This window comes from Pseudomonas sp. B329, assembly GCF_023127835.1.
In the GTDB taxonomy this organism is placed as follows: domain Bacteria; phylum Pseudomonadota; class Gammaproteobacteria; order Pseudomonadales; family Pseudomonadaceae; genus Aquipseudomonas; species Aquipseudomonas synxantha_A.
The window spans coordinates 57,672-115,176 of the sequence record NZ_SPKP01000013.1 but is presented as its reverse complement, the minus strand read 5'-3'; the positions used below and the strand labels follow the sequence as shown (position 1 = coordinate 115,176).

At 60.3% G+C, this 57,505-nt stretch carries 51 protein-coding genes (2 of these 51 only partly in view); 22 read left to right on the top strand and 29 right to left on the bottom strand.

From position 1 onward, the window contains the following. From E4P00_RS09560 to E4P00_RS09550, 3 genes are all read left to right on the top strand, one after another. Window positions 1-4,973, top strand: partial view of a non-ribosomal peptide synthetase gene (locus E4P00_RS09560; RefSeq protein WP_248131283.1) — the end only. Its footprint begins 7,924 nt before the window's first position; only the last 4,973 of its 12,897 coding nucleotides appear in the window; the start codon falls outside the window, past its left edge; it ends in the stop codon at window positions 4,971-4,973. A gap of 166 nt (window positions 4,974-5,139) precedes the next feature. Beyond that, the gene (locus tag E4P00_RS09555; protein WP_248131281.1) at window positions 5,140-6,513 is read left to right on the top strand and encodes a hypothetical protein; all 1,374 of its coding nucleotides are present in this window, start codon (window positions 5,140-5,142) and stop codon (window positions 6,511-6,513) included. Then, window positions 6,459-7,847: a hypothetical protein gene (locus tag E4P00_RS09550; RefSeq protein WP_248131279.1), complete on the top strand. Its 1,389-nt coding sequence runs from the start codon at window positions 6,459-6,461 to the stop codon at window positions 7,845-7,847. The genes E4P00_RS09555 and E4P00_RS09550 overlap by 55 nt, the downstream gene beginning before the upstream one ends. 68 nt (window positions 7,848-7,915) lie before the next feature. Here the strand turns inward: E4P00_RS09550 and dsbG are convergent, their stop codons facing one another. From dsbG to dsbD, 3 genes are read right to left on the bottom strand one after another with little or no spacing between them, the layout of a single operon-like run. Then, on the bottom strand, window positions 7,916-8,677 hold the full coding sequence (dsbG, locus tag E4P00_RS09545; protein ID WP_216091895.1) for a thiol:disulfide interchange protein DsbG: 762 nt from the start codon (window positions 8,675-8,677) through the stop codon (window positions 7,916-7,918). Then, window positions 8,653-9,498, bottom strand: a complete 846-nt coding sequence (locus tag E4P00_RS09540; RefSeq protein WP_248131277.1) for a TlpA disulfide reductase family protein — start codon at window positions 9,496-9,498, stop codon at window positions 8,653-8,655. Before E4P00_RS09540 ends, dsbG begins: the two co-directional genes overlap by 25 nt. Beyond that, window positions 9,498-11,225: a protein-disulfide reductase DsbD gene (gene dsbD / locus E4P00_RS09535; RefSeq protein ID WP_248131275.1), complete on the bottom strand. Its 1,728-nt coding sequence runs from the start codon at window positions 11,223-11,225 to the stop codon at window positions 9,498-9,500. Before dsbD ends, E4P00_RS09540 begins: the two co-directional genes overlap by 1 nt. Window positions 11,226-11,402: 177 nt before the next feature. Here dsbD and E4P00_RS09530 point away from each other — a divergent pair, with 177 nt between their 5' ends. The 5 genes from E4P00_RS09530 to E4P00_RS09510 all read left to right on the top strand — a co-directional run bounded on the left by E4P00_RS09530 (window position 11,403) and on the right by E4P00_RS09510 (window position 16,177). Next, the gene (locus tag E4P00_RS09530) at window positions 11,403-12,083 is read left to right on the top strand and encodes a response regulator (protein ID WP_005789979.1); all 681 of its coding nucleotides are present in this window, start codon (window positions 11,403-11,405) and stop codon (window positions 12,081-12,083) included. After that, a complete protein-coding gene (locus E4P00_RS09525) occupies window positions 12,083-13,402 on the top strand; it encodes an ATP-binding protein (RefSeq protein ID WP_248131273.1) in 1,320 nt (439 codons plus the stop codon). Before E4P00_RS09530 ends, E4P00_RS09525 begins: the two co-directional genes overlap by 1 nt. Window positions 13,403-13,525: 123 nt before the next feature. Further along, the gene (locus E4P00_RS09520) at window positions 13,526-14,293 is read left to right on the top strand and encodes an N-acetylmuramoyl-L-alanine amidase (protein ID WP_248131271.1); all 768 of its coding nucleotides are present in this window, start codon (window positions 13,526-13,528) and stop codon (window positions 14,291-14,293) included. Window positions 14,294-14,472: 179 nt separating this feature from the next. Next, window positions 14,473-15,870, top strand: coding sequence for an aspartate aminotransferase family protein (locus E4P00_RS09515; protein WP_078821945.1), 1,398 nt, complete (start codon window positions 14,473-14,475; stop codon window positions 15,868-15,870). An 82-nt stretch (window positions 15,871-15,952) separates the two neighbouring features. After that, window positions 15,953-16,177 carry an MbtH family protein gene (locus tag E4P00_RS09510; protein WP_003192847.1) on the top strand — a complete coding sequence of 75 codons (225 nt, stop codon included), beginning with the start codon at window positions 15,953-15,955 and terminating at the stop codon, window positions 16,175-16,177. A 112-nt stretch (window positions 16,178-16,289) separates the two neighbouring features. Here E4P00_RS09510 and E4P00_RS09505 read toward each other — a convergent pair whose 3' ends face one another. From E4P00_RS09505 to minC, 8 genes are all read right to left on the bottom strand, one after another. After that, the gene (locus E4P00_RS09505; RefSeq protein WP_248131269.1) at window positions 16,290-17,636 is read right to left on the bottom strand and encodes an amidohydrolase; all 1,347 of its coding nucleotides are present in this window, start codon (window positions 17,634-17,636) and stop codon (window positions 16,290-16,292) included. Between the two features lie 16 nt (window positions 17,637-17,652). Beyond that, window positions 17,653-19,818, bottom strand: coding sequence for a mechanosensitive ion channel domain-containing protein (locus E4P00_RS09500; protein WP_248131267.1), 2,166 nt, complete (start codon window positions 19,816-19,818; stop codon window positions 17,653-17,655). 72 nt (window positions 19,819-19,890) lie between these two features. Then, window positions 19,891-20,058, bottom strand: a complete 168-nt coding sequence (locus E4P00_RS09495) for a hypothetical protein (protein WP_248131285.1) — start codon at window positions 20,056-20,058, stop codon at window positions 19,891-19,893. Window positions 20,059-20,220: 162 nt separating this feature from the next. Continuing rightward, window positions 20,221-21,510 carry a M18 family aminopeptidase gene (locus tag E4P00_RS09490; protein ID WP_005789967.1) on the bottom strand — a complete coding sequence of 430 codons (1,290 nt, stop codon included), beginning with the start codon at window positions 21,508-21,510 and terminating at the stop codon, window positions 20,221-20,223. Between the two features lie 171 nt (window positions 21,511-21,681). Next, on the bottom strand, window positions 21,682-22,317 hold the full coding sequence (locus tag E4P00_RS09485) for an RluA family pseudouridine synthase (protein ID WP_005789965.1): 636 nt from the start codon (window positions 22,315-22,317) through the stop codon (window positions 21,682-21,684). Window positions 22,318-22,410: 93 nt separating this feature from the next. Then, window positions 22,411-22,665 carry a cell division topological specificity factor MinE gene (gene minE / locus E4P00_RS09480; protein ID WP_003175252.1) on the bottom strand — a complete coding sequence of 85 codons (255 nt, stop codon included), beginning with the start codon at window positions 22,663-22,665 and terminating at the stop codon, window positions 22,411-22,413. 3 nt (window positions 22,666-22,668) lie between these two features. Next, window positions 22,669-23,481 carry a septum site-determining protein MinD gene (gene minD, locus E4P00_RS09475; protein WP_003192835.1) on the bottom strand — a complete coding sequence of 271 codons (813 nt, stop codon included), beginning with the start codon at window positions 23,479-23,481 and terminating at the stop codon, window positions 22,669-22,671. 199 nt (window positions 23,482-23,680) lie between these two features. After that, complete coding sequence (gene minC / locus E4P00_RS09470) at window positions 23,681-24,418, bottom strand: septum site-determining protein MinC (RefSeq protein ID WP_005789962.1); 738 nt, start codon at window positions 24,416-24,418, stop codon at window positions 23,681-23,683. Between the two features lie 119 nt (window positions 24,419-24,537). Between minC and E4P00_RS09465 the strand changes: the two genes are divergently transcribed. Both E4P00_RS09465 and E4P00_RS09460 read left to right on the top strand, forming a co-directional pair. Beyond that, complete coding sequence (locus tag E4P00_RS09465; protein ID WP_005789961.1) at window positions 24,538-25,473, top strand: lipid A biosynthesis lauroyl acyltransferase; 936 nt, start codon at window positions 24,538-24,540, stop codon at window positions 25,471-25,473. A gap of 29 nt (window positions 25,474-25,502) precedes the next feature. After that, window positions 25,503-26,651 (top strand): patatin-like phospholipase family protein, encoded by a 1,149-nt coding sequence (locus E4P00_RS09460; RefSeq protein WP_248131265.1) that lies wholly within the window; start codon window positions 25,503-25,505, stop codon window positions 26,649-26,651. A 108-nt stretch (window positions 26,652-26,759) separates the two neighbouring features. Here E4P00_RS09460 and E4P00_RS09455 read toward each other — a convergent pair whose 3' ends face one another. The 7 genes from E4P00_RS09455 to puuE all read right to left on the bottom strand — a co-directional run bounded on the left by E4P00_RS09455 (window position 26,760) and on the right by puuE (window position 33,918). Beyond that, window positions 26,760-27,545, bottom strand: a complete 786-nt coding sequence (locus E4P00_RS09455) for an outer membrane protein OmpK (RefSeq protein ID WP_005789957.1) — start codon at window positions 27,543-27,545, stop codon at window positions 26,760-26,762. A 438-nt stretch (window positions 27,546-27,983) separates the two neighbouring features. Further along, window positions 27,984-29,327: a nucleobase:cation symporter-2 family protein gene (locus tag E4P00_RS09450; RefSeq protein WP_103733708.1), complete on the bottom strand. Its 1,344-nt coding sequence runs from the start codon at window positions 29,325-29,327 to the stop codon at window positions 27,984-27,986. A 158-nt stretch (window positions 29,328-29,485) separates the two neighbouring features. Next, entirely contained in the window at window positions 29,486-30,769 is a 1,284-nt protein-coding gene (locus E4P00_RS09445; RefSeq protein WP_032880113.1) for a urate hydroxylase PuuD, read from the bottom strand. A 51-nt stretch (window positions 30,770-30,820) separates the two neighbouring features. After that, window positions 30,821-31,324, bottom strand: coding sequence for an ureidoglycolate lyase (locus E4P00_RS09440; protein ID WP_005789953.1), 504 nt, complete (start codon window positions 31,322-31,324; stop codon window positions 30,821-30,823). A gap of 118 nt (window positions 31,325-31,442) precedes the next feature. Further along, a complete protein-coding gene (gene alc, locus E4P00_RS09435) occupies window positions 31,443-32,438 on the bottom strand; it encodes an allantoicase (protein WP_005789952.1) in 996 nt (331 codons plus the stop codon). Between the two features lie 41 nt (window positions 32,439-32,479). After that, a complete protein-coding gene (gene uraD / locus E4P00_RS09430) occupies window positions 32,480-32,995 on the bottom strand; it encodes a 2-oxo-4-hydroxy-4-carboxy-5-ureidoimidazoline decarboxylase (protein WP_032880116.1) in 516 nt (171 codons plus the stop codon). After that, window positions 32,992-33,918, bottom strand: a complete 927-nt coding sequence (puuE, locus tag E4P00_RS09425; protein WP_216091891.1) for an allantoinase PuuE — start codon at window positions 33,916-33,918, stop codon at window positions 32,992-32,994. The genes uraD and puuE overlap by 4 nt, the downstream gene beginning before the upstream one ends. Before the next feature lie 401 nt (window positions 33,919-34,319). Between puuE and uraH the strand changes: the two genes are divergently transcribed. Both uraH and E4P00_RS09415 read left to right on the top strand, forming a co-directional pair. After that, the gene (uraH, locus tag E4P00_RS09420; RefSeq protein ID WP_179119841.1) at window positions 34,320-34,703 is read left to right on the top strand and encodes a hydroxyisourate hydrolase; all 384 of its coding nucleotides are present in this window, start codon (window positions 34,320-34,322) and stop codon (window positions 34,701-34,703) included. Between the two features lie 159 nt (window positions 34,704-34,862). After that, window positions 34,863-40,097, top strand: coding sequence for a DUF6543 domain-containing protein (locus E4P00_RS09415; protein WP_248131262.1), 5,235 nt, complete (start codon window positions 34,863-34,865; stop codon window positions 40,095-40,097). Here E4P00_RS09415 and E4P00_RS09410 read toward each other — a convergent pair. Both E4P00_RS09410 and E4P00_RS09405 read right to left on the bottom strand, forming a co-directional pair. Beyond that, entirely contained in the window at window positions 40,081-40,719 is a 639-nt protein-coding gene (locus E4P00_RS09410; RefSeq protein WP_032880122.1) for a LysE family translocator, read from the bottom strand. The two genes, E4P00_RS09415 and E4P00_RS09410, sit on opposite strands and share 17 nt — an antisense overlap. 12 nt (window positions 40,720-40,731) lie before the next feature. Next, window positions 40,732-42,078 (bottom strand): NCS2 family permease, encoded by a 1,347-nt coding sequence (locus E4P00_RS09405; protein WP_078821938.1) that lies wholly within the window; start codon window positions 42,076-42,078, stop codon window positions 40,732-40,734. Between the two features lie 307 nt (window positions 42,079-42,385). On the opposite strand from E4P00_RS09405, the gene E4P00_RS09400 reads away from it, so the two are divergent. Continuing rightward, window positions 42,386-42,988 carry a glutathione S-transferase family protein gene (locus E4P00_RS09400; protein WP_032880125.1) on the top strand — a complete coding sequence of 201 codons (603 nt, stop codon included), beginning with the start codon at window positions 42,386-42,388 and terminating at the stop codon, window positions 42,986-42,988. A gap of 8 nt (window positions 42,989-42,996) precedes the next feature. On the opposite strand, the gene E4P00_RS09395 is transcribed toward E4P00_RS09400, so the two are convergent. Beyond that, a complete protein-coding gene (locus E4P00_RS09395; protein ID WP_032880126.1) occupies window positions 42,997-43,893 on the bottom strand; it encodes a LysR family transcriptional regulator in 897 nt (298 codons plus the stop codon). A gap of 111 nt (window positions 43,894-44,004) precedes the next feature. On the opposite strand from E4P00_RS09395, the gene E4P00_RS09390 reads away from it, so the two are divergent. The 3 genes from E4P00_RS09390 to E4P00_RS09380 are packed head-to-tail and all read left to right on the top strand — an operon-like array spanning window position 44,005 to window position 46,941. After that, on the top strand, window positions 44,005-45,297 hold the full coding sequence (locus tag E4P00_RS09390; RefSeq protein ID WP_032880128.1) for a citrate:proton symporter: 1,293 nt from the start codon (window positions 44,005-44,007) through the stop codon (window positions 45,295-45,297). A 1-nt stretch (window position 45,298) separates the two neighbouring features. After that, on the top strand, window positions 45,299-46,624 hold the full coding sequence (locus E4P00_RS09385) for an acyclic terpene utilization AtuA family protein (protein ID WP_248128952.1): 1,326 nt from the start codon (window positions 45,299-45,301) through the stop codon (window positions 46,622-46,624). After that, window positions 46,621-46,941, top strand: coding sequence for a hypothetical protein (locus E4P00_RS09380; RefSeq protein ID WP_078821936.1), 321 nt, complete (start codon window positions 46,621-46,623; stop codon window positions 46,939-46,941). Before E4P00_RS09385 ends, E4P00_RS09380 begins: the two co-directional genes overlap by 4 nt. Window positions 46,942-47,002: 61 nt before the next feature. Here the strand turns inward: E4P00_RS09380 and E4P00_RS09375 are convergent, their stop codons facing one another. From E4P00_RS09375 to E4P00_RS09355, 5 genes are all read right to left on the bottom strand, one after another. After that, window positions 47,003-47,374 carry a glutathione S-transferase N-terminal domain-containing protein gene (locus tag E4P00_RS09375; RefSeq protein WP_078821935.1) on the bottom strand — a complete coding sequence of 124 codons (372 nt, stop codon included), beginning with the start codon at window positions 47,372-47,374 and terminating at the stop codon, window positions 47,003-47,005. A gap of 101 nt (window positions 47,375-47,475) precedes the next feature. Next, on the bottom strand, window positions 47,476-48,021 hold the full coding sequence (folE, locus tag E4P00_RS09370) for a GTP cyclohydrolase I FolE (RefSeq protein ID WP_005789928.1): 546 nt from the start codon (window positions 48,019-48,021) through the stop codon (window positions 47,476-47,478). A gap of 76 nt (window positions 48,022-48,097) precedes the next feature. Then, on the bottom strand, window positions 48,098-48,655 hold the full coding sequence (locus tag E4P00_RS09365; protein ID WP_005789925.1) for a Smr/MutS family protein: 558 nt from the start codon (window positions 48,653-48,655) through the stop codon (window positions 48,098-48,100). Between the two features lie 75 nt (window positions 48,656-48,730). Beyond that, on the bottom strand, window positions 48,731-49,051 hold the full coding sequence (locus E4P00_RS09360) for a hypothetical protein (protein ID WP_248131260.1): 321 nt from the start codon (window positions 49,049-49,051) through the stop codon (window positions 48,731-48,733). 136 nt (window positions 49,052-49,187) lie between these two features. After that, the gene (locus tag E4P00_RS09355) at window positions 49,188-49,778 is read right to left on the bottom strand and encodes a cysteine hydrolase family protein (RefSeq protein WP_248131258.1); all 591 of its coding nucleotides are present in this window, start codon (window positions 49,776-49,778) and stop codon (window positions 49,188-49,190) included. Window positions 49,779-50,017: 239 nt separating this feature from the next. Here E4P00_RS09355 and prmB point away from each other — a divergent pair, with 239 nt between their 5' ends. Beyond that, a complete protein-coding gene (gene prmB / locus E4P00_RS09350; protein ID WP_005789919.1) occupies window positions 50,018-50,926 on the top strand; it encodes a 50S ribosomal protein L3 N(5)-glutamine methyltransferase in 909 nt (302 codons plus the stop codon). Window positions 50,927-50,985: 59 nt separating this feature from the next. Here prmB and E4P00_RS09345 read toward each other — a convergent pair whose 3' ends face one another. Both E4P00_RS09345 and E4P00_RS09340 read right to left on the bottom strand, forming a co-directional pair. Continuing rightward, on the bottom strand, window positions 50,986-51,789 hold the full coding sequence (locus E4P00_RS09345; protein WP_248131256.1) for a hypothetical protein: 804 nt from the start codon (window positions 51,787-51,789) through the stop codon (window positions 50,986-50,988). Window positions 51,790-51,888: 99 nt separating this feature from the next. Continuing rightward, the gene (locus E4P00_RS09340) at window positions 51,889-52,851 is read right to left on the bottom strand and encodes an alpha/beta fold hydrolase (RefSeq protein WP_248131254.1); all 963 of its coding nucleotides are present in this window, start codon (window positions 52,849-52,851) and stop codon (window positions 51,889-51,891) included. Between the two features lie 143 nt (window positions 52,852-52,994). On the opposite strand from E4P00_RS09340, the gene aroC reads away from it, so the two are divergent. From aroC to E4P00_RS09320, 4 genes are all read left to right on the top strand, one after another. Next, the gene (aroC, locus tag E4P00_RS09335) at window positions 52,995-54,086 is read left to right on the top strand and encodes a chorismate synthase (protein ID WP_032880139.1); all 1,092 of its coding nucleotides are present in this window, start codon (window positions 52,995-52,997) and stop codon (window positions 54,084-54,086) included. Between the two features lie 90 nt (window positions 54,087-54,176). Further along, a complete protein-coding gene (locus E4P00_RS09330) occupies window positions 54,177-55,340 on the top strand; it encodes an MFS transporter (RefSeq protein ID WP_032880141.1) in 1,164 nt (387 codons plus the stop codon). Further along, window positions 55,337-55,867: an acireductone dioxygenase gene (locus E4P00_RS09325; protein ID WP_078821932.1), complete on the top strand. Its 531-nt coding sequence runs from the start codon at window positions 55,337-55,339 to the stop codon at window positions 55,865-55,867. The genes E4P00_RS09330 and E4P00_RS09325 overlap by 4 nt, the downstream gene beginning before the upstream one ends. A 209-nt stretch (window positions 55,868-56,076) precedes the next feature. Further along, window positions 56,077-56,346, top strand: coding sequence for a helix-turn-helix transcriptional regulator (locus tag E4P00_RS09320; protein ID WP_032880144.1), 270 nt, complete (start codon window positions 56,077-56,079; stop codon window positions 56,344-56,346). Between the two features lie 58 nt (window positions 56,347-56,404). Here the strand turns inward: E4P00_RS09320 and E4P00_RS09315 are convergent, their stop codons facing one another. Continuing rightward, entirely contained in the window at window positions 56,405-56,683 is a 279-nt protein-coding gene (locus E4P00_RS09315) for a DUF3509 domain-containing protein (protein WP_003172952.1), read from the bottom strand. Between the two features lie 405 nt (window positions 56,684-57,088). Here E4P00_RS09315 and E4P00_RS09310 point away from each other — a divergent pair, with 405 nt between their 5' ends. Further along, on the top strand, window positions 57,089-57,505 hold the 5' portion of the coding sequence (locus tag E4P00_RS09310) for a long-chain-acyl-CoA synthetase (RefSeq protein ID WP_248131252.1). The gene runs 1,410 nt beyond the window's last position; only the first 417 of its 1,827 coding nucleotides appear in the window; its start codon is at window positions 57,089-57,091; its stop codon lies beyond the right edge, outside the window.

Genomic DNA, 57,505 nt, shown 5'->3' with positions numbered 1-57,505 from the left:
TGGTGCCTGCGCATTTGATCGTGCTGGACAGTATGCCGCTGACCGCCAACGGCAAGCTCGACCGCCGCGCCTTGCCTGAGCCGGACCCTGAGGCCAATCGCCAAGCCTACGTAGCGCCACGCAATGCGCTGGAACACAGCCTGGCCGCCATCTGGTGCGCGGTGTTGAATGTGCAGCAAGTCGGCCTCGACGATAACTTCTTTGAGCTGGGCGGTGACTCGATCCTGTCGATCCAGGTGGTCAGCCGGGCGCGCCAGGCCGGGATCCATTTCAGCCCCCGTGACCTGTTCCAGCACCAGACCGTGCAAACCCTGGCCGCTGTCGCCACCCGTTCGCAGCAGGTCACCGCCGAGCAAGGTGTATTGACCGGCAGCTCTGGGCTTACGCCGATCCAGCATTGGTTCTTCGACACCGATATTACGGCGCGCCAGCATTGGAACCAGGCGCTGGTGCTCAAGCCGTTGCAACTGCTCGACCCCCATCGCCTGGAGCAAGCGTTGCTGGCGGTGCTGGAACATCACGACGCGCTGCGCCTGAGCTTCACCCGGCGCGACGCGCAGTGGCATGCCGAACACCTGGCCGTGCCGGAAGGCGGCGTGCTGATGCAGGCGCAGGTGCGCGACATGGAGCAATGCACCGCGCTGTTCACCGATACCCAGCGCAGCCTCGACCTTGAGCACGGGCCGCTGTTGCGTGCGTTGCTGGTGGACGGGCCGCAGGGCCAGCAGCGCTTGCTGATCGCGATCCATCACCTGGTGGTCGATGGCGTGTCGTGGCGTGTATTGCTGGAGGATCTGCAAAACGTTTATCGCCAACTCAGTGACGGCCAGTCTGTCAGCCTGCCGGCCAAGACCAGCGCGTTGCGCGATTGGGCCGCGCGTTTGCAGGCGTACGCCGGCAGCGAATCCCTGCGCGAAGAGTTAAGCCTGTGGCAGGACCAGTTGGCCGGCCCGGCCGTGACACTGCCGGTGGCACGCGCGCAAGGCAGCTTGCGCAATCGTGACGCCGAGACGGTCAGCGTGCGCCTGGACGCAGAGACCACGCGCCAACTGTTGCAGCAAGCGCCGAGCGCGTACCGCACCCAGGTCAACGACTTATTGTTGACGGCCCTGGCCCGCGTGCTGTGCCGCTGGAGCGGCCACGACTCGGCTTTGATTCAGCTGGAAGGCCACGGCCGCGAACCGTTGTTCGATGAGATCGACCTGACGCGCAGCGTCGGTTGGTTCACCAGCGCCTACCCGTTGCGTCTGACCCCGCTGGCCGAGCAGGGCGCCTCGATCAAGGCGATCAAGGAGCAACTGCGCGGCGTGCCGCACAAGGGCTTGGGCTACGGCGTGCTGCGCTACCTGGCGGACGACCTGTGCAAACGCAGCATGGCGGCATTGCCAGGCGCCGACATCACCTTCAACTACCTCGGTCAGTTCGACCAGAGCTTTGGCGCCGAGGCGCTGTTCCACCCGCTGGATGAGTCCGCCGGCCTGGCCCATGACCCGGATGCACCGCTGCCCAATGAGCTGAGTGTCGACAGCCAGGTCTACGGCGGTGAGCTGGTGCTGCGCTGGACCTTCAGCCGTGAACGCCACGATGCGCACACCATCGGCAGGCTGGCCGACGCCTACCTGGCCGAACTGCGCAGCCTGATCGCCCATTGCCTGCAGGACGATGCCGGAGGCCTCACACCGTCCGATTTCCCCCTGGCGCACCTGACCCAGGCGCAACTGGATGCCTTGCCGGTTCCGGCCAGCGCCATCGAAGACGTCTACCCGCTCACCCCGATGCAAGAGGGCCTGTTGCTGCATACCTTGCTGGAACCGGGCACCGGCCTGTATTACATGCAGGACCGTTACCGCATCAACAGCGCCCTGGACCCGGAGCGTTTTGCCCAGGCCTGGCAAGCGGTGATCGCCCGCCACGAAGCCTTGCGCGCTTCGTTCTGCTGGAACGTCGGCGAAGACATGCTGCAAGTGATCCACAAGCCCGGCAGTACGCCGATTGAATACCTGGACTGGAGCGCCGACCCGCAGGATGAGCAGGAACCGCGCCTGCAAGCGTTGCTCAAGGCCGAGCGTGAAGCAGGATTCGATCTGCTCAACCAGGCCCCGTTCCACTTGCGCCTGATCCGCGTGGGGGAGGCACGTTACTGGTTCATGATGAGCAACCACCACATCCTCATCGATGCATGGTGCCGTTCGCTGTTGATGAATGATTTCTTCGATATCTACATGGCCCTGGGTGAGGGTCGCGACGCGCAACTGGCGACGCCGCCGCGCTACCGCGACTACATCGCCTGGCTGCAACGCCAGAACCTCAATGAAGCGCGCCAGTGGTGGCAACAAAACCTGCAAGGCTTCGAACGCACCACGCCGATCCCGAGCGATCGCCCGTTCCTGCGCGAACATGCCGGCGGTAGCGGCGGCATGGTGGTGGGCGACTGCTACACCCGCCTCGATGCCCGTGACGGTGCGCAACTGCGTGAGCTGGCGCAGGCGCACCAGCTCACCGTTAACACCTTTGCCCAGGCGGCATGGGCATTGGTGCTGCGTCGCTTGAGTGGCGATCGCGATGTGTTGTTCGGTGTCACCGTGGCCGGGCGCCCGGTAGAGATGCCCGAGATGCAACGTACCGTCGGCCTGTTTATCAACAGCATCGCACTGCGGGTGAAACTGCCCGAGGACGGCCAGCCTTGCAGCGTGCGCCAGTGGTTGAGCGGTTTGCTCGACAGCAATATGCAGTTGCGCGAGTACGAATACCTGCCGCTGGTGACCATCCAGGAGCACAGCGAACTGCCCAAGGGCCAGCCGTTGTTCGACAGCCTGTTTGTGTTCGAAAACGCCCCGGTGGAAGTCTCGGTGCTGGACCGTGCGCAAAGCCTGAATGCCACGTCCGATTCCGGGCGCACCCACACCAACTTCCCGCTGACTGCCGTGTGTTATCCAGGGGATGACCTTGGTTTGCACCTGTCCTACGACCAGCGCTACTTCGACGAAAGCACCGTGCAAGGCATGCTCAGTGAGTTCAAGCGCCTGCTGCTGGCGCTGGTGCAAGGCTTCCATGGCGACATGGCTGATTTGCCGCTGATTGGCGAGCAGGAACGTGAATTCCTGGTGGAAGGCTGTAACCAGAGCGCACATGCCTACCCGCTGGAGCGCAGCTACATCGAGTTGTTCGAGCAACAGGTGGCGCAACATCCGCAGCGTATCGCCGCCAGTTGCCTCGACCAGCAATGGAGCTATGACGAGCTGAACCGCCGCAGCAATGGCCTGGGCCACGCGCTGATTGCGGCGGGTGTGGGCCTGGACCAACCGGTGGCGTTGCTGGCTGAACGTGGGTTGGACCTGCTGGGCATGATCATCGGCAGTTTCAAGGCCGGTGCCGGCTACCTGCCGCTGGATCCGGGGCTGCCGGGTCCGCGCCTTAGCCGCATCATCGACCTGAGCCGCACGCCCTTGCTGGTGTGCACCGAGGCGTGCCGGGAACAGGCCATCGAACTGCTCGAAGGGGTCGATTGCCAACTGCTGGTGTGGGAGGAAATCCCTGCCCGTGGCGAAAACCCAGGCTTCTATAGCGCCCCGGACAACCTCGCCTACGTGATCTATACCTCGGGCTCCACCGGCTTGCCCAAGGGCGTGATGGTTGAACAGCGCGGGATGCTCAACAACCAGTTGAGCAAGGTGCCGTATCTGGGTCTGAGCGACGCGGATGTGATCGCCCAGACCGCTTCGCAAAGTTTTGATATTTCCGTCTGGCAGTTCCTCGCCGCGCCGCTGTTTGGTGCGCGGGTAGATATTGTGCCGAACACCATTGCCCATGATCCGCAGGGGTTGCTGGCGCACGTTCAAGCACAGGGCATCACTGTGCTGGAGAGTGTGCCGTCGCTGATCCAGGGCATGTTGGCCCAGGAGCGTATCGGCCTCGATGGCCTGCGCTGGATGTTGCCGACGGGTGAGGCAATGCCTCCGGAACTGGCGCACCAGTGGTTACTGCGCTATCCGCAGATTGGTCTGGTTAACGCTTATGGCCCGGCGGAGTGCTCGGATGATGTGGCGTTCTTCCGCGTCGACCTGGCCTCGACCCGTGGCACTTACCTGCCGATTGGTACGCCGACCGACAACAACCGTTTGTACCTGCTCGACGGTGCGCTCGACTTGGTGCCCCAGGGCGCAGTCGGTGAACTGTGCGTCGCCGGCACCGGTGTCGGTCGCGGCTACGTCAGCGATCCGCTGCGCACCGCCCAGGCGTTTGTACCCAACCCCTTTGGCGCGCCCGGCGAGCGCCTCTACCGTACCGGCGACCTGGCGCGGCGTCGCAGCGATGGTGTGCTGGAGTATGTCGGTCGTATTGACCACCAGGTGAAGATTCGCGGCTACCGCATCGAACTGGGTGAAATCGAAGCGCGCCTGCACGAGCAACCGCAGGTGCGCGACGCGGCGGTGGGTGTGCAAGAGGGCGTCAATGGCAAACATCTGGTTGGCTATCTGGTGGCTGCCGACGCCACGCTGGACCCGAGCGAACACTTGGAGCGCATCAAGCAACGCCTGCGTGCCGAACTGCCCGAATACATGGTGCCGCTGCATTGGCTATGGCTTGATCGCCTGCCCCTGAATGCCAACGGCAAACTCGACCGCAAGGCTCTGCCGGCTTTGGAGATCGGCCAGTTGCACAGCCAGGACTATGTGGCGCCGCGCACTGAACTGGAAGCCACGTTGACGGCTATCTGGGCCGAAGTGCTGAAAGTCGAGCGGGTAGGGGTGCAGGACAATTTCTTCGAACTGGGTGGGCACTCGCTGCTGGCTACGCAGATCGCTTCGCGGGTGCAGAAAACGTTGCAGCGCGATGTGCCGCTGCGGGCGATGTTCGAGTGCAGCACGGTGGCGGAGTTGGCCGCGTATATCCACGGGTTGGCCGCCAATGAAATCAGTGCCGAGAAGGTGGATCGGTTGAGTGATTTGATGGCGGAGTTGGAGGGGCTCTAAGGCGCAAAGGGCGCTGTCCGTTGGTCGGGCAGCGCCGTTTTTTTAGCGCGAACTGTCAATTCTGACAGTAGGCGGGGGCGAAAAAATAGGACTCACTTAAGGGAGTGCCTTGGCCGGACTGGGCTGGTCGAGGATACCTACCTCTCTTGAACACGGAGTTCTGAAAGTGGCCAAGCAAACATCCACTCCTGAAACCCCCTCAAATACCGACAATGCGTCAACGCCTTCAATTACGCCACAGCCGCAGGCGCTAGAAGTCGACGCGCCCATCATCTCCAGTGAGCTGTACGGGACGATTACGGCAGAAGCGATGGAGAAGGACTCATACCTGACTGTCGACTCGCGCATGGACAGGTTGGACATCACCGTAAAGTTCAGCATAAAGGAGGCGCCAGAGATCCGCTTGAATGATGTTGTTGACTCAAGCGGGCAGCCGGGTGCCAGGGAAATCCTGATTCCGCAGAAATACCTGACCATGTCCATGGGGTACACGCTGATCGTATGGTACGAGGGCACAGTGAGCGGTAAACCAGCCGTTTCACTAACCAAGGAAGTGGGGGTGACTTTTTACTCTGCAGAACAAAGTAAAGCGCTAGCGCCTCGATTAAGAGATGAAAAGATATTCCAAAATACGCCAACCTATGACATGCACGATCACAAAGGCGATGAGATAGTTGAAATACCTATTCCTCCACTTGCCCAGGTTGGAGATAAAATTTATTGCAGTGTCGTTATTGAGCAATTCAGTGGAAAACCCGTTTTCTATATCGTGGCTTACGGGTATGCATTAACGCTCGAAGATATAGCATCAGGCGAAAAACTTGAATTTCCGATTCCTCGTGGTTGGCTGGCACGTCAAAAGCCACGTTACGAATCAATTACTTGTCAGGCTGCCTGGATCACCAGTGGCGAGGAGCCCCAACCGCCGGCTGAAGTTGAAAACCCTGATGAAGAGACCCGTCTTCCCAGGAACGCTCTTCAAATCCAACATCGTCGTACCGCTGCTTTCATTGGGGATCAAGGCCTGGAGAATTTGCTGCCTCCCCATTTGCGGCAGTCTGCGTTTTTCGATGATAAGTGGTGCCTCAATCCGGAGCTCACTAAAAATGGGGGAGATATAGATGCGCCGGAGCTGGACACTTATGCCGGTGATCAGATCTGCTTCTACGTAAGCGGTCCCGGCTACGGATCGAAGTTACTGGGTTGTGTGGATATTGAAAGCGATGGGGACCCGGCGTCCGTCAAGTTACCGCGCTGTGTGATTGCTTGTTTCTTTAATAAGCCGATGACGCTGAGCTATACCGTTCAATTTCCTAATGTGATGGGTCCAGAGCCTCAGTCGCCGGAGCGGGTGGTCGATGTGCTGAAGCCTAGACTTTCCAAGTCGGAAATTGCAGAGGCCACGTTAACCTCAATATTTTCGATGAGGACGCATCGGCGTTTGTTCATATTGGCGACTATGCCACATGCTCAACGTTTTGCTGGATGTGGATCACCGGTGAACATGAGGACGGAAGTAGCTACCAATCGGAAATTTTGACGAAGGCGCCTGTTACGGAGGACTGGAAAAATAAAGGTGTTGAGACGTTTATCTCGAGAGACAAACTGCTACCACTGGCTGATTGCAGTGATTTTGAACTGCATTTTGCCGTGAGTTTCTGCGAAGCCTCTGACCGATCAAAAGCTATCGAGGCTCCGGCGGCGACTTTCCATATCGTCCAAGAAGAGCTAGTGCTGCCTGCGCCCAAAGTTGCGCAGGCGGAGGGGGACGAATTGGAGCCGTGGAATGCTCGACATGGCTTAGAAGTAATCGTCAATTATCTGCGTATGAGTGAAAAGCATGAGATCAGTGTTTGCTGGAAAAGACCCAACGGCCTCTGCTGGGAATTGAAATCTGAAGCTGGCAATCGTGACGGCATTGTCAAGTTTTCCCTGCCTGCTGATGCGGCGATAGAGAGCATGGGCGAAACGGTGGAAATCACTTACACCGTGGTCACCAAATGTAGTGAAGCACAGACTTCAGCGCCGTTGAATTTGAAGATTAACCTGCCCACGCGTCTGGAAACGCCAAACGTGCTGGAGGCGTCGCCGCCCGGGGTAGATCGTGGCGTTGTGGATTTGAGAGTCATTGACGGGAATGCTAACTCCTTCGAAAGTTCAATGTGGTTTTTGCGCAAAGGTCACATATGCTGGCTGCGCGCCACGGGCTTAGATGAAAACGGCAATCCGTACACGTTTGTTGTGTATGAGAACAGAGTCATTACGGATGAGGAGGTGACTAAAGGGGTGGCGGGCCCCGTGCTGCGAGCCGCCTTGGATAAGTTAAAAGACGACACCGACTTTATCCTCACTTTCAGCGTGTCCACGCAGGGCAGTTTGAAGGAGAACGTAGTATGCCCATCGCGGGTTTTGAAAGTGCGTGTTCCACCTAAGGTTCGCTATGAGAACTTCACTGGGCAGCCGACCCGACTGATTTCTGCAGGCGGAAGCATTAGCATCCCGACAATGAACATACGTTTTCTGTCTGGGCCAGGAACAATGGGTATCTCAACATTCCCATCGACGCCAGGGATGCTAGAGGGGCAGGCACTTGTTTTTGCGGATGGGTTAGGCCAGACGCCGAGTCATCAAAGAGTGCGCCTTGATTTAACCTTTACATGTAAGCGTGTGAAGTGTGCATATACCTGGAATCACTATCCTACGACAGTGAGTTTTTACAGTCCGTCTGGCGGATATTTAGGTGCAGTAAATTTAAATGGGAGTCCTTTGAATAGTTGGATCGATTTTTCTGCACCGGTAGGTTCGGTAATAGGCTACATAGAGATATCGTCTGGCGATTGGATGTACTTTGATTTCTTTACCTTCTGGTTGTAGCTTCAGTCAGCTTGACTAAACGCCCACCTGCTTAGGGTGGGCGCTTTATGCACGTCGTTTTTATCAACTTACTTCGGCCCCAAAATCTTCACCAACTTCTCCGGCGACGGCGCCCCCTGTTGCTGCTGCAATCCACCCTTGTCATCCAGATAGAAAATCGCCGGCGTTGCTGACAACTCCAGTTCATCCATCAACTTCATATTGGCATCGAGCTTGGCCTCGACCTCGGCCGGGATCTTCTCCAGCGCCTTGAGCTTACTGCCTTTGCCGGCCGCTTCGTGTTCTTGCAGGGCTTTTTGCGGGTCTTTGGCGGCGAGCAGGGCGGCGGATTTGCCTGGGCTGTCTTCGCGGATGATGCCGACCATGATGTGGCGCAACTGCACCTTGCCGGCCTTGACCCACGGCCGCGCCTGTTCCCAGAACATGTTGCAGTACGGGCAGTTGGGGTCGCTGAACAGGTACACGGTACGCGGGGCGTTTTTATCGCCGTCCTGGATCCAGCTGCTGTTTTCCATCTTGGCCCAGACTTCCTTGGCCATGGGTGCGTACACCAGTTTTTCCAGGGGCGCGGTGCTCAGGTCATTGCCCTGGGCGTCGTACAGGTTGCCGGCGATCACGTTTTTGCCGTCGGCGGTCAGGTACAGGGCCATGCCACGGTTCTGGTATTGCGCGGCGTAGCCGGTGAGGCCGCTGGGGGCATCGAATTTACCGATGATCCTGGCGCCCTTGGCTTCGATCTGTTTGATCGGCGCCGGCCAGTCTTCGGCCTGGGCCAGGGAGGCGGCGAGCGTCAAGGGCAGCAGGGTCAGCAGGTGGCGGAGGCGAGGCATGTCGGTTTCCTTGTCGTGGTGTCATCGAAGGGTTCCATGGCGCGGGCCAGGCTGGCTTCGGAGAGTTCGCCCAGGTGGCTGTTGATCAGGCGCCCATCGGCTTGGTAGAACAGCGTGGTCGGCAGGGCCATGGAGCCCACGGCCTGGCCGAGGCGGCCGCTGGCGTCGAACAGCACGTTGTCCAGGTTCAGGCCCTGGGTGGCCAGGTAGGTGCTGACGCTTTGCATGCTCTCGGCCTGGTTGACGAACAGAAAGGTCACATCGGGGCGCATACGCTGGGCGTTTTCCAGCACGGGCATTTCGCGCCGGCACGGCGGGCACCAGGTGGCCCACAGGTTGATCACCAGCGGGCCACCCTGGTAATCCGCCAGTTGCACCACCTCGCCATTGGCGTTGCGCAGGGTGATGTCCGGCAGGCGCGTGCCTTTTTCATACAGGCTGAGGGATAGGCTGGCCATGCCCCAGAACAACAGACCGGTGATCACCCCGGCGCTGAGCGGCTTGCGCAGGGCCGGGCGACGCCAGCCATACGCCAGCGCGCCGAGCACCAGCGCGATGATGCCGGGCCAGGCGAGGAAGCCACCGTCACGCAGGTCGACCACCTCGACCCAGTCGTTGCTGTAATAACTCCAGTACATCAGCACGAAGCTGACGCGGGCGGCCAACATGCCCAGCAGGAACAGGCTGAACAGCACCGATTCGGGGTTCTCACCGCCACGCTTGGCCACGCGCCAGCCCACCAGGGTGGCGAGAATCAGCGCGCTGATCAGCAGGATGTGATTCAGGGCGATGGCGAATGTGCCGATGGTCAGGGTCAACATCAGCGCGCGTCTCGGGTTTGCGTCCAGCGTTGCAGGAAGGCGGCGGCATCCACTTCGCCGGTGATGCGTTGGGCGCGACGTTCATCACCGTCCGGGCCGATCCACACGAAGCTCGGTGGCCCCGGCACCTTGTAGCGGCCCAGCAGTTCGCGGCTGGCAGCGTTGTCGGCGGTGACGTCCAGGCGTAGCAGGCGCACGTCTTTGAGCGCGTCCATCACCTCGGGTTTGCCGAACACCTGTTTTTCCATGATCTTGCACGACACGCACCAGTCAGCGTAATAGTCCAGCAGCACCCAGTGGCCCTGGGCCTTGGCGCTGTCGAGCTGGCTTTGCAGCACGGCCGGGTCATTGATGGTGGTGAAGGCATCGTGAGCACTCGGTGCACCGGCGACCGTTGAACCGTTGTAAACCTTCAACGGTTGCCACAGCTCATCGCTGCCACCGGCTGCGCCCACCACCAGTATCGCGCCCCACAGGCCCAGCACCAGGGAACCTGCGCCGAACACCTTGGCGGCCAGGCCGAACTCACGGGCCAGTGTCCAGCCGCAGTACGCCATCACCAGCGCCAATGCACCCCACAGGCCGATCCACAGGCTGTCGCCGACCACCGGGCGAATCATCAGCACAGCGGTGCCCAGGAACAGGAAGCCGAAGATACCCTTGAGCACGTTCATCCAGGTGCCCGGCTTGGGCAGGAAGCGATTGCCCACGGTCACCAGCAGCAATAGCGGAATGCCGATACCGATGCCCATGGCGAACAGGATCAGGCCACCGTGCAGCGCATTGCCGCTCTGGGCGATATACAGCAGGGCGCCGGCCAGGGGCGCGGTCATGCACGGGCCCACCAGCAGGCCGGACAGCGCGCCGAGCACACCAGCACCCACCAGGCTGCCACCGCTTTGCTGGCGGCTGACGTTATCGAGACGGTCGCGCAGGAAGGCGGGCAACTGCAATTCAAAGAAGCCGAACATCGGCAGGGCCAGCAGCACGAACAGCGCGGCAAAGCTGCCGAGTATCCACGGGGTTTGCAGCAGCGCGGCGAGGTTGGCGCCAAGCAGCGCGGCCATCACACCCAGGCCCGCATACACCAGTGCCATGCACACCACGTAGCTACCGGCCAAGGCAAAACCACGGCGCGGGCTGGCGCCACTGCCAACCACCAGGCCGGCGAGAATCGGCAGCATCGGCAGCGAGCAGGGCGCAAACGCCAACAACAGGCCCAGGCCAAAGAAGATCAGCAGGCTCCAGCCCAGGCTGCGTTGTTGCAGGCCGCTGGCCAGGCTTTGGTCCTGGGCCTGCGCGGTAGCGGCTACGGCCGGGTTGCCGCCCAGGTCCACGGTGATCGACTGCGGTGGATAACACAGGCCCGCATCGGCACAGCCCTGCCAGCCCAGCTTGACCTTGCCGGTGGCGCCGGCCGGGATCTTCACTTCCAGGCCCTGGCGATACACTTGCTGTTCGCCGAAGAACTCATCGCTATGGGCTTCACCCTGGGGCAGCACGGGTTGTTCGGCCAAACCGTCGAACTTCATGCGTTGCTGGTACAGGTAGTAACCGTCGGCTATCTGCCAATACAGTTGGGTTTCGCCACTTTCAAGACGTTCGGAGGTAAAGGTGAAGGCTTTGCCCACCGGGAGAAAGTCGGGTTTGGTTTCGAAGGGGTTGCCCGGCGCTGCCTGGGCGAATCCCGCGAACAACACCAGCAGAAAGGTAAACAGATGCCGCATGGTCAAGCCTTAGTTCGATGCAAGTGAGGCACACAATGTGTGGCGCTGATTAACCGATGATTAACCGGACGCTATTCTAGAGTGTAGGGATAATCTGATGTTGTGAACTTTAGCGGCATAATGCGCGCTTAATCTGGCGCTTTTCTAATCACCCCCATCTTTCATGAAGGGTTCAGCATGCACGTACTGGTCTGTGAAGACGACGAACTGATCGCCAGCGGTATCGTGGCCGGCCTCGGTGCCCAGGGCTTTACGGTCGAGCGCGTGGCCACGGCCGCAGCCGCCAGGGCGATGCTCAAGGCTGCAGCGTTCGACATCATGGTGCTCGACCTCGGCCTGCCTGACGAAGATGGCCTCAAGCTGCTGCAACAACAGCGCAGCCAGGGCCTGGAAATTCCCGTGCTGATCCTCACCGCGCGGGACTCGGTGACCAACCGCGTCGACGGCCTGCAAGCTGGCGCCGATGACTACCTGCTCAAGCCCTTCGACCTGCGCGAACTCGCCGCCCGCCTGCAAACCCTGTTGCGTCGGGTGGCGGGGCGCAGTGTCAACCTGATCGAGCACGGCCGCCTGGCCTACGACCCCAGCAGCCGCGAGACCTTCCTGGATGGCCAGCCGGTGGACCTGTCCCGTCGCGAACAGGCGCTGTTGCAGGCGCTGCTGCACAACAAGGGCCGTGTGTTGTCCAGCGAGCAGCTCAAGGACAGCATCTACGGGTTCAGTGATGAGCTGGAAAGCAACGCGCTCAACGTGCATATCCATCACCTGCGGCGCAAGTTGGGCAATGGCATCGTCGAGACCGTCAGGGGCTTGGGCTATCGCCTGGGGCCGGCTGATGCAGGAGAGAACACTCAGTGATGAGCTTGCGCCTGCGCCTGACGTTCAAGCTGGGCGCCGCTTTTGTGCTGATCTGGGTGCTGGCGGCCGCCTGGATGCTCAACGATTTGCGCAACCAGATGATGTTCTCCCTCGACCAGCGCCTGGTGGCCTCGGCGCGCATGGTAGCCGGGCTCACCGAGCAGATGCCGGGTTTGGCCAGCGTCAGCGGTGGTGCACATTTGCGCACCGAACAGTTGAATGTGCCGGGGGGCATGGCCTGCCAGGTCAGTTCCTTGCGCGGCGAGATCCTGGCACGCAGCCACACGACCCCGGATGAAGGTCTGGAGTCGCGCAGGAGTGGTTTTCGTGACCAGATGATCGATGGCGTGGGTTGGCGCAGTTTCACCCTGTCCCGGGGCGACCTGCTGATCACCACCGCAGACCGCCAGGTGGAGCGTGAGGCACTCAACCTGTCGATCCTGCTGGCAGCATCGGTACCGGTCGGCGTGGCATTGCTCGGTTGCCTGTGCCTGTTGTGGCTGGGCATCGGCCAGAGCCTGGTGCCGCTCAATCGTATGCGCGACGCCTTGATGCGCCGCAGCGCCGACTCTCTCGAACCCTTGCAGATTCACCCGTTGCCCAGCGAGCTCAAGCCGTTGCTCGACACCCAGAACCAACTGTTGCAGCGCATCGCCAAGACCATCGAGCGCGAGCGCCGCCTGACCGGTGACGCGGCCCATGAACTGCGCAGCCCGTTGACGGCAATCAAGACCCACCTGCAAGTGGCGCGCATGACCGAAGGTGCGGCGCGCGACCAGTCGCTGGCGCACGCCGAGGAGGGCGCCGACCGCTTGCATCGCACGCTGGAGCAATTGTTGCTGTTGGCGCGGGTGGAGGGCAGCTTGTCGTTTGACGATGGCTTGCAGTCCAGTGCCGAAGAAGTCGCCAGGTTGGCGATTCAGGACGCCAATGCCGGTGACAATTCCCGTATCGATCTTATTCTTGCGCCGGACCTCTCCCCCGTTCCGGTAGAAATGCCCGTAGGCCTCGCCGTCGCGGCCTTGCGTAACCTGCTGGACAACGCCTTGCGCCATACCCCCGCCGATACCCGCGTGGAACTGCACGTGTTTTCTACCCCGGATAACGTGATGTTTCGCGTGCGTGACCATGGCAAGCAGATCTCCAGCGAAGACCTGCAATACCTTACCCAGCGCTTCTGGCGTAATGGCAACAGCGAAGGCTGCGGCCTGGGCCTGGCGATCGTGCAGGCGATTGTGCAGCGCTGCGCCTGCTCGCTTGAGTTCGACAGCCAGCCGGACGGCTTGCGGGTTGAGCTGGGTATGCCGCTGCGCCGCTGAACCTTGCTTTTCATGTGCCAAGTAATTACCGCCCGCCTGACATTCAACCCTTCAGGATGGCGGTAATTTTTTTGCGCTTGAACGGGCCGAATGATTCGGCCTGAAATGAAAAGGACGGTTCTTATGTTGGTTATCGACACCAGTTTCCCAGCCAGGGATTTCAACGACCGCCAAGGTGAATCCGTGCAGCAGGTTATTCTGCACTACACCGCGGCGCCTTTTGCTTCGTCCCTGCGTACCCTTACGCAACACGGCGTCAGCGCCCACTATCTGCTGCCCGACCCCGATGAATCCAGCTACCGCGCCGCGGGTTATGAAGAGTTGCGCGTGTTTCGCCTGGTGGAGGAGGACAAACGCGCCTGGCACGCGGGAGTGAGCCATTGGGCGGGGAGGGACGACCTCAACAGCCGCTCGATTGGCGTTGAAATCGTCAACCTGGCGCGGGATGACGCGGGGGTATTTACCTTTCCCGAATACTCCCCGGCACAGATCGATGCGTTGATTGCAATAGTCCGCGACGTGCTTGCACGTTATCCGCAGGTCGGCCCGACTGACCTGATCGGGCATTCGGATGTGGCCTATTGGCGCAAGAGTGATCCGGGGCCGCGGCTGCCCTGGCGTGTTCTGCATGAGGCCGGTATTGGGGCCTGGTTTGATGAGCCAACACGGGCGATGTACCAGCGCCGCTTTTGTGTCGGCTTGCCACCAGAGGTTGAGGTAGAGCGGGCGTTTCAGCGCTACGGCTATAAGCCCGCGCAGAATCGCCGAGCCTTTGAACAGCGCACCCGGGCGTTCCAGATGCATTTTCGGGCCAGGGATTATTGCGGGTTCCTGGATGCAGAGACTTGCGCGATCTTGTATGCACTGAACGACAAATACCGCGGGCTATGAAGTGTGGGAGGAGGCTTGCTCCCCCATTTGCATCTTCATTCATCAGTTATCGATCGCCGCCCCCTAAATCCTGTTCTAGCTGATGCGTTTCCAGAACAGGAAATCCGTGCGCATGCCCTTGGGCCAGCCGCCAACGGATCGGCAGTTTGGTCATCATCAGCGTATTGAGGGATCGAGAGATGTCAGTCGCTACCAGCCGTATCGAAGACGCCCTGGCGCCTGCGGAAACGCTCTACCAGTTTGACGAAACCCCGCTGCTGGCCCGCCAGCGCCAGCAGGAGTCCAACGCCCGCAGCTACCCGCGGCGTATCCCCCTGGCGCTCAAACGCGCCAAGGGCCTGTATGTGGAAGACGTCGAGGGGCGGCGTTTCATCGACTGCCTGGCCGGCGCCGGCACCCTGGCGCTGGGGCATAACCATCCGGTGGTGATCCAGGCGATCCAGCAAGTCTTGAGCGACGAGTTGCCGCTGCACACTCTGGACCTGACCACACCGGTCAAGGATCAGTTCGTGCAGGACCTGTTCGGCTTGCTGCCATCGGAACTGGCGCGGGAAGCGAAAATCCAGTTCTGCGGCCCCACCGGCACCGATGCGGTGGAAGCCGCGTTGAAGCTGGTGCGCACCGCCACCGGGCGCAGCACTGTGCTGTCGTTCCAGGGCGCTTATCACGGCATGAGCCAGGGGGCGTTGAGTTTGATGGGCAGCCTGGGGCCGAAGAAGCCGCTGGGGGCGTTGTTGGGCAATGGCGTGCAGTTCCTGCCATTTCCGTATGACTACCGCTGCCCGTTCGGGCTGGGCGGCGCCCAGGGTGTGCGGGCCAACCTGCACTACCTGGAAAACCTGCTCAACGATCCCGAAGCCGGGGTGGTGCTGCCGGCGGCGGTGATTGTCGAAGTGATTCAGGGTGAAGGCGGCGTGATCCCTGCCGACCTCGATTGGTTGCGTGGCTTAAGGCGTATCACCGCGCAAGCGGGGGTGGCGCTGATCGTCGATGAAATCCAGAGCGGCTTTGGGCGTACCGGCAAGATGTTTGCCTTCGAACACGCCGGCATCATTCCGGATGTGGTGGTGATGTCCAAGGCCATTGGCGGCAGCCTGCCGCTGGCGGTGGTGGTGTATCGCGACTGGCTCGACACCTGGCTGCCGGGTGCCCATGCCGGGACGTTCCGCGGCAACCAGATGGCGATGGCGGCGGGCTCGGCGGTGATGCGCTACCTCAAGGATCACGACTTGGCCAGTCATGCGGCGGCCATGGGCGAGCGTCTGTGCGAGCACCTGCGCATCCTGCAGCGCGACTTCCCGCAGTTGGGGGATATCCGTGGTCGTGGGCTGATGCTGGGGGTGGAGCTGGTGGATCCGACGGGCCCGCTTGATAGCCTGGGGCACCCGCCGGTGCATCGCCTGTTGGCACCGCTGGTGCAGCGTGAGTGCCTCAAGCGCGGGCTGATCCTGGAGATGGGCGGGCGCCATGGCGGCGTGGTGCGCTTTCTGCCACCGCTGGTGATCACCGCGGCCGAAGTCGACCAGGTGGCCGAGATCTTCGGGCGCGCCTTGGCGGCGGCGGTTGCCGGCGTTTAATTTTTGCGGTGCCTGGTACGTTTCTACAGATATCAGCGCTGCGCGTGGTGCGCAGCCAGCCTTTGAGCGATGGAGAACAGCAATGACCTCAGTATTTGACCGCGACGACATCCTGTTTCAGGTAGTGGTCAACCACGAAGAGCAGTATTCGATCTGGCCTGACTACAAGGCTGTGCCTGAAGGCTGGCGAACCGTGGGCAAGAGTGGCATGAAGAAGGAGTGCCTGGCGTATATCGAGGAAGTGTGGACGGACATGCGTCCGTTGAGCTTGCGCCAGAAGATGGACGGTGCCGCCCTCGCCAACTGATTCACTTGGGCCCGACTGTGGGAGGGGGCTTGCTCCCGATAGCGGTGTATCAGTCAGCCAATGTTCAACTGAAACACTGCTATCGGGAGCAAGCCCCCTCCCACATCAAGCATTAGTGCGGGGTGTGGGTGTAGAGGTAATCCGTCGCCAACGACGCCAGCGTCCTCACGCCCACCACCAACGCCGACTCATCCACAAAGAACCCAGGGTTGTGATTCGGCGCCGCCTTGCTCATGTCCTGGTCCCTCGGTGTCACCCCCAGGAAGACAAACAGCCCCGGTGCCTCTTTGGCATAGAACGAGAAGTCTTCGGCGCCACCCACCAACGGGCCTTGCACCACATCACCCTGAGCCGCCCAGCGCAGGCTCGGCAGCATTTTCTCGGTCAGCGCCGGGTTGTTGATGGTGGGGTCGTACTTCTCGATGATCGTCACTTCGGCCTTGGCGCCACCGCTTTCGGCGATCTTCTCTACGGTCTGGCGCACATCGGCATGCAGCTTCTGGCGAATCCCGTAGTCATAGGAGCGGATGGTGCCGGTCATCTCCAGCGACTCGGGGATGATGTTGTAGCGGGTGCCACCGTTGATGGTGCCGATGCTCACCACCGAGGGCGATGACGAAATATTCGTGCGGCGGCTGACCACGGTCTGCAAACCGACAATGGTTTGCGCGCCGACAGTGATCGGGTCGATGCCGTTCCAAGGCTGCCCCGCGTGGGTCTGTTTGCCGAGGATCCTGATGCGCAGGTCGTCGGAGCTGGCCAGGGTCGGGCCTGGGCGGTAGGCGATCTGCCCGGCCGGTATGCCGGCCCACACATGCAGGCCGAACACCGCGTCAGGCTTGGGCGCTTTCATCACGCCTTCCTGCACCATCATCTTCGCGCCCCAGGTGTTCTTGCCGTCGGGGATAAAATCGCTGGGGCCTTCTTCGGCCGGTTGGAAATAAAACACCACGGTGCCGGGCAGGCGGTCGCGCATCCCGGTAAGAATCTTCGCAGTGCTCAGCAGGATGGCGGTATGGGCGTCGTGACCGCAGGCGTGCATCACATCGACTTCCTTGCCCAGGTAGGTGCCCTTGGCTTTGGAGGCGAAGGGCAGGTCGGCGACTTCCTTGACCGGCAGCGCATCCATGTCGGCGCGCAGGGCCACGGTCGGGCCGGGCAGCGCGCCTTTCAATATGGCAACGACGCCGGTGCGAGCCACCCCGGTCTTCACCTCAAGGCCGAGTTCGCGCAATTGTTTGGCGACCAACTCGGCGGTGCGGGTTTCGGTATTGCCCAGTTCCGGATGGGCGTGGATGTCGCGGCGGGTTTCCAACAGGCTGGGTTCGAGTATTTTTGCCTGGGAGGCAATGGTTTCCCTGGCACCGTCCTGGCCGCTGCTGGCGGCAATCACTGCACTGCTCGTGACCGCGCAGAGCAAACCCAAAACCCATTGGTGTGTCAGACCGTTCATTCGCATACCAACCTCTGCTTGCTTATTGTTGTGGATCTTTCTCCTGCACGCTGCCGGCGGTCAGCACCTGCACGCTCAAGCGCGGCGTTGCCAGGTCGAGCCCTGCTTCATCCAGGTGCCGCTTGAGCGAGAGGTTGAACGCTCGCGAGACTTCCCACTGCTTGATCGGCGCGGTCTTGAAGCGTGCGCGCAGGATCGCGCTGCCGGATTCGAAACTCTCCACGCCCTGGATTTCCAGCGGCGACCAGATATTGCGGCGTTGCAGCGGGTCATTGCGCATGGCGTGGCCGACATCGCGCATCAGCTTGATTGCGTCGTCAATTTCCATGTTGTAGGGGATTGCCACCCGGAAGATCGCGTAGCCGAACTCTCGGGAGTAGTTCTTGATGCTCTTGATCTCGCTGAACGGGATGGTGTGCACGATGCCGTCGATATCGCGCAGGCGCACGGTGCGGATGGTCAGGCCCTCCACCGTACCCAGGTGGCCGCCGACGTCTACGTAGTCGTCGATGGCCAGGGAGTCTTCGATAATGATGAACAAGCCGGTGATCAAGTCCGCTACCAGCGACTGCGCACCAAAGCCGATGGCGATACCGATCACACCCGCACCGGCCAGCAATGGCGTGACGTTCATGCCCATGTTCGCCAGGGCCACGATGGCGGCGATGATGAAGATGGTCACGAACAGCACGTTGCGGATCAGCGGCATCATGGTTTGCGCACGCGCGTTGGCCAGGCCTTTGCGTGAGCGGGTCAGGGCGTGGTGGATGGCGGTGTCGCTGAGGATCCAGATCAGCCAGGCAAACAGCAAGGTCCCACCGAGGCCAAACAGCTTCACGGCTATTTCATGGCCGTCACCTTCGGTAAAGCGAATCATCGACAGGCCCCACACCCGCAGCCCCAACTCGATAAACGCCAGCCACACCACCAGGTGCACCTGGGTGTAGACAAACCCTTTGAGGCGTTCGGAGTACAGCGCGTGGCGTTTGTGCCCGCGCTGCGGCTTGAGGGCGTGGCGGCGCACCAGGCCGTTGATCACCATGCACAACACCAGCAGCACCGTGCACAGCAGCGACTGGCGCAGCGCGGTGCTGGTGTCGCCGGCCGACAGGAAGGTCGCGAACAGTGAGATACCTACCAGCAGCAAGGCCGGGATGTACCAGAAGGTACCGATGATCGACAGGGTGTCGGTGAGGGCGCGGCGGGTCAGGCGGCGCGACAGCGGCTGGTTGCGGATCAGGTGTGCAATCGGTCGGCGGAAACGCAGGATAAACACGCCGGTGGACAGCGCCGCCATTACATTGGCTACGGTTGCGGCGGTGTGGGCCAGGTGCTGGCCGAGCGCCTCGATCAGGCGCGGATCGCTCAAGGCTTCACCGAAGGCGGCAAAGCTGCCGATCCACCACAGCGGGCGGAACGCCTGATGGCGCAGGATATACAGGGCGCGGTGGCGGTGCGGGCCGTCGAGTACGGAGAAGGCAATTACGCAGATTGCCGAAAAACAGGTGCCGACCACCAAGGCATAGGCCAGCACCATCGCCAGGGATTTGCCCAGGGAGGAAGGCAGGGCGTAGCTCAGGTAAACCGTGATCACCAGGGCGATCAACCAGGGGCCCAGCTTGCGCAGGGCAAAGCGCAGCATGTCCCAGGTGCGCGGGTGTTGCGGTAACTCTTCGGGCAGGCCGAAACGCTCGCGTACCCGGTGGCTGAGCCAGATCAGCGCGGCGGCCAGCAGGCTCCACACTGCCAGGATCACGGCAAAACCAAAGATGATCGGCAGCCATTCGTTGGCCGGCAGCATCAGCGCGCCCAGTTCATCCTTGGCCAGGTCGACTTCATTGGACCAGCGCCCCAATGGGCTGTCGGCGCCGGAAAACTGCTGTTCAAAGCCCGACAGCGTGCTGCCGATCAACCCGAGCACACCTTGCTCTGTAGCGGGTTGGGCCTTTTGCGTGGCGGCGCGCAGCTTTTTCAGGTCGCTCAGCAGCTGGGTGCGCTGTTGGTCGTTTTCGAGGGTCTTGATCACCTCGTCCAGCGACTGCCCCAGGGGCACTTCAGCCTGGGGTTGGGCCTTGCTGGAACCACCCAGCATTCCGGGCAAGCCTACCGCCTGGGCGGATGACAGCGGCAGCAGCGTGAGCAGGGCGATCAGCAGGTAGCAGGGCAGGGCAAACAGACGGGAAAGCACGAGGCGGTCAACCTTCAAAGCAACGAATTGACCGAGTGTACGAGGCCGCTATGCCCAATGCGAGCGCATTTGTCATTGCGCCAGTTTGGCGAGGATCTTGTAGACCACGGTGCCAAGGATCAGCAGCATACCAACCCACATGCCGAACGCGCCGAGGGGCTTGTCGCGAAAATTGAAACCGACCGCGAGCATGATCATGCCGATCACGATGGGGATGAGCATGGCGTGGAATGAGGACATTGAAATCATGGGAGCAATAGCCTTGTCGCAGTGGAAGTTTTGACAAGTCTAGGCGCGATTGCAGGAAGTGCAGGTGATACAAGTCAGTTTGGCAGTACATCGAACCAAATGTGGGAGGGAGTAAGCCCCCTCCCACATTTCGATCACATTTTGCCCGTCAAATCAGGGCAGGTCGCGGCTCGCGTAAAACGCCCCCAGCACCTTCACCAGGTGCGCCAGGTCATGGCTGCCGCACAGCTCTCGAATGGAGTGCATGGCAAACGTCGGCAAGCCGATATCCACGGTGCGTACACCCAGGTGGCTGGCGGTGATCGGGCCGATGGTCGAGCCGCAGCCCATGTCACTGCGCACCACAAAGCTTTGTACCGGCACTTCCTCGGCCATGCACAGGTGACGGAAGAACCCGGCAGTTTCGCTGTTGGTGGCGTAGCGCTGGTTGCTGTTGACCTTGATCACCGGCCCGGCATTGAGTTTCGGACCGTGGTTGGCGTCGTGCTTCTCGGCGTAGTTGGGGTGCACGCCGTGGGCGTTGTCCGCCGATACCAGCAGTGATTTCTGAATGGTGCGTACGAACTCATCACCTTCAGGCAACAGGCGGCGCAGGGTCTGCTCCAGCATCGGGCCATCGGCGCCGCAGGCCGAGCAGGAGCCGACTTCTTCGTGGTCGTTGCACACCAGCACGCAGGTTTCGTCGGTCTCGCTGGTCAGCAAGGCTTGCAGGCCGGCGTAGCACGACAGCAGATTGTCCAGGCGCGCACCGGCGATGAAATCGCCATTGAGGCCGATGACCGCCGCGCTTTGGGTGTCGTAGAAGCTCAGCTCGTAGTCGAGCACCACGTCAGCGTTAAGCCCATGCTCGCGGGCCAACTGCTCGGTGAGCACGGCGCGAAAGTCCACGCGTTCGTCACCGGCAAATTGCGCAAGGATCGGCGGCAGCTCGGTCTGGGCATTGATCGCCCAACCCTGGTTGGCCTCACGGTTCAGGTGAATGGCCAGGTTGGGAATGATGGCGATCGGCAGCTTGAAGTCGATCAATTGGCTTTCGACCTTGCCGTCGCGGCGGAAGGTGACGCGGCCAGCCAGGGACAGGTCGCGGTCGAACCACGGCGCGAGCAGCGCACCGCCGTAGACTTCCACGCCCAACTGCCAGAAACCCTGGCGTTGCAGCTCAGGCTGGGGTTTGACCCGCAGGCACGGGCTGTCGGTGTGGGCGCCGACCAGGCGGATGCCGCCCTGCAACGGCGAGTGGCGGCCGAGCTTGAAGGCGATGATCGAGGAGTCGTTGCGGGTCACGTAGTAGCGACCGTTGGCCTCGGTGGCCCAGGTGTCGCGCTCGTCGAGACGCTGGTAACCAGCCGCTTCCAGGCGCTGGGCGAGGGCCGCAGTGGCATGAAAAGGAGTAGGGGAGGCCTTGAGGAAGTCGATCAGGCCTTGATTCAACGCTTCGCGCATAAATAGCTCCAGACAGCAATGCGCGGAGTTTACCGTTCGATGGCCAGAAGTGCACAGAACAAATGCGGGAGGGGGCTTGCTCCCGATTGCGGTGTGTCAGTGAGCAAATACAGTGACTGACACTCCGCCACCGGGGGCAAGCCCCCTCCCACATTTACCCGTGTTCGCAGCTTAAAAGGGGGCAGGGCACTCGAAGCGCAAGCGCTCGCCGCTTTGTGGATGGGTGAAACTGAGCATGCTTGCATGCAGGCACAGCCGCGGCCAGGCAGCCAAGGCTTGTTCATGAGCATACAAACCATCACCCAGCAACGGATGCCCGATGGACAGCATATGCACACGCAACTGGTGCGAACGCCCAGTGATCGGCGTCAGCTCCACGCGGCACCAGTCGCCGCAACGCTCCAACACCTTCCAGAAGGTCAGGGCGTGCTTGCCGAATTCATGGTCGACCACATGGCGGGGCTTGGTCGGCGGGTCGTAGCGCAGGGGCAGGTCGATGCTGCCGCTATCCAGTTCCGGCTGGCCCCAGGCCAGGGCGGTGTAGGCTTTTTCTGTTTCGCGGTCGTGAAACTGGCGGGACAGTTCGCGATGGGTGTCGGCATCCCGGGCCAGCAGGATGATCCCCGAGGTTTCCCAGTCAAGCCGATGGACGATACGGGCTTCGGGGTAGCCGTTTTCCTGCAGGCGCGTGATCAGGCAGTCCTTGTTGTCGTCGGCGCGACCCGGCACCGAGAGCAGCAGGGTCGGCTTGTTCACCACCAGGACAGCGTCGTCCTGATGCAGGATATGTATATTGGACAGCGGCATTAAACAGCCTCGTAACAAACGCCAACGGCGGCTCGCCCACCTGGTTCCCGAAGGATCAAGGTGATCGAGCCGCCGTGGCGACCGCCCTTTCGATCAACGATCGGGCAGGGTGATATTGAGTTCCAGAATCGAGCAGCTGCCGTCATTTTCCAGAGCGACATGCACGTCATCGTTGCCGATATTGACGTACTTGCGGATCACCTCGACCAGTTCCTTCTGCAAGGCTGGCAGGTAATCCGGCGTGCTGCGTTGGCCGCGTTCGTGCGCCACGATGATCTGTAGACGCTCTTTCGCTACCGACGCGGTACTTGGCTTTTTGTTGGCGCGAAAGAAGTCGAGAAATTTCATTGTTTAGTTGCCTCCAAAGATACGCTCGAAGAATCCCTTCTTCTTAACATCGAGGAAGCGGTGTTCCACGGTCTTGCCCAGCAAGCGATCGACTGCATCGCTGTACGCCTGGCCGGCGTCGCTCTGGTCGTCAAGAATCACCGGCACGCCCTGGTTGGATGCCTTCAGCACGGCCTGGGACTCCGGAATCACGCCCAGCAGGGTCACTGCGAGGATTTCCTTCACGTCTTCAACGCCGAGCATCTCGCCATTGTTGACACGCTCCGGGTTGTAGCGGGTGAGTAACAGGTGCTCCTTGATCGGGTCCTGGCCTTCTTCAGCGCGCTTGGACTTGCTGGCCAAGAGGCCCAGCATACGGTCCGAGTCACGTACCGAGGAAACTTCCGGGTTGGTCACCACGATGGCTTCATCGGCGAAGTACATCGCCAGGTGAGCACCGGTTTCAATACCGGCCGGAGAATCGCACACCACGTATTCGAAGGTTTCCTTGAGCTCGGCGAGAACCTTGCCCACGCCTTCCTTGGTCAGCGCGTCTTTGTCGCGGGTCTGGCTGGCGGCCAGTACATACAGGTTCTCAAGGCGCTTGTCCTTGATCAGGGCCTGTTGCAGGTTGGCTTCGCCGTTCACCACGTTGACGAAGTCGTACACCACGCGGCGTTCGCAGCCCATGATCAGGTCGAGGTTACGCAAACCGACGTCGAAGTCGACGATGACTGTCTTGTGGCCGCGCAGTGCGAGGCCGGTACCGATAGCGGCGCTGGTGGTGGTCTTACCCACACCACCCTTGCCGGATGTAACCACGAGAATCTTGGCCAAGGTGTTTCACCCCTAAGGAAAAAGGACTTTCGGTCCCTGAAAAACATCTCTTGAAACTCGCTGCAGGCGGACAGCCTTTGCAGGAAAAAGAAGGAGTTTCCATGGAGAAACACCAACTTCCAAAAAGTCCTACACAAGTCTTGCCGGTTTCGCTTTGCTATCAGAGTCTAGAGATGCTTGGAAAATGCGGCAGTATCCGTTAAAGCCGGATGATGTTCAACACATCGCCCGACAGGTTGACCTGTACCGAAGCCCCCCACAGCGGATCACGGCGCAAATCTTCAGAAACCTTGTACTGACCCGCGATGGAAACCAGCTCAGCGGTCAACTGCTGGCAGAAAATCCGCGCTCTGGTATCACCCTTGATGCCGGCGAGGGCACGCCCGCGCATCGGGCCGTATACATGGATGTTGCCATCGGCGAGAAGTTCCGCCCCCGGGCTGACCGAGGAGATCACCACCAAGTCGCCGCCCTGGGCGTAAATCTGCTGCCCGCCGCGTACCGGCGAGGTGATGATCTTTGTCGGCTTGATCGCAGGCTCGGGTGGTTTTTCCGGTTTTTTCTTCTCTTCACCGACCAGCGGTTCCAAGGGACGCTCGCGGGCACCGGATGGAGGCAGTACTGGCAGTTCAATGGCGATGGCGGCGGCAATGTCTTCGATGCGGCTGGCACGAATCGCCAGGGTGCGCAGGCCATGGGAGCGGCACACGCGCATCAGCCCGGGCAAATCAATCACGCCCTGGCCGGCCGGCAGCTTGTCCAGCGCCAGCACCAGCGGGGCGTTGTTGAAAAAGTTTGGCGCCAGGGCAACCTTGGCGGCCAGTTGGCGGTCCAGGGCATCAAGGTCATTGCGCGCCAGTTCCAGCACGGTAATGGCGAGCATGCTGCCTTTTAGCTGGAACACGGGATCTTGGTCTAGCGGTTCGGTTTGGCTCATGGTCGGCGAAAGCGGCTTGTCACGAAAAGTGTCGAGACTTATAACGAGAACACTCACCCGCCGCAAGCCGAGTCGAACCGTTGTAGAATGCGCGGCCCTTGTCTTTACCGGAATCTGTAATGGATCGCCCGCGTTTTCGAGCTGTATTTCTTCACCCGCGTTTTTGGCTGCTATGGCTGGGGCTCGGCCTGCTGTGGCTGGTCACCCAGTTGCCGTACCGGGCGTTGTTGACCATTGGTCGCCTGCTGGGTGCGGGGATGTACCGCGTGGCTGGCGATCGCCGCCGTATCGCGGCGCGTAACCTTGAGCTGTGCTTCCCGGAAAAATCCGTGCAGGAGCGCAAACGCCTGCTCAAGGAAAACTTTGCCTCCACCGGTATCGCCTTTTTTGAAATGGCCATGAGCTGGTGGTGGCCCAAGCCGCGCCTGGCGCGACTGGCCCATGTCGAAGGGCTGGAACACCTCAAGCAGGCACACTTGGAAGGCAAGGGCGTGATCCTGATGGCCCTGCACTTCACCACCCTGGAAATCGGCGCGGCGCTGCTGGGGCAGAAACACACCATCGATGGCATGTACCGCGAGCATGGCAACCCGCTGTTCGATTTTATCCAGCGCCGTGGTCGTGAGCGCCATAACCTCGATTCCCTGGCCGTGGAGCGCGACGACGTGCGCGGTATGCTCAAGCTGCTGCGTGCCGGCCGGGCCATCTGGTACGCACCGGACCAGGATTACGGCGCCAAGCAAAGCATCTTCGTGCCGCTGTTCGGTATCCAGGCAGCTACCGTCACCGCTACCAGCAAGTTCGCACGCCTGGGCAAGGCGTTGGTGGTGCCGTTCACCCAGGAGCGCCTGGCCGATGGCAGCGGTTACCGATTGGTGATCCATCCACCGTTGACCGATTTTCCGGGTGAAACCGACGAAATCGACTGCCTGCGCATCAACCAATGGGTCGAAGCCTCGGTACGCGATTGCCCCGAGCAATACCTGTGGACCCATCGCCGTTTCAAGAGCCGGCCGCCGGGTGAGCCCAAACTGTATGAAAAGCGCCGTCGATAACGCTGATTTTTACCACACGGAGTGACGCAATGCGCTCAGTTGAACCGGTCACAGGCTTGATTCTTTCCGGCGGCGGGGCGCGAGCGGCGTATCAGGTGGGGGTGTTGGCGGCGATTGCCGAGTTGCTGCCACCGGGGGCGCCGAATCCATTTCCGGTGATTGTCGGCACCTCCGCCGGCGCGATCAATGCAGTGAGCCTGGCCAGTGGCGCTACCGATTTCTCGGCAGCGATCCAGCGGCTGACGGCATTCTGGCAGGGCTTTCGCAGCCACCAGGTGCTGCGCAGCGACTGGCCTGGGGTAATACGCCAGGCCAGCCGTTTCCTCATCCACAGCCTATTGGGCCTGGGCGCCCAGGTGCCCGTGGCGCTGCTCAACAGCTCGCCACTGCGCGACTTGCTGCAAGAACGCTTGAACCTGGACGGCATCGACGAGGCTATTCGCCGCAAGCACTTGCAGGCAGTGGCGGTGACGGCGTTTGGCTATGAGTCCGGGCAAGCGGTGACTTTCTACCAGGGCGGCGGCACCATCGATGCCTGGCTGCGCCATCGGCGTATCGGCGTGCCGGCCCAACTGACGGTGGAGCACTTGCTGGCCAGTTCGGCGATTCCGCTGTTGTTTGCTCCGGTCAAACTCGACGAAGAGTACTTTGGCGATGGCGCGGTGCGGCAGTCAGCGCCCATCAGCCCGGCTTTGCACCTGGGCGCCAGCCGCGTGTTGGTCGTCGGCGTGAGCGGCAATCCCAGGGGCAATGAAGCGTCGACGCAACGTACCTACACCGGCCAGCAACCGACCCTGGCGCAAATCGGTGGGCATATGCTCAACAGCACCTTCATTGACAGCCTGGAAAGCGATATCGAACTGCTGGAGCGCTTGAACCAGTTTAGTCGGGTTGTCCCTGTCGACGCCGCGGTGCAGGGCCTGGCGCCGGTAGACGTGCTGGTGATTGCGCCCAGCCAGCCTATCGATGAAATCGCTGCGCGACATCGCCAGGAATTACCGGCGGCGTTGCGCTTGTTCTTGCGCGGGCCGGGGGCGACCAAGACCAGTGGGGCGGGGGTGTTGAGTTATTTGCTGTTCGAGGCGGGGTATTGCAGCGAGTTGATCGAGTTGGGGCGCAAGGATGCGCTGGCCAAACGCGACGAAATCACCCGATTCCTCGGCCTGACGCCGAACTGAATGTGGGAGCTGGCTTGCCTGCGATAGCGGTATGCCAGCCAACACTGCTGGCACAGACACACCGCGATCGCAGGCAAGCCAGCTCCCACAGGGAACCGCGATCAACCTTTAGAAGTGGTACTTGACCAGGAAGCTTGCCGTGTCCTGAGTCGTCTTGAACGCGCCGCTGTCTTCAATCCCGTACTTGTTCTTCCAGTAGTCGTATTCAAAACCTACATACAACTGCTTGTCGCCCCAGTGCAGCGCCTTGCCCAAGTCGTATTTGACCTGCGGGTTGAAGTGCAGGTTGGCGTGATAAGTGCCACGGGCGTTTTTGTCGTTATCCACCACCCAGTCCATGAAACCGTCGATCAGCACGTCGGAGTTGCCCACGGGGATGGTGTACGACCACACCGGAGTGATCTGCCACACACCGTCACCCGGGCGATTGCCCTCGGTCTGGCGCTGGTAGAAATTCAACTGGAAGTAGTCAAAACCGGGGATGTTCAAGTCGAATGCCGGGCCCAGCAGGTAGGACTCGTTATCGCCCTCGCCGAACTCGTAGGTGAAGGCCAGCAGCACGTCCTTGATCGGGCCGAACGACAGGTCCTTGTCGAAAATCTTGCCGAACGACAAACGCGGGCTGAACTCGCCGTAGTAAGTGTTCGGGCCGACATTGCCGTCTTCCTTGCCGTTGTAAAAGATACGGTCGAGGAAGAAGAAGTTGTCGCCGTACTTCCATGCGTCGGCATGTTCGAAGGTGACGGTTTGCTGGATCTGCGGGTTGACGGTAAAGCTCTTGCCCCACAGGTAAGTCAGGCTGTTGTTCTGCCACTGCAACAAGTCACCGGCGACGGCCTGGCCACCAGCCAGCAGGGATCCCGCCAGCATCAGGCCTTTGAACATGGGTTTCATTCGGTTGCTCCCGAGTTAAAGTTTTATGGTTTTTTTTCTTCTACGCAGGCGCTCTGGTATGGCGCCTTTTGGTTCGCTGCAAAAATCGTCTGTTCGGTCAGCTTTAATGCTGTTAGCAAGAGCTGCGCCAAGGTGTTTGAAAAGCCAAAAAATCCCCGTCGGCTGCAGCGGATGCAGTCGAATTCAGAGGACTTTTGCGCACTTTGGCAGCCAACATCAGGCCGGGATAAGTTGGCCTTGAAGTCAGCTTTTACATTCGCTGTTTTTTTTGAGTCGATTCGAGCGGGCGCGGAGAATACTGGCTCCCAGGCCTGGGCTCAAGTGCGCTGTAACAGAGCGCGAGGGGCGAGAATGGGGCGCGGCGTGTGGCCGGCCCCGGTTGAAGGCTGTGCATGTGGCTGTTCCCTGTTTGTTGTTATTTTTGTACTAACAAAGGAATCAATGCGTATGGGCGACTTCGGGGCGTTCAGCGCCGCCGAGGATGTTGAACAGGATGTTCAGCGACAACGCGCTGAGTGTGGCCATGGCGATCCCGCTGTGGGTAATCGGGCTCATCCACAGTGGCAGTTGCGCGAAGAACTCCGGCCGTACCACGGGGATCAGGCCCATGCCGATGCTCACGGCTACCAATAGCTGGTTGCGACGGTCGGCGATGTCGGCTTCCTGCAGGATCTTGATCCCGGTCGCCGCCACCATGCCGAACATGGCTATCGCCGCGCCACCGAGTACTGCCGGCGGAATCGACGCGACCAGATAGGCGGCCTTGGGCAACAGGCTCAGCACAATCAGAAAGGCCCCGGCCATGATCGTGACCGAGCGGCAGCGCACGCCGGTCATTTGTACCAGGCCGATATTCTGCGCGAAGGAGGAGTGGGTAAAGGTGTTGAAGAAACCGGCAAAGAACGACGCGCCGGCGTCACACAACAGGCCACGGCGCAGCATCTTCGGGGTGACCTCCTGGCCGGTGATCTTGCCCAGGGCGAGGAACATGCCGGTGGACTCGACAAAGATAATCACCACCACCAGGCACATCGACAGGATCGGCGCCAACTCGAACTTGGGCATACCGAAGTGCAACGGCGTGACCACCTGCACCCAGGGCGCCTGGGCCAGGCCACTGAGGTCGACCATGCCGATAACGCCGCACAACCCGTAACCCAGGCCCATGCCGATCAGCACCGAGATATTCACCCAGAAGCCGCGCATGAAGCGGTTGATCAGCAGGATGGTCGCCAGCACCAGCGCGGCAATCGCCAGATACACCGGCGAGCCGAACGTGGCGGCAGCGCTGCCGCCACCGGCCCAGTTCACGGCCACGGGAAACAGCGAGAGGCCGATGGCGGTAATGACGGTACCGGTCACCAGCGGCGGGAAAAAGCGCACGACCTTGGACATGAATGGCGCGATCAGCATGCCGAAGAACCCGGCGGCGATAGTCGCGCCGAAGATGCCTTGCAAACCGATACCGGGCATACCGGCCATGGCGACCATGCTGCCGACGGCGGCGAAGCTGGCACCCATCATCACCGGCATACGGATACCTACCGGGCCGATGCCGAACGACTGCACCATGGTGGCGATACCGGCCACCAGCAGGTCGGCATTGATCAGGAAGGCGATTTCTTCACGGCTCAAGCCTGCGGCCTGGCCAATGATCAGGGGGACGGCGACGGCGCCGCCGTACATCAGCAAGACGTGTTGCAAGCCAACCAGAATCAGTTGCAAGAGGGGCAGCCGCACCATGGCGGGTGCGGCAGGAGTCTGCGTTTCTAACTGGGACATGCAACACCTCGAATCTTTTTATTTTTGTGTTGTTTGCAAAGCAATTTTCAAAACACGGCAGATCTCAATTGTGGGAGCTGGCTTGCCTGCGATAGCGCAGGGTCGGCAACTCATCCGGTGACTGACGCCAGCTCCCACATTGGTCCCGTGTGAAACAGTCAGTTGGTGCGGGCCCCCTGATTGATCCAGGTGCCGATCAGGTCTCTTTCCTGCTGGGTCATCTGGGTAATATTGCCCAACGGCATGATCTGGCTGGCCACGGCCTGCGCTTGAATACGCGCGGCCTGCTGCTGGATCTGTGTCGGTGTGTCGAACATCACCCCAGCCGGAGCGGTGCTGAACAACGGGCTGGTGGGCTTGGCCGAATGGCACACGGTGCAGCGTTGCTCGATCACATGGTGCACCTGGCCGAAGTCGGTCGTGGCCTGGGCCGGTGCCGGTTCAGCGGCGGGGGCGGCAGGCGCTGCGGGTTTCAAGCCACCGCCCAGGGCGGTTTCCGGCAGCGGCTGGTACTCGATCGCAGCAGGTGCCTTGGCAATCGGTTCTGCAGGTTTGGGCCCGGTTACATACGCCAGGCTGATCATCGCCAACGCGCCCACCGGCAAGGTCCACGCATACTTCTGGCTGTCATGCCGGGTGTTGAAGTAGTGCCTTACCAGCACCGCCGCCACTGCGATCCCGGCCAGGATCAGCCAGTTGTATTGGCTGCCGTAGGTACTCGGGAAGTGGTTGCTGATCATGATGAACAGCACCGGCAAGGTGAAGTAGTTGTTGTGGCGTGAACGCAGCAAGCCCTTGGCCGGCAGCGCCGGATCCGGTGTGCGGTTCTCGGCGATGGCTGCCACCAGTGCACGCTGGGCGGGCATGATGATGCGGAACACGTTACCGACCATGATCGTACCGATCACCGCACCCACGTGCAGGTAGGCGCCACGGCCGCTGAACACCTTGCTGAAGCCATACGCCGCCGCAATCAGCAGCACGAACAGGATCAAGCCGAGCAGGGCAGGGCGCTTGCCCAGGGCCGAGTCGCAGAGGAAGGAGTAGATGAACCAGCCGGCGAACAGTGAGCCGATGCCCAGCAATACGCCTTCGGTGCCGCTGAGGCTGCTGCCGGGGGCGAGCAGGTACAGCGTGGGGTTGAGGTAGAACACCACGCAGAGCAGCGCGACGCCCGACATCCAGGTGAAGTAGGCTTCCCATTTGAACCAGTGCAGGTTGTCCGGCATGGTCGGCGGAGCCAGTTTGTATTTTTCCAGGTGGTAGATACCGCCACCGTGGATCGCCCACAAGTCACCGGCCAGGCCGTTCTTGGGGTTGACGCGATTAAGGTTGTTTTCCAGCCAGACAAAGTAGAACGAAGCGCCGATCCAGGCGACGCCAGTGATCATGTGAACCCAGCGCACGCTCAGGTTCAGCCATTCCAACAGATGTGCTTCCACAGTCTTTACCTCTCGCCTGTCACCCTTGTTGTCGGGTGATCCGGCCTTCTCTTATTGGTGGGGGGCGAGGATCAACCGCTCATCCTCTTTGAAAAAATGCTCATCGCAGTTATTGCCTGTGCCACTGCGATCAACCACCAGGAAGTCATCCCGCTTTTCGATCGTCAGCACCGGGTGGTGCCAGACGCCGCGATGGTAATTGATGCCCTGCCTGCCGTTGGTAACGAAGGCGCGGACCAAGCCTGATACAGGTGCATCGCCAAGTGGCGCGACCACGATCAGAAAGGGGTTGCCGAGCAGCGGTATGAACGCCTGGCTGCCCAGCGGGTGTCTCTCCAGCATGCACACGGTCAGCGGCATGTCCTGCGCGTCGGCGCGGAAGATGCTGATGATGGCGTGGTCTTCAGGCTGTGCTGTTTCGACCGTTGCCAGTTTGTGAAAGCGCATGGTCGACCCGTTGTTGATCATGAAGTGATCGCTGCCATCGGTTTCGATAACGTCTCCGAAAGGGGCGAAGGCTTCTTTGGTCAGGGGTTCGATCATCAGTGTGCGCATGGCTGTCTCTTATCCGAATACTGTGTTGTTTGGTCTATTGCTATCGCGGGCAAGCCCGCTCCCACATTTGGAATGCATTCCCCTGTGGGAACTGGCTTGCCTGCGATGGCATCACCGCTTATTTCGACACTTTGCCCAGGACGCGCAGGCGACTCACACCGCCATCCGGGAACACATTCAGGCGGATATGGGTAATCGGCCCCAGCGCCTTGATCTGCTCGGCGAAGGTGTGTTCGGCGTGCATTTCCAGTTTCTGCGCCGGCAACAGTTCACGCCAGAACAGCGATTGGGTTTCGATCTGGCTGTCGGTGCCGCCTTTGACGAAGGCGCCCTGGATCGAGCAGGTGTCCGGGTAGTTGCCCTTGAAGTGCAGGGTGTCGACGATGATCTTTTCGATCTCGCCCGGGTGGCCCAACGCGACGATCACCCAGTCATTGCCCGGTGTACGACGACGCGCGGTTTCCCAGCCATCACCCATGTTGATGCCACGGCCCGGGTTGAGGATGTTGCTCATGCGGCCGAAGTGTTCATCGGAGCAGGCCAGGGCACGCCCGCCATTGAGCGCGGCAGCCAGGTCGACCTGTTCGTTGTCGCCCACCGAAGACCAATCGCGGAACGGCACGCCATACACACGCAGACGGGCGACGCCGCCATCCGGGTAGATGTTGAAGCGCAGGTGGCTGAACGCCTGGTCGTTGTTGATCTCGTGGTAGTGGTGACTGTTGCCTTGCAGCTCTACCGCCGACAGCACTTCAACCCATTGGGTATTGGCGTCCGGCTCGCCCGAGGCCAGGAAGCAGGCTTCCAGTGAGGCCGACGGCGGGAAGTTGCCGGTGAAGAATGAAGTGTCGATGTCCACGCCTTTGATCGAACCCGGCACGCCCAGGCGGATCACCGCGCTGTCGTAGCCTTCGAAGCGCTTGCGGCGTGACTCCCAGCCGTCCATCCACTTGCCGTTGTCATCGAAAACGCCCTCCTTCCACACTGCCGGGGTCGGCTGGAACAGGCGGTTGGCGTCGGCGAACCAGTCATCGGTCACCGAGATGATCTTGGTGCCCAGGCGGGCGTCGGCCAGGTTGACGAACTTTTCGAAAGGTACGGCGTAAGCTTTCATTCTTCTTGTCTGCCTTGGATAGAGTGGCTGGGGATGGTCGTTTAGAGGGTCAATAAACGGAACAACGCGATCTTGTTGATCTCGTCCAGCGCGCACTTGAACTCGGTGTCTGTCGAGTTATGGATGCGCGTTTCGAACGCGGCGAGAATCTGGTGCCGGTTGCTGCCTTTTACCGCCATGATGAAGGGAAACTTGAACTTGGCCTTGTAGGCGTCATTCAGCTCGGTGAAGCGAGAAAACTCTTCGGCCGTGCATTGGTGGATACCGGCGCCAGCCTGTTCATTGGTGCTGGCTTCGGTCAGTTGGCCCTGGACGGCCGCGCGGCCTGCCAGGTCCGGGTGAGCATTGATCAGGGCCAACTGGCTTTGATGATCAGCGCTCAACAGGATATCGCTCATGCGCTGGTGCAGGGTTTCGATCTGGTCGATCGACCTATCCTGGCCCAGCTCGAAGGCCTTTTCGGCCACCCATGGCGAGTGTTCGTAAATATCGGCAAAGGCTGCGACGAAGGCGTCGCGGCTCAGGGTCGACGGTTGCAAGGTCTGGAACGCAGTCATTTCGCCGCTCCCGTGCAGGGGTGGGTTTGGTGCCAGTGACGGGCGATGTCCACGCGGCGGGTGAACCACACCCGATCATGGCCTTTGACGTATTCAATGAAGCGCTTGAGCGAGGCCAGGCGTGCCGGGCGGCCGATCAGGCGGCAATGCAGGCCGATCGAAAGCATCTTCGGCGCTTCGGCGCCTTCGGCATACAGCACGTCGAAGGCATCCTTGAGGTATTCGAAAAAGTCGTCGCCCTTGTTGAAACCCTGCACCTGGGTGAAGCGCATGTCGTTGGTGTCCAGGGTGTAGGGGATCACCAGGTGCGGCTTGCCGTTAGGGGTATTGGGTTCCCAGTAGGGCAGGTCGTCGTCATAGGTGTCGCAGTCATACAGGAAACCGCCTTCCTCCATCACCAGGCGGCGGGTGTTGGGGCCGGTACGACCGGTGTACCAACCCAGCGGGCGTTCGCCGGTCAGCTCGGTGAGGATGCGGATGGCTTCGAGCATGTGCTCGCGCTCCTGGGCCTCGTCCATGTACTGGTAGTCGATCCAGCGGTAGCCGTGGCTGCAAATCTCGTGGCCGGCGGCGACCATGGCGCGGATCACATCCGGATGACGCTGGGCGGCCATGGCCACGGCGAAGATAGTCAGCGGTATGTCGAATTCTTTGAACAATTTGAGGATGCGCCACACCCCGGCACGGCTGCCGTATTCGTACAGCGACTCCATGCTCATGTTGCGCTCGCCTTGCAGCGGCTGGGCCGAGACCATTTCCGAAAGGAAGGCTTCGGACTCTTTGTCGCCATGCAGGATATTGCGCTCGCCGCCCTCTTCGTAGTTGAGTACGAACGACAGCGCAATGCGTGCGTTGCCCGGCCAGTGGGGGTGAGGAGGGTTACTGCCGTAACCGATCAGGTCGCGTGGGTAGTCAGCGCTCACTGCAGTCTTCCTTCTTGTTCGTGGTAGCTAGGTGTGTGGCGGCCGGGCAGTGGAAAGACTGGGTGGCGTCACAGCGATGAGTGATTGTATACAACTTATCGCAAACTTTGTAAGCCTGCATTTCTGCATTTTTTCTGAACGGTCTGTCTGCAAGAAACTTGCCTAAGTGGTCAGGTTAAAATGAAAAAGCCCACTGCAGGAGCGAGCTTGCTCGCGAAAACCCTGAGGGCGCCACTTTTCATTCTGAGAGCCCGCGTCATCGTTGGCGTTTTTCGCGAGCAAGCTCGCTCCTACAGGAGGGTGGAAGCGCTGTGAAATTTATTGTGTACAATTTTTTGTAAAAGTGTCTTAATCGGCCATCGCCGGCTTTTTCACTGCCCTGAAAGAGTGCGGGTTTCTCTATGACTGACTTCGGGAGGCGCATAAAAGCCATGGGACGTTTGACCACACACGTTTTGGACGCCGCACACGGCTGCCCCGGCAGCGCGATCAAGGTCGAGTTGTATCGCGTCGAAGGCGCGCAGCTTGAACTGGTGGGTAGCGCCGTGACTAATAGCGACGGCCGTTGCGACGCGCCGCTGCTGCAAGGCGATGACTACCGCAGCGGTGTCTACCAATTGCAATTCAGCGCTGGCGACTACTACCGCGCCCGCGGTGTGCAGCTGCCGGAGCAGGCTTTTCTCGACGTGGTGGTATTGCGTTTCGGCATCAGCGCCGAACAAGACCATTACCATGTGCCACTGCTGATTTCGCCTTACAGCTACTCCACCTATCGCGGTAGCTGAGTCGTCACCTCGCTTCACACCCCCCCAAAAAAATGCTCTTCGTTGGTTTCGCCCGCGCACACTGCGGGCTTTTTTTGCGCGTGCTGCGTTCAACTATCTAAAGCCTTAAGTGCCTGTGCGTTGCCTAGGCTCGGTGTTTTCCTCAATCAAGAAAACATCATGGCCTCACTCAACCACATCCCCGACCCAGAAGATCCGGAGATCGCTGCTCAAGCAACGCTTCAGGGTATGCGCAGTCAGCTGACCCGGCGAATCAACGCTCACGCCCATCCAAGCCGCCTGATCAATCAGATTGCTTTTGCCGAACTGCGCTGCGTCGAGGTAATAAAGGTGCTTGGAAGGCTGATAGCGCGCGCGCCAAAAGTTTTGTGGGTGATCCGCGACGAGCTACGCAAAGAGTTTGAAATAGACCCGGACAGCCTGCTGTTCACCGTGCCCAAACCACCAGCAGAACCCCAGAAAGTCGACAGCCTGACTGATCGGGCGCTGCTGTCACTGGCCTTGCCCGCAGTGCCGATCAACCTGAATCAGTTCACTGCCCTGAGCGTCAAGGGTGACCCGACTCGCCAGTTGCCTTATACGCCGTTGCAAGTGCTGCAGCGAGTTATCGCCATGAAGCTGCAAGACAGAATTGCCTGGTCGGCCACGCCTTATTGGGACGCGCTGCAGCCCGGTTCCTCGCAAACACGCAGGGGGTATTGGGCAGAGCTGCACGCCGAACTCTTCGCTGACCGGGCTTTTATGGCGCAGCAATTGGACGAGCTGTCGAGTGCCGGGATGGCTCTGCTTCAGGCCCTGATCGACGCACCCAGTGCTGGGGCGCGCCAGCGAGCAGGGGGCGATTGGGCCACTGTGCGAGCGAGTTCGTTGATGTGGCCGGGTACGCCTGCGGTTGCAATTCCCGGTGCATTGCATATCTACCGTGAAGGCGATCCTGATGGTGCACCGCATGTGATTTACCTGCCGGGTGTGGTGCGCAATTTCTACGAGTACCCGTCCTTCTTCGACCTGCAATGCGGTTTGGTAAAGTTGGCCAGTGAGTCACTGTTCGACGAACTCTGGCAATGCCTGCCGTTAGAGCGCCGACATGAGTTGTGTCGGCCTACGGACCTGACCCCCGCGTTAAGCGTGGATCGCGGTTCGACAATCTCCGGTGATGCGCTGGCGATGAGCGCGCAAGCGTTGCTGGAAGGTCAATGGGAAAACGAGCTGGCCTGTGCGCTGGCGATCAATCACGCACACGTGTTTTCTCCAAAAAAGCCGCGACCTCAACCGCTGACCGCTGTGCCTTTTCTGCGTTTTATCGAGCGTGCAAGGAAGCAACTGGTCGGTAAAGTCCGGCTTGGGACCCTCCTCTATCAATTGCTCAAGTGGGACGAGCAGCGACGACGCGCAGAAATTATCTTTGCCAGCACCGCGCCCGGCCTGGCCCTGCTCACCGCAGAACAGCAGGTCAAACGCTACGAAAAAGGTCTGCTCGCACTATTCAACGCCGATGACCTGAGCGTCGAGACTGCAGCGCTTGAGGAATTTGTGGTGTTTGAGAACCAACTCAAAGCGCATAAAGAAGCGTTGAATTCGCTGATTAACGGTGCACAGCAGCGGCTCTACGATATGCCTTTTTGGATTGAGCGCCCAACCGGTGCGCACAAACGTTATGCCTTGTTCCTGCGTGCCCATGTCGAGGCCCTGCGCTGTGAGGTTCAGTTGCAACACCGGCTCAAGCTGATACCCACTGCACATCGGGACTTGGTGATGGAGGTCGTGGAGCGGCTGTCGGCATCCAAATACGTGGGCGGTAAAGCCCAGGTGTTTTCGGTCTCTGTGGGCAGCGTGCAGGCTGCCTTCTACCCGCTTCATAACGTTTGGGTAGTGGCTCGGGCGACGGCGATGAAGCACCCGTCCCGTGGGGTTCCGGTCGCGCTGTATGCATTCGGGCAATATGGCGGGCTGAAGGCTTTTTCAGGCCTGGACGCTTTGACCCGCGGTCTGAAAGCCAGCCTCGGGAGCAGTGATGATTCGGTCCTGTGGGGCTGTATAGAGCACGATAAGCGTCACGACTTACGTGACCATGCCCGGCGTGAAACCCTGACGGTGCGCTATGAACCCATTGAGGGGAACCCTGCGACGGTTTCTTTCAAACACTTGATGGCCTACTACTTTCGCTTGAACAAGCGCATTGAGGGTACTGCCGGTCTGTTCAATGAGGTAAAAGATGCCGAGCTCAGCCGTTTGTTGCTATTGGCTGAGCTGGACGCGCACTTGAAGATTCCCGACAGTCCCGCCTTGAACCAGGCTCAGGCCAACATTGATCTTCTGCGCAAGGCTGCGCTTGAGGCAAAAAAATTGCCACAGTGGTTAGCGGGCGCAACACCTGCCCAGCTTAAACACTTCAAGCGCTTGCAGCGCCGGTACCTGAGCAGCGCCTTTGCCTCTGAAAGCCTGCTTGAACGCGCTCTGAGTGACTTGGAAACGTTCGCCCGCCGCAAGTTGATCGCCCGCTTAACCGAGGATGGTTTCTACCCGGAGCTGGACATCGACAAGCCCCTGATCACGATGCCGGATGATGTCAGAGGCAGCTTCTGCGGTAATCAAAGCCACTGCACGCCGGGTGATCGCGGGCAGGTCCTGACCCCAAGTACTCAAACCACAACCTTCAGCATGTTGCAGCTGGCGTTGCATAATCTTGATCCGCAAGCACCCTGGGTGCCTTGGCGATTGAATCGAGCACGCTATCTGCAACCGCAGTGGAAGCAACGGCTGAACAAGGACTATCTGATCAAGACAGTCTCCTCGCTGGATATCGGCGGAAACTACAACACGCAGATCAACCACACCTTCTACCCCACGGTTAAAACCAAACCGAGTTCGGATGCAGTTCGCATTCCTGCGCTGATCAATCGCACGCTGGATGAATGCGCGCACATGCAGCTTTTTTCGGCGGTTCAACAAGGGCTAAGCACCTTTGCACAGAGCCTGTTCAGCACGGCGATGGCGGCGCGAACGCCTGAGGACCTGCTGAAAAACGGGTATGATTTGAAGTTGTCCGTCGTTCATCTGGCGGCGCACACGATGCAGCATGATCGCTATATCTCAGGGATCGTGGTCATGCAGGATCAGGGCAGCGGGCGCTGCGTAGTTTACTGGCCTGCTGCGCCGCATGCCTTGATCATCACCGAGTACATCAGCGTGGCGATGGCGCGGGTAGAACTCAGTCGCGTTGCCGCTTCGGCTGACCTTGTAAAGTTACTGGCGCGGCAGGTAGCGCCCGGTTGGGCATTTGACGCAATCATTCATGACGTCGATGAAGCAGGAGAGCCTGGATGGCTTTCTGTCATGCCGGATGCTTATTATTTCGAAGGTAAGTGGAGGCTCCCTGGTTTTATTCGCTCCTTCAGCATTACACATCTGCAACCGACGCCAGTGCTCGATGAGATCGAAAAACTGATCCGCGAGCAAATTGCCAGTAACCCGTCAAACTGGCTGGCGATCGTTCCCATATCCCACAGTGAACCCAGGGCATTGCTGTATTACGCCAATGTGCTGGATTTGCAACGCCGCACTCAAGCTGCGAGTAATTCCGGCAAGGTGCTGGATGAGTATCGTGTCCGCCGCCTTGCGGAGCAGACTGATAGCAGCCTGCGAGCGCTCATATCGTTTTTCTTTCCGTTATTTGCGCTGGCTAACTCCTTTTATGAATTGCTGATTGTGGCACGACGTTTTCACCGTTTCGCAGACCCCAGTGATGTCGTGGATATTGTGTTTATGACCCAGTATCTGGTGTTCGATTTGTGGCAGACCTTTACCCCCGGCCCCAAGGTCAGAGGCGTAGCGGCGGGTATCGTGCGGCGCCCGCTGGGGGCGGTGTTGAATCGGATACATCGTTCGCATTTCAGCCGTGGCCGAGTGCTGCGTCAGGCTGCGCCTTCTGCGGCCGCGTTAAAACCCTTGGACCGTTTCAAAGTCAAGGGCGTGCCTCCGGATGCTGTGGCGCTCAAAGGGCGTGGCAGGGAGGGCGTTTATGTGAAAGACGGTCAGCAATTTGTAACGGATGACACTCACCATTATCCCGTTTACCAACGTGATAGCGAGTCTGCGTTTCGGCTGAGAAACATGCTGAAAAGCGGTGAGGATGAGTTGGTCCTGAATATCCATCAGCCCAAGGAGTGGTTGCTGGAGGCCGATAATCCTCAACCTGGGCCCAGCTCCGGGGTGCATGACCCATGGCGCGCTCCCCGGGCGCCCTCGTCGGATTGGCAACCCCCTCGTGAGCGCATGGCGACTGAGAACCGGATTGTCCAGTCACGTACAACGGACACCCAGTGGTTGAGTTGGCGTGCTCAAGTTCACCCCCGTGACATTGTGGGCTTCCCTGCGCCTGGAGTGTTTGAGGTTGGCTCGGCTCCCAGAGGTTCTTCGCTCAATGCCAGGTTTTTGCGCGTGGCTCCTCCTTATACCGACTTCCAGGATCCGAACAGCGGTTTTTACCGGATGCTCCCGCAGGGCGACCATTCATCGTTGACCGACCTGGTGTTTATCACCCGAAATGAGCCACCGGGGCCATCCGCGCGAGCCGATATCATGCGCTGGACCAGCACTGATATTCGCGACCAGCCCATTCCCGTATCACGCCTGCCTACAGGTGAATGGCAACATCATTCGTCGCTGTTCGACAGTTCGTTGGAGCACTCTGTGGGCAGGGCCTTTCCCTCCATGACGAATGAAGCTCGAAAGTTTACCGTCATGAGAATGATTGAATTGGCGGATCCTTCCCACTCTGCCACGGCAAGCCATTTGCTCGGCATCCGCGCGACGCTGGACGAATGGCTACCCCCGCTCCCTGCGAGGAGCGGCCAAACGGACGATTTACTACGGATGTTGAGGACTAATGAACGGCGCAAGCAATATCTATACGTCGGTTTCGAAGGCAAGGCACCCGGCTTCACGCGCGTTGATTTCACGCCGCCTCATCCGTTAGACCCGAGCCTGCAATATGGTGTCGTCCCGGTCAGGACGCAGAGGCTTGAAGCGGAGCGCGCCGCCGTCAGGACCGTGCTGGAGCAGCAGGGTTACCGCGTCGAGGACCTGTCTGTGCGGCGCCCAGGGATGCGTTTCGGAGAACCCAGTATTGAATCAGTCGTTACTCATCCCCGTTCGAACACCATTTACTACGTGGCCTACCAATGGCTTGAACTGGGGCGAATGACCGTGAGAGGGAAGCTTTCGAACCGTTGGGTTCGGATAGCCATCAACTCACACCCCGACTCTCTTTTATTAAGGGCAGTTGACACCGCGATGCAGGAACAGCGCTTGGTGCGGATTGTGGCCGGCATCCAATGGCCCACAAAGGGGCGTCTCGATCCAACTGTTTATTTCGTCAAATTGACCCCTTAGCATTGATGAGTGCCATCGCACCGGCGCCGCCGAACAGTGCCGCGCTGATGCGGTTGAACCAGCTCTGGCCCGAACCGCTGCGCAAGTAACGCGCTGCGCCATGGGCACCCAGACCGTAGGCCAGCTTGCACAGCAGGTCGAGCACCGTCCAGGTGGCGATCATGATCAGCAATTGCGGCAGGAACGGTTGCTGGCTGCTGAGAAACTGCGGCAGGAAGGCTGCGAAAAACAGGATGTCCTTGGGGTTGCTGGCGCCCAACACAAAGGCTCGCCCAAACAACGCACGAAAGCGCGGTACAGACGGCGTTTGTGGGACTTCGGCGCCTTCGCTCGGCAGACGCGATTGCTGCCAGCTCTGCCAGGCCAGGTAGAACAGGTACAGCGCGCCGACAATTTTCAAGGCACTGAACAGCTGTTCCGAGGCCAGCAACAAGGCCCCCAGACCCAAGGCCGAAGCACTCAACAGGCAGATCGACGCAAACACTCCGCCCAAAAACGCCGGGTACGAGCGGCGCAGGCCGTAGTTGAGACTGTTGCTGATCATCAGCAGCGACAATGGCCCTGGAATCAGGATCACGATCAATGCGGCCCCACTGAACAGCAGCCAGGTATCCAGGTTCATCATTTGCTCCTTTTATAAAAATATGAATTTCGCAATGAAAATCGCGCACAACACCCACAGGCTGACAGAAATCTCGCGGTACTTGCCGGTGCCGGTCTTCAGCGCTACATAGGTGATAAAGCCCAGAGCGATCCCGTCGGCGACCGAGAACGTCAGCGGCATCATGATGGCAGTGACGATCGCCGGAATGCTGTCGGTAGCTTCATCCCAATTGATATGGGCCATGCTCGCCATCATCAGCATCGCTACGTAGATCAGCGCGCCAGCGGTGGCGTAGGCGGGAATCATGCCGGCCAGCGGTGCGAAGAACATCGCCGCCACGAACAGCACACCCACCGTTACAGCGGTCAACCCGGTGCGGCCACCGGCTGCCACACCTGCGGCGCTTTCCACGTAGCTGGTCACTGGCGGCACGCCAACCATGGCGCCGAACACACTGGAAGCACTGTCGGCCTTCAATGCGCGGGACAGGTTGTCGATCTTGCCGTCGGCCTTGACCAGCCCGGCCCGTTGGGCAACGCCCATCAGTGTACCGGCAGTGTCGAACATGTGTACAAAAAGAAAGGCAAATACCACGCTGATCATGCTCACATTGAACACACCCATTACGTCCATCGCCATCCAGGTCGGTGCCAGGCTCGGTGGGGTGGAGAGAATGCCGTTGTAATGCACCAGGCCCAGGCCCCAGCCGGCCAGGGTCACGGCGATGATGCTGATGAGAATTGCACCGAATACACGGTGATAACTGAGGATGGCGATCAGCAGGAAGCACACCGCCGCCAGCAGCGGGGCGGGTTCATGCAGGGAGCCGAGCTTGATCAGGGTGGCCGGGCTGTCGACGATGATGCCGGCGGTTTTCAGGCCGATCACCCCGAGGAACAGGCCCACACCTGCGCCCATGGCATGACGCAGGCTGACCGGAATACTGTTGAGCAGCCATTCTCGGATGCGTGACAGCGTCAGAATCATGAACAGTACGCCCGAGATAAACACCGCGCCGAGGGCGGTTTCCCAGTTGTAGCCCATGGTGCCGACCACGGTGTAAGTGAAAAACGCGTTCAGGCCCATACCTGGCGCCAGGCCCACCGGCCAGTTGGCGTACAGGCCCATCAACAGGCACCCCAGGGCTGCGGCGATGCAGGTGGCGACAAAGGCCGCACCGTGATCAATACCGGCGTCGGCCATGATGTTGGGATTGACGAAGATGATGTAGGCCATGGTGATGAAGGTGGTGAGGCCGGCGATCAGCTCGGTCTTCACTGTGGTGCCATGCAAGCGCAGTTTGAACAGGCGTTCCAGCCAACCGCCTTGCGGCGTGGCCAGGTCCAGCGTAGGGGCTTCGGTTTTACGGCTATCCACAGTGAGTACTCCTCAATCGTTTTATTGTTATGTCCAGCGCCGGTCACATGAGTGGGCAACAGCGCTTTGAGGTACTGGCGGGTTTGTTGACCAATAGGTCAGGAACTCGCACGAAGCGAATTATGCTTTTGTATACAAATAAAGCAAATAATGTTTTCGAATGTCTGGGCGAAAGTGGATGAAAGGCTGACTCCCAGGGGGACAGGTAGATTTATTCCGCCCGCCGCCTTGAAACATTGCCGCAATACCCGCACTTTGAGGGCGCAAGCATTCGCTCGGAATGCGCAAAGCGGCATAAGGGGAGCCCATGTACAAGGTTTATGGCGATTACAAGTCGGGCAACTGCTACAAGATCAAATTGATGCTTAGCTTGTTGGGGATCCCGTTTCAGTGGATCGATATCGACATCCTCAAGGGCGACACCCAGACCCCTGAGTTCCTGGCGAAGAACCCCAACGGCAAGATCCCGGTGCTGGAACTGGAAGATGGCACCTGCCTATGGGAGTCCAATGCGATTCTCAATTTCCTCGCCGATGGCAGCGAGTTCCTGCCCACGGAACCGCGCCTGCGCACCCAGGTATTGCAGTGGCAGTTTTTCGAGCAGTACAGCCATGAGCCGTATATAGCGGTGGCGCGGTTTATCCAGTTTTACCTGAATATGCCGCAGGACCGTCTTGAGGAATACAAGACCACCCACAAGGGCGGTTACAAGGCATTGAGAGTCATGGAGCGCCAGTTGCAAGCCACGCCGTACCTGGTGGGCGACACCTATTCGATTGCTGATATCGCGCTGTATGCCTACACCCATGTAGCCCATGAAGGCGGCTTTGATTTGGCGCCTTACCCGGCGGTGCAGGCGTGGTTGCAGCGGGTGGCCAGCCATCCCAAGCACGTGGCGATGCTGGATTGAGTTCACATTTAGAGCGATGTGCTTGTAGATAATGTGCTGTTGAGCAGTTCAAAGCAGCGCTGCGCCGCCGGGCTCAATGCCATCGCGCTGCGTGTGATCAAGCCGATCTCCCGGTTCACGCCGGGATGATCGATGTCGATTCGCTTCAATCCCTCCAGGCTGTCCGCCGCCGATTCCGGCAGCACGCTGATCCCCAACCCCTGGCGCACCAGCGCCAATACCGTCGACATGTAGTTGGCCTCCATGCCCGCATTCAGCGTCAGCCGTGTCTGGTCGAACAGTGCGTCGACCTGTTCGCGCACGCTGCTGTCACGTCCGGTAAGGATAATTGGCTGGTCGGCCAGTTGCGCCAGGGTCAGTGACCGATAGCGCGTCAGCGCATGATCCAGCGGCACAAACGCGCACAAGCGATCATTGAGCACCGGCTGAAATTGCAGGCCATGGCTCAGGCGCGCCCGTACGCCGATGCCGAAATCCACCTCGCCGTTGCGGACCTGGGCATGAATGCGATGGGCCACCAGGTCATGCAGGCGCACCTCGATCCCGGCAAAGCGCTGGCGAAACAGGCGCAAGGCCGGGGGCAGGGCGCCGGCGCAAACTGACGGCAGGGCGGCGATGGTCACCACGCCGCGACGCAAGGCTGCGAGGTCGCGTGAGCCGGTGACGATGTTGTCCAGGTCCAGCAGCAGTTTTTCCATGGGTCCGCGCGCATCCTGGCCGGCAGCGGTGATGCTCACATGGCGCGGGCTGCGGTCGAGCAGGGCGACGCCGAGCCAGTCTTCCAATTGCTGTACTTGCACGGTCAGGGCCGAAGGCGACAGGTGCAGCTCGTGGGCCGCCTTGGTGAAACTACCGGTGCGGGCCACCGCGAGGAAGGCCTGGATGTGCTGGATCGAGTTCTTCATTTTATTTTTCCGAACGTGCTAGGCCGAATATTCCAATTTACAAAGACTAACCCGCTTCCAATACTTCGGGAAAACAATAACCGGCCCAAAACGGCCACCCTGGAGTTATCCATGCTCGCAACCCTGGGCGTCATCACCATTCTCAGCCTGCTTGTCGCTGTCATGAGCAAGCGTCTCTCGCCACTGGTGGCCCTGATCGCCTTGCCGATCATCGCCGCGCTGGTCGGTGGGTTCGGCCTGCAAACCAGTGCCTTTATCATCACCGGTATCAAGAACGTCGCCCCTGTGGTCGGCATGTTTGTGTTTGCGATCCTGTTTTTCGGGATCATGACCGATGCCGGGATGCTCGACCCCATCATTGATCGCATCCTGCGCACGGTAGGGACGCGTCCTACACGAATTGTGGTCGGCACCGCGACGCTGGCGTTGCTGGTGCACCTGGACGGCTCCGGCGCGGTGACCTTTCTGGTGACGGTGCCGGCGATGCTGCCGCTGTATACGCGGCTGGGCATTGATAAACGCATCCTCGCCTGCGTGTGTGCGATGGCCGCAGGCGTCAACTTCCTGCCCTGGACCGGCCCGGTGCTGCGTTCGTCGGCGGCGCTGCATGTGCCGGTGGCCGATCTGTTCCAGCCGTTGATCCCGGTGCAGATCGTCGGGCTGATCTTCGTCTTCGCGTGCGCCTGGTGGCTGGGCCATCGTGAAGAAAAGCGCCTCGGCCTGGGCGCCGGTTCCGGCGTGGAGGCGGTGCCGCAACGGGTGCTCAGCGACGACGATATCAAGCTGCGCCGCCCACGGTTGTTCTGGGTCAACCTGATCCTGACCGTGCTGGTGATGGTGGTGATGATTGCCGGTTGGGTCGACCCGGTGGTGATGTTCATGCTCGGCACCGTGGTTGCGCTGTGCATCAACTACCCCAACGTGGACGCCCAGCGTGCGCGCATCGACGCCCATGCGAAAACCGCCCTGACCATGGCCAGTATCCTGCTCGCCGCCGGGGTGTTCACCGGCATCATGCAAGGCTCCGGCATGCTCAAGGCTATCGCCGAAGTAGCGGTGGCGCAGATTCCGGCGGGCCACGGCAAGTTGATCCCGGCGGTCGTGGGGTTCCTGTCGATGCCCCTGAGCATGTTGTTTGACCCCGACTCCTACTACTTCGGCGTGATGCCGGTGATCGCCGAAGTCGGCAAGGCGCTGGGCGTCGACCCCCTGCAAGTGGCCCAAGCCTCGTTGCTGGGCGTGCACACCACCGGTTTTCCGGTCAGCCCGCTGACGCCCGCGACCTTCCTGTTGGTGGGCCTGTGCAAGATCGAGTTGGCCGATCACCAGCGATTCACGATTCCTTTTCTGTTTGCCGCCTCGGTGTTGATGACCCTGACGGCGTTGCTCCTGGGAGTGATTTGAGATGAACACCTTGCGCATTGGCTCCGGCGCCGGCTATTCCGGTGACCGTATCGAACCTGCCGTGGAACTGGCCGAACATGGCGACCTGGATTACCTGGTCTTCGAATGCCTGGCCGAACGCACCATTGCCCTGGCACAACAGGCGCGCATCGGCGACCCGCAGGGCGGTTATGACCCGTTGCTCGCTGAGCGTATGCGCCGTGTCTTGCCCTTTGTGGGGCAGCGGGCGGGGCGTCGACGTCTACGGGTGATCACCAACATGGGTGCGGCCAACCCGGTGTCTGCGGCCATTGAAGTGCGGCGCATTGCTGCAGAGCTGGGCCTGGGTCTGAAGGTTGTCGCGGTGGTGGGGGATGATGTGCTGCACGCTTTGCCTGCCGAGCAGGTGCTGGATAACGGCCAGTCTGTTGGCTCCCTTGGCGAGCGGTTGATCTCTGCGAATGCCTACCTGGGTGTTGACGGCATTCTTGAGGCGCTGCGCGCCGACGCCGATGTCGTCATCACCGGGCGGGTGGCCGACCCTTCGTTGTTCCTGGCGCCTCAGATGTTCGAGTTCGGCTGGGCCTTCGATGATTGGCAACGATTGGGCCGGGGCACGTTGGTGGGGCATTTGCTGGAGTGCGCGGGGCAGGTCAGTGGCGGTTACTTCGCTGATCCCGGTTTCAAGGATGTGGAGAATCTGGCGCGCCTGGGCTTTCCCCTGGCCGAGATCGACGCCGACGGCAATGCGGTGATCACCAAGGTGGCAGGCTCCGGTGGGCGGGTCAGTCGCGCGACCTGCGCTGAACAACTGATCTATGAAGTTCACGACCCAGCAGCCTATTTGACCCCGGATGTGACGGCCGACTTTTCCCGGGTGGGGTTTGTCGAGGAGGGCGTGGACCGGGTGCGCGCTGAGGGGGCGAGCGGGCGTGCTCGGCCTGATCAACTGAAGGTCAGCGTCGGTTATCTGGACGGTTGGATCGGTGAAGGGCAGATGTCCTACGGCGGTCCCGGTGCTGTCGCACGGGCCGAGTTGGCGCGGGACGTGGTGCTCAAGCGCCTGGCGTTGATCGGCGTAAACATGCAGGACCTGCGCGCCGAATTGATCGGCATGGATTCATTGCACGGCCCGCGCAGCAGCGTCGAGCCTTGGGAAGTGCGCCTGCGGGTTGCCGCCCGTTGTGACGAGCGCAGCGACGCCGTGCGGGTTGGCAATGAAGTGGAGACCCTCTACACCAACGGCCCGGCCGGCGGCGGTGGGGCGAGCAAGAGCGTGCGTCAGGTGGTGGCGGTGGCGTCGTTGCTGTTGCCCCGTGAAGCGGTCAAACCGAGGATTGAAGAATGAAACTGCACAGACTGGCTCATTCCCGCACAGGGGATAAGGGCGACACGTCAAACATCTCGATCATTGCCTATCGCGCGCAAGACTACCCATTGCTGTGCGAACAGCTGACGGCCGAGCGCGTCACGGAATTTTTCAAGGATTTGCTCGAACCGCTTGCGGCCCCGGTTCGGCGTTATGAATTGCCGAATGTGCAGGCGCTGAACTTCGTGTTGCCGGGCATCCTGCGTGGCGGCGTGACCCGCTCGCTGGCGCTGGATGCCCACGGCAAGTGCCTGGGCTCGGCACTGCTGGATCTGGACCTGACAACACTGACTTAAGAACACCGCACCGCAAATGTGGGAGCAGGCAAGCCAGCTCCCACATTGACCGCAGCGTGCTTCAGACCGCAGCGAAGCGCTTGTCCAGGTAGTCGATGATAACCTTGGAGTCGTACATCCAGGTGGTCTGGCCGTTCTCTTCGATGCGCAGGCACGGCACCTTGATCTTGCCGCCTTGTTCCAGCAGGGTCTGGCGGTCCTGCTCGTTGTTCTTTGCGTCCTTCAGGGCTACCGGCACGTTCAGGCGATGCAGGGTGCGGCGGGTCTTCACGCAAAACGGGCAGGCGTGGAATTGGTACAGCGTCAGCGCCTTGGCCGCGTCGTTCACCCGCGCCTGTTGTTCGGCGGGGCGCTGCTTTTTGCGTGGGCGGGTCAGAAAATCGCCCGCGATGATGATCTGGCCGAGGCCCACTCGAAGTGCTTTGACGAACATGGCTGTTACCTCTTGCCCATAACTGAGGGGGCGCAGCTTACCTGATTTCTGCAGGCGAAAAAAAACCGGCGATGAACGCCGGTTCTTTCCTACCCAGCCCGTTACTTGATCAGGCTGAGAAATTCGCTGCGAGTGGCCGCGTTATCGCGGAACTCACCGAGCATCACCGAGGTGATCATCGACGAATTCTGTTTTTCCACACCGCGCATCATCATGCACATGTGCTTGGCTTCGATTACCACGGCCACGCCCAGGGCGCCGGTCACTTGCAGCACCGCATCAGCGATCTGGCGGCTGAGGTTTTCCTGGATCTGCAGGCGGCGCGCATACATGTCGACGATTCGTGCAACCTTCGACAGGCCCAGCACCTTGCCGCTTGGAATGTAGGCCACATGGGCCTTGCCGATAAACGGCAGCAGATGGTGTTCGCACAACGAGTACAGCTCGATGTCCTTGACCAGCACCATTTCGCTGTTATCGGAGCTGAACAAGGCACCGTTGGTGACTTCTTCGAGCGTCTGTTCATAACCGCGGCAAAGGTACTGCATCGCCTTGGCGGCACGCTTTGGCGTGTCGAGCAGACCCTCGCGGGAGACGTCCTCGCCGAGTTGGCCGAGAATCTCTGTGTAATTCTGTTCCAGGGACATGAAACTACCTGTGGGATTTTCGCAAAGCGCAAGGTTACGGTGGCGGGCACATCGCTGCAAGCCTGACGATGGCACTTTACTCGTCGCGGCCTTCGAGCATGGTGCGCTTGAGCATCACATACACCGCACCGGCACCGCCGTGGCGGGCCTGGCAGGAAGTAAAGCCGAGCACCTGGGCATGTTGACGCAGCCAGGTGTTGACGTGGCTCTTGATCATTGGCCGCTTGCCATCCAGCCGCACAGCCTTGCCGTGGGTGACGCGCACGCAGCGGATTTCGAATTTAGTCGCTTCGGCGAGGAAGGCCCACAGGGTTTCCCGGGCCTTTTCCACGTTCATGCCGTGCAGGTCGAGGCTGCCTTCGAACGGGACCTGGCCGGCCTTGAGCTTGCGCATCTGGCTTTCCTGCACACCATCTCGGGCCCACATCAGCTCGTCTTCGGGGCCGACGTCAATCACGAACTGATCCGACAGGCCATCCACGGTAGTGGCATCGCTGCGCACGGTCGCGGCCTGGCGCAGCTTGGCGATCTGTGCCCGGTCGGTCTTGGGTTTGCCGGTGTCGGCGCGGTCGTGCTTGATCGGCTTGACGCCGCGCAGCTCGTTTTTGAACAGGGAAAAATCGTCGTCTTGCATGTCAGCCTCCGCGAAGGGCGGGCAGTTTACCTAAATCGCGGCGGCCAGGGCGCAGCAAACGCTATCCAAGCGCCATCAGTCGTGCTTTTTCATCAGGTGCGAGGCGATATTCAACGACAAGGGCTGACGCATCCGCCGACGGCTGCGGCGCCATAACCATACGCCCAACCACAGCACCAGCAGGCCGATCCCCAACAGGATCGCCGAGCCGCCCGGGCTGGCATTCAACTCGCCCAGTGCCGGCGAATGCCCAAACAGGCCGGCGCCACCAGCGCCTGCCAACAACAAGCCTATGATCGCCAGCAACGCGGCAATGCCTGCCACCAGGCGCAGACGCCAGTTGCTCGGGCCCCTGGGGCGCAAGCGACGAGCATCAAAACCATCGGATATCTTCATTCCGACCTTTCCTCCAGGGTATCGGCCCTTCGACCGGACAATACACAGGTTGTTCCGGAGGGAGGGGTAAATGCGCCAAATGAAAGGGCTTTGCGGATGAGCGGAGCAATAAACACGCCGCTCAACGCCAGAATGATCAGATCAGATCTTTAGTCAGTGTGAGGGTGGCGAAGTTGTCGGCCATGATCGCCATTTCGGTGTGCTGCACATGTTCGGCGCTCAGGGTGCCGTCCTTGTAGGGCAGGTCGCGAGTGGCGCAGGCGTCTTCCACCAGGGTGCAGCGAAAGCCCAGGTTCTTGGCCGCACGCACGGTGGTGCTGACGCTGGAGTGGCTCATGAAGCCGCAGACGATCAGGTCCAGGGAGCCAAGGTCCTGCAAGTGTTTTTCCAGGCCGGTGCCGTGGAAGGCGCTCGGCAGCAGCTTGCCGATGATGGTTTCGTCACCCTCTGGCTCAAGCCCCGGGATGAATTCGCCGCGCTCGCCCTGTGGATCAAACAGACCGCCTACGGTACCCAAGTGGCGTACATGCACAATCGGGCGCCCGGCATTGCGCGCGGCGCTGACCAGTTGTTTGATATTAGCGACAGCTGCGTCCATGCCCGAGAGGGCGAGCGGGCCGCTGAGGTATTCCTTCTGGGCGTCGATGATCACGAGGGTCGCATGACTGAGGTTGGCTGCTGCGTAACCGCGACCGCTGAGTTGAAACATCGTCTTTGGAACGGACATTCTGGGGCTCCTGTGAGTGGGGCTTTTGCGACATTGTCCACTGGCTGAGCGCTTCTGTGAATCGCTACTATCGTAAGGTACGCCGTTGCTGGCGTGCAGCCATGTCAAGAGGTGGGCTTGTTTAACACAATGCGGGGCAATTGGATGAAATCCGACGTACGGCGCCAGTGTTTTCGTACATCGTCGGTACAGGTGAAGGCTGTTAGAATTGCCAGTCGTTTTTTCCAGGAGCTTGCCCCGTGATCACTTCCCGCCTGCGCACTTTGCGCGACCATATCCGTTGGGCTGTCAGCCGTTTCCATGGGGAAGACCTGTTTTTTGGCCATGGCACCGACAATGCCTGGGACGAAGCCCGGCAATTGGTGCTCGGCGCCTTGCACCTGCCGTGGGAAATTGCTGACAGCTACCTGGATTGCAACCTCGAAGAAGAGGAAATCTCCCATGTGCAGCGTTTACTGCATCGCCGTATTCACGAGCGTGTGCCCACCGCCTACCTGTTGAAAGAGGCGTGGTTCTGCGGCATGTCGTTTATTGTCGATGAGCGCGTGTTGATCCCGCGTTCACCGATTGGCGAACTGATCGAAAACCGCTTCGAACCCTGGTTGGCGCAGCCGCCGGCGCGCATCCTCGACCTGTGCACCGGCTCCGGTTGCATCGGCATTGCCTGTGCGTACGAGTTCCAGGAGGCCGAAGTGGTACTGGGTGACCTGTCCTTCGAAGCCCTTGAAGTGGCAAACCAGAATATCGAGCGCCATGGCGTCGATGAGCGGGTCTATACCGTGCAGGGCGATGGTTTTGACGGCTTGCCCGGCCAGCGATTCGACCTGATCGTGTCAAACCCGCCGTATGTGGATGCCGAAGATTTTGCCGACATGCCGGATGAATACCAGCACGAGCCGGAACTGGGCCTGGCCTGTGGTGACGACGGCCTGAACCTGGTACGCCGGATGCTGGCCGAAGCGGCGGACCATCTGACCGAGAAGGGTTTGCTGATTGTCGAAGTGGGCAACAGCCAGGTGCATGTTGACGCGCTGTATCCGGAAGTCGACTTTGCCTGGCTGGACTTCAAGCGGGGTGGGCATGGGGTGTTCATGCTGACGGCTGAGCAGTGTCGCCAACACCAGGCCGTTTTCGCTGCCCGGATATAACTGCAGAAACTCGGTCAATGTGGGAGCTGGCTCCCACATTTTGATTGCATTTCAATCTATCAGCGGTGCGTGGCAATCCAGATCAACAACCCTGCCTGAAACACCGTAAACGCCACCAGGCACGTGATGGTAAAGCGCAGCCCGCTGTCCTCGCGCTTGAACTTGATGACTTTTTCCTCTTCCTTGCGCAGCTTCACTTCCTGTTCCGCCAGGTTCTGATCGGCCTGTTGCAGCATCTGCGCGGCTTCGAGGATCTCCACGAACTGCACCTTCTCGGTGTTCCAACTGTCCAGCACGTCGCTAACCTTGCCCGGCTGCACATTGCCTTTGAGGTGCTGCACGTCGGCATAGGCCACATCAAATCCCTGGATACGCAGGAAGTGATCACGACGCAGGCGCGTGGCTTCGTTGAGGGCGTCCTTGTTGGCCAGGTCTACACCGTCGACGCGGTAGTGGGACCACTTCTTCTTCGCCCAGGCGGCGGCCTGAGCGACCAGGAAACGGCCGATCCCCCGGTTGGCCGGTTCGATTTCCAGGCTGTTGCCTGGGCCGAAATGCACGCGATGTTTATCGTGGTCCACCCAGATATCCAGGTGGTTCTGCTCGCGGCGTACTCGCTGGCCGGGCAGTTGAATAACCATGCGCAACAGGCTGTGGTGCTTGTCGTGGCGCTCGGCATAGCCGAACTGCACAAAGCGCAACGGCCGTGCGCCAGTGGCACGGTCGGTGGTCAGCGGAGCCAGGCGCAGCATCTTGAAGTGTTCGGCGTGGACGTCCGCCCACGGCAGGGCCGCCGCCTCGACGGCCGCGGTTGCAGTCGAGGTGTCGGCGGTAGATTCGGGTGTTGCTTCGGTGGTTGTCATGCGGCGCGATCCTGTCCAAGCCCAGCAAGCCGACAGTCTTTTTACTGTCGACTCTGGACTTATCGGCCGGTTTGCCCAGGACTGGAGGCAAATTGTCGCTTAACGGGGTTGAAGTCCGTCGATAAACGCGACGATACGCTGGCCCAGTTCCGCAGCCAGGGGCAGTTTCGGGTCATTGTAGGACGCCAGTTGCTGCTTCACGTTGTTGGGCACGATGCGCATCACGTGGTTCATGCCTTCGATAACCGTCAACTGCGCGTCGGGCTTGGCGTGTTTCAACTGCTGGGCATCCGCTACGCCGACCTGAATATCGTTGGTGCCCTGGATGATCAACGCCGGCATGTTCAGCCTGGCGAAGGCGGCCGATGGGTTGGCGCGGAACAGGCTGATCAGATAAGGCTGCACGCTTGGTCGGAAGATGCCTTCGAGTGGGCGCGGCACGTCGGCATCCACTTGGCCGGCCTTGAGGTGGTCGAGGATTTCATTGCTGCGCAACAACAGGGCAGGGGGCAAGTGATCGGCCAGTTGCTGGCGAATCACCTGGTCTACCGGGCGGGCGCTGCCCGATAGGGAAATCACCCCGGCCGGCGCCAGTTGCGGCGCGGCGAGGGCGGCTACCAGCGCGCCTTCGCTATGGCCCAGCACAATCAACGGGCCCATGCGCTTGTCGGCCTTGAGCAGCTTGCCCCAGGCCACCGCATCGGACACATAGGCGTCCAGGGTGAGGTTGCGCTCATCCGGCGTGGCGGCCAGGCTGGCGGCGACCCCGCGCTTGTCGTAGCGCACGCTGGCGATGTTATGTCGGGCAAGCACCCAGGCCAGGCGCTTGAGGCTGTCATTGCGGGCGCCGTCGGCGCTGTTGCCATTGCGGTCGGTAGGGCCGGAGCCGGCGATGATCAGCACCACCGGCACCGGTTTGTCGGACTGCGGCAACAATAATGAGCCAAACAGTTGGCCGCTGCCGGTGTCCAGGCTGATAGGGCGTTGCAATACCACAGGGGAGGCGGCCTGGACCGCGGCGGTAAACAGGGTAAGGGTGAACAGCAGAACTCGCAGCATCATCGCGCCATCATCAGTGAGGTGCCGGTTGGACCAATGTCTACCGGTAAGGTTTCGAGGATGAACTAGTCGGTTAGCCTGCGTATACTGGCCGCCTTAAGTTATTACGGTTGACTTGATTCAACTGATTTCACGGAGCGCCCTGCATGTCCGGCAATACCTTCGGCAAGCTGTTCACTGTCACCACCGCGGGCGAAAGCCATGGCCCGGCGTTGGTCGCCATTGTCGACGGCTGCCCACCAGGCCTTGAGCTGTCCCTGGACGACCTGCAGCGTGACCTCGACCGCCGCAAGCCCGGCACCAGCCGCCACACCACCCAGCGCCAGGAGCCGGACGAAGTCGAAATCCTTTCCGGGGTGTTCGAGGGCCGCACCACCGGCTGCGCCATTGGCTTGTTGATTCGCAACACCGACCAGAAGTCCAAGGACTACTCGGCAATCAAGGATGTGTTCCGTCCGTCCCATGCCGACTACACCTACCACCATAAATACGGCGAGCGCGACTACCGCGGCGGGGGCCGCAGCTCGGCGCGTGAAACCGCCATGCGCGTGGCCGCCGGTGCCATCGCCAAGAAATACCTGGCCACCCAAGGCATCGTCATCCGTGGCTACATGAGCCAGTTGGGTCCGATTGAGATCCCGTTCAAGAACTGGGACAGCGTGCAAGACAACGCCTTCTTCTGTCCCGACCCGGACAAGGTGCCGGAGCTGGAGGCCTATATGGACCAGTTGCGCCGCGACCAGGACTCCGTCGGTGCCAAGATCACCGTGGTGGCCGAAGGCGTCAAGCCGGGCCTGGGCGAGCCGATCTTCGACCGCCTCGACGCCGAACTGGCCCACGCGCTGATGAGCATCAACGCGGTCAAAGGCGTGGAAATCGGCGCAGGCTTCGCCTGTGTTGCCCAGCGCGGAACCGAACATCGCGATGAGCTGACGCCTGAAGGTTTCCTCAGCAACAATGCGGGTGGCATCCTTGGCGGTATTTCCTCCGGCCAACCGATTGTTGCGCACCTGGCGCTCAAGGCGACCTCAAGCATTACCACACCGGGCCGTTCGATCGATGTACACGGCAACCCGGTGGACGTGATCACCAAGGGCCGTCATGACCCGTGCGTCGGCATCCGCGCCACACCGATTGCCGAAGCCATGATGGCCATCGTGTTGATGGACCACCTGCTGCGCAACCGTGGGCAAAATGCCGATGTGCGCGTGACCACACCGGTACTGGGCCAACTGTGATCGCCGCCGGCAAGCGAGCTTGCCAGGGTGAGTGCGCTTGTTGTGGCGAGCGAGCTTGCTCGCGCCGGGCTGCGAAGCAGCCCCAATAAAATGACCCCACCGCTCCCATACTGGCGCCTTTCCAGCTTTTACCTGTTCTACTTCGCCCTGCTCGGGGCGACGGCGCCGTTCCTGGCGTTGTACTTCGATCACCTGGGCTTTTCCAGCGCGCGTATCGGCGAACTGGTGGCCATCCCCATGCTGATGCGCTGCGTGGCGCCTAACCTGTGGGGCTGGATCGGCGACTTCACCGGCCGGCGCCTGGCCATTGTGCGATTTGGCGCGGCCTGTACCCTGGCCAGTTTCTGCCTGATCTTCGTCAGCAAGACCTACGCCTGGCTGGCGATGGTCATGGCCCTGCACGCATTCTTCTGGCACGCGGTGCTGCCGCAGTTTGAGGTCATCACCCTGGCCCATCTGCACAAGCAAACCTCGCGCTACAGCCAGATCCGTCTGTGGGGCTCCATCGGCTTTATCCTCACTGTAGTGATCATGGGGCGGCTGTTCGACTGGCTGAGCCTGGATATCTACCCGGTCGTGGTGGTAGTGATCATGGCCGGCATCATCGGCGCCAGCCTGTGGGTGCCCAATGCCCAGCCTGCCAGCCACGGCAATCGCTTGGCCGGTGACGGTTTCCTCAAGCAATTGCGCAGTCCCGGGGTGCTGGCGTTCTATGCCTGCGTGGCATTGATGCAAATGAGCCATGGCCCGTATTACACCTTCCTCACTCTGCACTTGGAACACTTGGGCTACAGCCGTGGCGTGATCGGGATGTTGTGGGCCCTGGGGGTGGTGGCGGAGGTCCTGATGTTCCTGGCCATGAGCCGTATCCTGGCGCGTTTTTCGGTGCGCCGGGTGCTGCTGGCCAGCTTTGTGCTGGCGGCGCTGCGCTGGTTGCTGCTGGGCTCCTTTGCCGAATTTTTCTGGGTGTTGCTGTTGGCGCAGCTCCTGCACGCAGCCACATTCGGCAGTTTTCACGCGGCGGCGATTGCCTTTGTGCAGCGCAGCTTCGGTGACCGTCAGCAAGGCCAGGGCCAAGCCCTGTACGCTGCCTTGGCCGGTACTGGCGGTGCCCTCGGCGCCCTGTATTCCGGTTATAGCTGGAACCTGCTGGGCCCGACCCTGACGTTCAGTATCGCCAGCGTCGCTGCGCTGGCCGCCGCCATTATCATTGGCCTTCGATTGCAAGAGCCGAATCAAGGAACCGTGCAATGAGTTACGTAGCCGTTTACCACATCGCCACCGCGGACACACCCAACAAGGTGCTGACCCATTTCGACGACATCCAGTCGACCCTGGCCGAACACCGCATAGGCTTTGAACGTTGGCAGCCCAGCGTTATCGAGAAAGGCGCCAGTGACGCGCAAATGATCGCGGCGTACCGTCCACAGATCGATGCGCTCGGCTATGCCACGGCGAAGGTGATCAGCGTGACGGGCGACCATCCCCAGATGCATGAATTGCGTGACCCGTTCCTGGTAGAGCGCACCTATCGTGAAGATAACGCGTATTTCTTCATCGCCGGCCAGGGCCTGTTCATGCTGCATGTGGGTGATTATGTATACGGCGTGCGCGCCGAGAAAAATGACCTGTTGGTTATCCCGGCGGGTATGTCGCACTGGCTCGACATCGGCGAGAACCCGCACTTGGTGGCGCTGCGTTTGTTCAACACCGCCCAGGGCGAGGTGCCGACGTTCAGCGCAGATAACATTGCCGCGCGTTTTCCAGGGTTGGACGACTAAGCATAAATATCTAAATGTTCAACCCGGGCAAGTTGGAACTTGTTGTGGGAAAACGCCTGAATATTCGTAGGGCGAAGCTGTTTGTTCTGTGTTGTACGCTTTCACTCCGCTGGTTATGTAACTCTCTGTGCGGCGCCAATGTTTATGTCATCTGTCAATAGGAGGAGTCCGAAAGGCGGTGCCGCATCAGCAGATATAAGGAGAGAGCGATGAGCAGCCCAGAGCAGACGTGTGCCCCGATCGATAGCGTGCCGACGGCTATCAGAAAACGCCTGAACTTGTCCGGCAAGCCCCTGACCCCGACGGAGCTGGAAATCCTGCGGTGGGCTTCCGAGGGCAAGACCATCTGGGAGATCAGCCAGATTCGCGGCACCTCCGAAGCGGCGGTGAAGTTTCATCTGCGCAATATCTACGGCAAGCTGGACGTGACCAACCGGGTACAGGCGAAAAACGAAGCCACTCGCCAAGGCTTGTGCTGAAGGCACAAAAAAGGGCCGCGACGCTCAACGGCGTCGCGGCCCTTTTCATGTCTGTCGCTTATGCCGAATGGTAGGTCGGCAGCGCAAAGCGGTTCTGGCTTTGCAGCATGGAAATCTGCGGCAGCTCGCTGGCTTGTTCGGCCAGGTCACGGCGAATGGCGCTGATCACCCAGGTCAATTGATCGGCGGTGTGCAATTGCTGGTACGAGATCGAGCGCTTGACCTGTTTGCCTTCGCTGTTGCGCAGGGTCAACAGGATCCCTCCGTCAGGACGTGGCTGGGTGGTGACGTCGTAGTTGGAGAATACCGAAGCGAATTTATCTTGGATCAGGCTCATGTCTATCAGCTCCATTGGCTCAAGTTGGCAAGCATGGAGTGATAGGTGCAGTGATTGTGCCAGTATTGGTTAAAGAAAAAAGTCTTTAAAAATCAGAAACTTATAAAATAATCGAATTTTCATTTTCGTGCAATTTGCATGAAAGGCCATCGTGCATCCTGCATTTTGCGTTATTTAGTCGGCGCCTTTGCGAAGGTGTCGGGCTTGCCTTACAGCTATTGACCGCCTTTTTTGCCGGAAAATTCCGTTGCCTGCGGCGACTGCCCTTTGGGATACAAAACTTTTCAAATCCCGCGTGTACAGCCCAAGAAGGGCTGACGTATTTTCCTGTAACGCATTGGCGAGTGCCTACGGGCTCGTCATGTATCCGGACTCGACCAAATATAAGAAAAAGGAAGTCCCGCCATGAGCCATCGGCAAAACGACATGATTACCTGGGGCATGATGCTGCGAAAGGTGCCTGCCATCGTTCGGGCGCTCCCGCGTGTGGTACGCGGCATGCGCGCGGCCAATGTCACCGACCCCAGGCAACCCTGCGGCCTGGGCTGGCATTTCGAGCAAGCGTCCTTGCGCAATCCTGACGGTGCCGCGCTGCTTTACGCTGACCAGGTGATCAGCTATCGCGACGCCAATCAGCAGGCCAATCGCATCGCCCATCACCTGCATGACCAGGGCATTCGCAAAGGCGACGTGGTAGCGCTGTTAATTGAAAATCGCCCCGAGTTGCTGCTCAACGTGTTGGCCGTGGCCAAGCTGGGCGGCGTCTGCGCCATGCTCAATACGTCGCAAACCCAGGGGACGCTGGTGCACAGCCTGACGCTG

Coding starts and splice junctions, on each gene's coding strand:
- E4P00_RS09510 (WP_003192847.1), top strand. CDS start 15,953: ATGACCTCAGTATTTGACCGCGACGACATCCTGTTTCAGGTAGTGGTC.
- minC (WP_005789962.1), bottom strand. CDS start 24,418: ATGAGCCAAACCGAACCGCTAGACCAAGATCCCGTGTTCCAGCTAAAA.
- E4P00_RS09375 (WP_078821935.1), bottom strand. CDS start 47,374: ATGTTCGTCAAAGCACTTCGAGTGGGCCTCGGCCAGATCATCATCGCG.
- E4P00_RS09515 (WP_078821945.1), top strand. CDS start 14,473: ATGTCAGTCGCTACCAGCCGTATCGAAGACGCCCTGGCGCCTGCGGAA.
- E4P00_RS09455 (WP_005789957.1), bottom strand. CDS start 27,545: ATGAAACCCATGTTCAAAGGCCTGATGCTGGCGGGATCCCTGCTGGCT.
- E4P00_RS09450 (WP_103733708.1), bottom strand. CDS start 29,327: ATGTCCCAGTTAGAAACGCAGACTCCTGCCGCACCCGCCATGGTGCGG.
- E4P00_RS09440 (WP_005789953.1), bottom strand. CDS start 31,324: ATGCGCACACTGATGATCGAACCCCTGACCAAAGAAGCCTTCGCCCCT.
- E4P00_RS09315 (WP_003172952.1), bottom strand. CDS start 56,683: ATGAGCCTGATCCAAGATAAATTCGCTTCGGTATTCTCCAACTACGAC.
- E4P00_RS09380 (WP_078821936.1), top strand. CDS start 46,621: ATGAAACTGCACAGACTGGCTCATTCCCGCACAGGGGATAAGGGCGAC.
- E4P00_RS09460 (WP_248131265.1), top strand. CDS start 25,503: ATGCGCTCAGTTGAACCGGTCACAGGCTTGATTCTTTCCGGCGGCGGG.
- E4P00_RS09390 (WP_032880128.1), top strand. CDS start 44,005: ATGCTCGCAACCCTGGGCGTCATCACCATTCTCAGCCTGCTTGTCGCT.
- E4P00_RS09505 (WP_248131269.1), bottom strand. CDS start 17,636: ATGCGAATGAACGGTCTGACACACCAATGGGTTTTGGGTTTGCTCTGC.
- folE (WP_005789928.1), bottom strand. CDS start 48,021: ATGTCCCTGGAACAGAATTACACAGAGATTCTCGGCCAACTCGGCGAG.
- dsbG (WP_216091895.1), bottom strand. CDS start 8,677: ATGCCTCGCCTCCGCCACCTGCTGACCCTGCTGCCCTTGACGCTCGCC.
- E4P00_RS09360 (WP_248131260.1), bottom strand. CDS start 49,051: ATGAAGATATCCGATGGTTTTGATGCTCGTCGCTTGCGCCCCAGGGGC.
- E4P00_RS09320 (WP_032880144.1), top strand. CDS start 56,077: ATGAGCAGCCCAGAGCAGACGTGTGCCCCGATCGATAGCGTGCCGACG.
- E4P00_RS09465 (WP_005789961.1), top strand. CDS start 24,538: ATGGATCGCCCGCGTTTTCGAGCTGTATTTCTTCACCCGCGTTTTTGG.
- E4P00_RS09400 (WP_032880125.1), top strand. CDS start 42,386: ATGTACAAGGTTTATGGCGATTACAAGTCGGGCAACTGCTACAAGATC.
- E4P00_RS09525 (WP_248131273.1), top strand. CDS start 12,083: ATGAGCTTGCGCCTGCGCCTGACGTTCAAGCTGGGCGCCGCTTTTGTG.
- E4P00_RS09485 (WP_005789965.1), bottom strand. CDS start 22,317: ATGCCGCTGTCCAATATACATATCCTGCATCAGGACGACGCTGTCCTG.
- E4P00_RS09330 (WP_032880141.1), top strand. CDS start 54,177: ATGACCCCACCGCTCCCATACTGGCGCCTTTCCAGCTTTTACCTGTTC.
- E4P00_RS09550 (WP_248131279.1), top strand. CDS start 6,459: ATGTGGATCACCGGTGAACATGAGGACGGAAGTAGCTACCAATCGGAA.
- E4P00_RS09520 (WP_248131271.1), top strand. CDS start 13,526: ATGTTGGTTATCGACACCAGTTTCCCAGCCAGGGATTTCAACGACCGC.
- E4P00_RS09385 (WP_248128952.1), top strand. CDS start 45,299: ATGAACACCTTGCGCATTGGCTCCGGCGCCGGCTATTCCGGTGACCGT.
- E4P00_RS09410 (WP_032880122.1), bottom strand. CDS start 40,719: ATGAACCTGGATACCTGGCTGCTGTTCAGTGGGGCCGCATTGATCGTG.
- E4P00_RS09355 (WP_248131258.1), bottom strand. CDS start 49,778: ATGTCCGTTCCAAAGACGATGTTTCAACTCAGCGGTCGCGGTTACGCA.
- E4P00_RS09540 (WP_248131277.1), bottom strand. CDS start 9,498: ATGTTGACCCTGACCATCGGCACATTCGCCATCGCCCTGAATCACATC.
- minE (WP_003175252.1), bottom strand. CDS start 22,665: ATGAAATTTCTCGACTTCTTTCGCGCCAACAAAAAGCCAAGTACCGCG.
- E4P00_RS09415 (WP_248131262.1), top strand. CDS start 34,863: ATGGCCTCACTCAACCACATCCCCGACCCAGAAGATCCGGAGATCGCT.
- E4P00_RS09395 (WP_032880126.1), bottom strand. CDS start 43,893: ATGAAGAACTCGATCCAGCACATCCAGGCCTTCCTCGCGGTGGCCCGC.
- E4P00_RS09345 (WP_248131256.1), bottom strand. CDS start 51,789: ATGACAACCACCGAAGCAACACCCGAATCTACCGCCGACACCTCGACT.
- E4P00_RS09530 (WP_005789979.1), top strand. CDS start 11,403: ATGCACGTACTGGTCTGTGAAGACGACGAACTGATCGCCAGCGGTATC.
- uraD (WP_032880116.1), bottom strand. CDS start 32,995: ATGACTGCGTTCCAGACCTTGCAACCGTCGACCCTGAGCCGCGACGCC.
- E4P00_RS09365 (WP_005789925.1), bottom strand. CDS start 48,655: ATGCAAGACGACGATTTTTCCCTGTTCAAAAACGAGCTGCGCGGCGTC.
- aroC (WP_032880139.1), top strand. CDS start 52,995: ATGTCCGGCAATACCTTCGGCAAGCTGTTCACTGTCACCACCGCGGGC.
- E4P00_RS09325 (WP_078821932.1), top strand. CDS start 55,337: ATGAGTTACGTAGCCGTTTACCACATCGCCACCGCGGACACACCCAAC.
- alc (WP_005789952.1), bottom strand. CDS start 32,438: ATGAAAGCTTACGCCGTACCTTTCGAAAAGTTCGTCAACCTGGCCGAC.
- dsbD (WP_248131275.1), bottom strand. CDS start 11,225: ATGCGGCATCTGTTTACCTTTCTGCTGGTGTTGTTCGCGGGATTCGCC.
- E4P00_RS09490 (WP_005789967.1), bottom strand. CDS start 21,510: ATGCGCGAAGCGTTGAATCAAGGCCTGATCGACTTCCTCAAGGCCTCC.
- E4P00_RS09340 (WP_248131254.1), bottom strand. CDS start 52,851: ATGATGCTGCGAGTTCTGCTGTTCACCCTTACCCTGTTTACCGCCGCG.
- E4P00_RS09495 (WP_248131285.1), bottom strand. CDS start 20,058: ATGTCCTCATTCCACGCCATGCTCATCCCCATCGTGATCGGCATGATC.
- uraH (WP_179119841.1), top strand. CDS start 34,320: ATGACTGACTTCGGGAGGCGCATAAAAGCCATGGGACGTTTGACCACA.